This window comes from Paenibacillus sp. O199 (assembly GCF_001636635.1).
Classification (GTDB): Bacteria; Bacillota; Bacilli; order Paenibacillales; family Paenibacillaceae; genus Paenibacillus; species Paenibacillus marchantiae.
Map to the genome: position 1 here is coordinate 455247 of NZ_LGRP01000001.1, position 57671 is coordinate 512917.

50 protein-coding genes, 2 pseudogenes and 1 other annotated feature (2 of these 53 cut by a window edge) are annotated in these 57671 nt (G+C 42.2%); of the genes and pseudogenes, 26 read left to right on the forward strand and 26 right to left on the reverse strand.

Features of this window, described 5'->3' with window-relative positions:
• The 4 genes and pseudogenes from A6049_RS34325 to A6049_RS02420 form a co-directional block, all read left to right on the forward strand.
• A pseudogene (locus A6049_RS34325) lies at positions 1 to 448 on the forward strand (phage tail tape measure protein) (its annotated part extends 191 nt beyond the left edge of the window); the annotation flags it as partial.
• Between the two features lie 1908 nt (positions 449 to 2356).
• Positions 2357 to 5146 (forward strand): NlpC/P60 family protein, encoded by a 2790-nt coding sequence (locus A6049_RS34330; protein WP_275078605.1) that lies wholly within the window; start codon positions 2357 to 2359, stop codon positions 5144 to 5146.
• Positions 5147 to 5194: 48 nt separating this feature from the next.
• Entirely contained in the window at positions 5195 to 8653 is a 3459-nt protein-coding gene (locus A6049_RS02415; RefSeq protein WP_063563059.1) for a phage tail protein, read from the forward strand.
• A 90-nt stretch (positions 8654 to 8743) separates the two neighbouring features.
• Entirely contained in the window at positions 8744 to 9487 is a 744-nt protein-coding gene (locus tag A6049_RS02420) for an ankyrin repeat domain-containing protein (protein WP_063563060.1), read from the forward strand.
• 27 nt (positions 9488 to 9514) lie between these two features.
• Here A6049_RS02420 and A6049_RS02425 read toward each other — a convergent pair whose 3' ends face one another.
• Positions 9515 to 9985, reverse strand: a complete 471-nt coding sequence (locus tag A6049_RS02425; protein WP_063563061.1) for a helix-turn-helix domain-containing protein — start codon at positions 9983 to 9985, stop codon at positions 9515 to 9517.
• A gap of 160 nt (positions 9986 to 10145) precedes the next feature.
• On the opposite strand from A6049_RS02425, the gene A6049_RS02430 reads away from it, so the two are divergent.
• Complete coding sequence (locus A6049_RS02430; protein WP_063563062.1) at positions 10146 to 10526, forward strand: hypothetical protein; 381 nt, start codon at positions 10146 to 10148, stop codon at positions 10524 to 10526.
• Between the two features lie 92 nt (positions 10527 to 10618).
• Here the strand turns inward: A6049_RS02430 and A6049_RS02435 are convergent, their stop codons facing one another.
• On the reverse strand, positions 10619 to 11152 hold the full coding sequence (locus tag A6049_RS02435; RefSeq protein WP_063563063.1) for a hypothetical protein: 534 nt from the start codon (positions 11150 to 11152) through the stop codon (positions 10619 to 10621).
• 353 nt (positions 11153 to 11505) lie between these two features.
• Between A6049_RS02435 and A6049_RS02440 the strand changes: the two genes are divergently transcribed.
• The 16 genes from A6049_RS02440 (at position 11506) to A6049_RS02515 (ending at position 26082) form a co-directional block, all read left to right on the forward strand.
• The gene (locus tag A6049_RS02440; protein WP_063563064.1) at positions 11506 to 11895 is read left to right on the forward strand and encodes a hypothetical protein; all 390 of its coding nucleotides are present in this window, start codon (positions 11506 to 11508) and stop codon (positions 11893 to 11895) included.
• A gap of 304 nt (positions 11896 to 12199) precedes the next feature.
• On the forward strand, positions 12200 to 12814 hold the full coding sequence (locus A6049_RS02445; protein ID WP_095205940.1) for a phage tail domain-containing protein: 615 nt from the start codon (positions 12200 to 12202) through the stop codon (positions 12812 to 12814).
• Between the two features lie 17 nt (positions 12815 to 12831).
• The gene (locus tag A6049_RS02450) at positions 12832 to 13467 is read left to right on the forward strand and encodes a hypothetical protein (RefSeq protein ID WP_063563065.1); all 636 of its coding nucleotides are present in this window, start codon (positions 12832 to 12834) and stop codon (positions 13465 to 13467) included.
• 8 nt (positions 13468 to 13475) lie between these two features.
• On the forward strand, positions 13476 to 14117 hold the full coding sequence (locus A6049_RS02455; protein ID WP_063563066.1) for a phage tail family protein: 642 nt from the start codon (positions 13476 to 13478) through the stop codon (positions 14115 to 14117).
• Between the two features lie 8 nt (positions 14118 to 14125).
• Positions 14126 to 14569 carry a hypothetical protein gene (locus tag A6049_RS32905; RefSeq protein WP_145921890.1) on the forward strand — a complete coding sequence of 148 codons (444 nt, stop codon included), beginning with the start codon at positions 14126 to 14128 and terminating at the stop codon, positions 14567 to 14569.
• Positions 14570 to 14583: 14 nt separating this feature from the next.
• Positions 14584 to 15738: a hypothetical protein gene (locus tag A6049_RS02460; RefSeq protein WP_063563067.1), complete on the forward strand. Its 1155-nt coding sequence runs from the start codon at positions 14584 to 14586 to the stop codon at positions 15736 to 15738.
• 16 nt (positions 15739 to 15754) lie between these two features.
• Positions 15755 to 16297 (forward strand): hypothetical protein, encoded by a 543-nt coding sequence (locus A6049_RS02465; protein ID WP_063563068.1) that lies wholly within the window; start codon positions 15755 to 15757, stop codon positions 16295 to 16297.
• A 72-nt stretch (positions 16298 to 16369) separates the two neighbouring features.
• A complete protein-coding gene (locus tag A6049_RS02470) occupies positions 16370 to 16981 on the forward strand; it encodes a hypothetical protein (protein ID WP_063563069.1) in 612 nt (203 codons plus the stop codon).
• 1 nt (position 16982) lies between these two features.
• On the forward strand, positions 16983 to 17549 hold the full coding sequence (locus tag A6049_RS02475; protein ID WP_063563070.1) for a hypothetical protein: 567 nt from the start codon (positions 16983 to 16985) through the stop codon (positions 17547 to 17549).
• Positions 17550 to 17851: 302 nt separating this feature from the next.
• Positions 17852 to 18973 (forward strand): discoidin domain-containing protein, encoded by a 1122-nt coding sequence (locus tag A6049_RS02485; protein ID WP_063563072.1) that lies wholly within the window; start codon positions 17852 to 17854, stop codon positions 18971 to 18973.
• A gap of 58 nt (positions 18974 to 19031) precedes the next feature.
• Positions 19032 to 20228 (forward strand): hypothetical protein, encoded by a 1197-nt coding sequence (locus A6049_RS02490; protein ID WP_063563073.1) that lies wholly within the window; start codon positions 19032 to 19034, stop codon positions 20226 to 20228.
• A 47-nt stretch (positions 20229 to 20275) separates the two neighbouring features.
• Complete coding sequence (locus tag A6049_RS02495) at positions 20276 to 22267, forward strand: hypothetical protein (protein WP_063563074.1); 1992 nt, start codon at positions 20276 to 20278, stop codon at positions 22265 to 22267.
• A gap of 32 nt (positions 22268 to 22299) precedes the next feature.
• The gene (locus tag A6049_RS02500; RefSeq protein WP_063563075.1) at positions 22300 to 24234 is read left to right on the forward strand and encodes a DNRLRE domain-containing protein; all 1935 of its coding nucleotides are present in this window, start codon (positions 22300 to 22302) and stop codon (positions 24232 to 24234) included.
• 58 nt (positions 24235 to 24292) lie between these two features.
• Positions 24293 to 24754, forward strand: coding sequence for a phage holin family protein (locus tag A6049_RS02505; protein WP_095205926.1), 462 nt, complete (start codon positions 24293 to 24295; stop codon positions 24752 to 24754).
• Positions 24755 to 24758: 4 nt separating this feature from the next.
• A complete protein-coding gene (locus A6049_RS02510) occupies positions 24759 to 25661 on the forward strand; it encodes a peptidoglycan recognition protein family protein (protein WP_063563076.1) in 903 nt (300 codons plus the stop codon).
• A gap of 34 nt (positions 25662 to 25695) precedes the next feature.
• On the forward strand, positions 25696 to 26082 hold the full coding sequence (locus tag A6049_RS02515; RefSeq protein WP_063563077.1) for a hypothetical protein: 387 nt from the start codon (positions 25696 to 25698) through the stop codon (positions 26080 to 26082).
• Positions 26083 to 26532: 450 nt separating this feature from the next.
• Here A6049_RS02515 and A6049_RS02525 read toward each other — a convergent pair.
• The 16 genes and pseudogenes from A6049_RS02525 to A6049_RS02600 form a co-directional block, all read right to left on the reverse strand.
• Positions 26533 to 27102, reverse strand: a pseudogene (locus tag A6049_RS02525) (AAA family ATPase); the annotation flags it as partial.
• Between the two features lie 109 nt (positions 27103 to 27211).
• Positions 27212 to 27775, reverse strand: a complete 564-nt coding sequence (locus tag A6049_RS02530; RefSeq protein WP_053780865.1) for a ribonuclease FAU-1 family protein — start codon at positions 27773 to 27775, stop codon at positions 27212 to 27214.
• Between the two features lie 283 nt (positions 27776 to 28058).
• Positions 28059 to 30716, reverse strand: coding sequence for a penicillin-binding protein 1A (locus tag A6049_RS02535; RefSeq protein WP_063563079.1), 2658 nt, complete (start codon positions 30714 to 30716; stop codon positions 28059 to 28061).
• A gap of 168 nt (positions 30717 to 30884) precedes the next feature.
• Positions 30885 to 31127, reverse strand: a complete 243-nt coding sequence (hfq, locus tag A6049_RS02540; protein ID WP_017687918.1) for an RNA chaperone Hfq — start codon at positions 31125 to 31127, stop codon at positions 30885 to 30887.
• A gap of 234 nt (positions 31128 to 31361) precedes the next feature.
• On the reverse strand, positions 31362 to 31583 hold the full coding sequence (locus A6049_RS02545) for a hypothetical protein (RefSeq protein ID WP_063563080.1): 222 nt from the start codon (positions 31581 to 31583) through the stop codon (positions 31362 to 31364).
• A 235-nt stretch (positions 31584 to 31818) separates the two neighbouring features.
• Positions 31819 to 32766 carry a tRNA (adenosine(37)-N6)-dimethylallyltransferase MiaA gene (gene miaA / locus A6049_RS02550; protein ID WP_371129240.1) on the reverse strand — a complete coding sequence of 316 codons (948 nt, stop codon included), beginning with the start codon at positions 32764 to 32766 and terminating at the stop codon, positions 31819 to 31821.
• Positions 32750 to 33535, reverse strand: a complete 786-nt coding sequence (locus A6049_RS02555) for a class I SAM-dependent methyltransferase (protein WP_063563082.1) — start codon at positions 33533 to 33535, stop codon at positions 32750 to 32752. Before A6049_RS02555 ends, miaA begins: the two co-directional genes overlap by 17 nt.
• Before the next feature lie 17 nt (positions 33536 to 33552).
• Entirely contained in the window at positions 33553 to 35769 is a 2217-nt protein-coding gene (gene mutL / locus A6049_RS02560; RefSeq protein WP_063563083.1) for a DNA mismatch repair endonuclease MutL, read from the reverse strand.
• Between the two features lie 21 nt (positions 35770 to 35790).
• Entirely contained in the window at positions 35791 to 38595 is a 2805-nt protein-coding gene (mutS, locus tag A6049_RS02565; protein WP_063563084.1) for a DNA mismatch repair protein MutS, read from the reverse strand.
• Between the two features lie 198 nt (positions 38596 to 38793).
• Entirely contained in the window at positions 38794 to 40044 is a 1251-nt protein-coding gene (locus A6049_RS02570; RefSeq protein ID WP_240321281.1) for a putative amidoligase domain-containing protein, read from the reverse strand.
• A 112-nt stretch (positions 40045 to 40156) separates the two neighbouring features.
• Positions 40157 to 40717 carry an outer spore coat protein CotE gene (locus A6049_RS02575; RefSeq protein WP_053780858.1) on the reverse strand — a complete coding sequence of 187 codons (561 nt, stop codon included), beginning with the start codon at positions 40715 to 40717 and terminating at the stop codon, positions 40157 to 40159.
• 75 nt (positions 40718 to 40792) lie between these two features.
• On the reverse strand, positions 40793 to 41770 hold the full coding sequence (locus A6049_RS02580) for an aromatic acid exporter family protein (RefSeq protein ID WP_063563085.1): 978 nt from the start codon (positions 41768 to 41770) through the stop codon (positions 40793 to 40795).
• 453 nt (positions 41771 to 42223) lie between these two features.
• A complete protein-coding gene (locus A6049_RS02585) occupies positions 42224 to 43015 on the reverse strand; it encodes an ABC transporter permease (protein WP_371121628.1) in 792 nt (263 codons plus the stop codon).
• Between the two features lie 38 nt (positions 43016 to 43053).
• Positions 43054 to 43848, reverse strand: coding sequence for an ABC transporter ATP-binding protein (locus tag A6049_RS02590; protein WP_063563086.1), 795 nt, complete (start codon positions 43846 to 43848; stop codon positions 43054 to 43056).
• A gap of 30 nt (positions 43849 to 43878) precedes the next feature.
• Positions 43879 to 44883 (reverse strand): ABC transporter substrate-binding protein, encoded by a 1005-nt coding sequence (locus tag A6049_RS02595; RefSeq protein WP_063563087.1) that lies wholly within the window; start codon positions 44881 to 44883, stop codon positions 43879 to 43881.
• 146 nt (positions 44884 to 45029) lie between these two features.
• A complete protein-coding gene (locus A6049_RS02600; RefSeq protein ID WP_063563088.1) occupies positions 45030 to 46544 on the reverse strand; it encodes a carboxypeptidase M32 in 1515 nt (504 codons plus the stop codon).
• A 225-nt stretch (positions 46545 to 46769) separates the two neighbouring features.
• Here A6049_RS02600 and A6049_RS02605 point away from each other — a divergent pair, with 225 nt between their 5' ends.
• The 4 genes from A6049_RS02605 to A6049_RS02620 all read left to right on the forward strand — a co-directional run bounded on the left by A6049_RS02605 (position 46770) and on the right by A6049_RS02620 (position 48973).
• Entirely contained in the window at positions 46770 to 47333 is a 564-nt protein-coding gene (locus A6049_RS02605) for a beta-class carbonic anhydrase (RefSeq protein WP_063563089.1), read from the forward strand.
• Between the two features lie 186 nt (positions 47334 to 47519).
• Positions 47520 to 48086, forward strand: coding sequence for a PadR family transcriptional regulator (locus tag A6049_RS02610; protein WP_063563090.1), 567 nt, complete (start codon positions 47520 to 47522; stop codon positions 48084 to 48086).
• Between the two features lie 99 nt (positions 48087 to 48185).
• Complete coding sequence (locus A6049_RS02615; protein WP_063563091.1) at positions 48186 to 48689, forward strand: hypothetical protein; 504 nt, start codon at positions 48186 to 48188, stop codon at positions 48687 to 48689.
• Positions 48690 to 48694: 5 nt separating this feature from the next.
• Positions 48695 to 48973, forward strand: a complete 279-nt coding sequence (locus A6049_RS02620) for a YxcD family protein (RefSeq protein ID WP_024630486.1) — start codon at positions 48695 to 48697, stop codon at positions 48971 to 48973.
• Positions 48974 to 49125: 152 nt separating this feature from the next.
• Here the strand turns inward: A6049_RS02620 and tyrS are convergent, their stop codons facing one another.
• From tyrS to A6049_RS02640, 4 genes are all read right to left on the reverse strand, one after another.
• Positions 49126 to 50385, reverse strand: a complete 1260-nt coding sequence (gene tyrS, locus A6049_RS02625) for a tyrosine--tRNA ligase (protein ID WP_063563092.1) — start codon at positions 50383 to 50385, stop codon at positions 49126 to 49128.
• Positions 50386 to 50504: 119 nt separating this feature from the next.
• Positions 50505 to 50726 (reverse strand) — a binding site (T-box leader).
• A gap of 100 nt (positions 50727 to 50826) precedes the next feature.
• A complete protein-coding gene (locus A6049_RS02630; protein ID WP_063563093.1) occupies positions 50827 to 51276 on the reverse strand; it encodes a DMP19 family protein in 450 nt (149 codons plus the stop codon).
• A 5-nt stretch (positions 51277 to 51281) separates the two neighbouring features.
• A complete protein-coding gene (locus A6049_RS02635; RefSeq protein WP_063563094.1) occupies positions 51282 to 51740 on the reverse strand; it encodes an Imm63 family immunity protein in 459 nt (152 codons plus the stop codon).
• A 66-nt stretch (positions 51741 to 51806) separates the two neighbouring features.
• A complete protein-coding gene (locus A6049_RS02640) occupies positions 51807 to 53276 on the reverse strand; it encodes a protein adenylyltransferase SelO (RefSeq protein ID WP_063563095.1) in 1470 nt (489 codons plus the stop codon).
• A gap of 223 nt (positions 53277 to 53499) precedes the next feature.
• Between A6049_RS02640 and A6049_RS02645 the strand changes: the two genes are divergently transcribed.
• Positions 53500 to 53940, forward strand: a complete 441-nt coding sequence (locus tag A6049_RS02645; RefSeq protein WP_095205927.1) for a YhfM domain-containing protein — start codon at positions 53500 to 53502, stop codon at positions 53938 to 53940.
• 147 nt (positions 53941 to 54087) lie between these two features.
• Here the strand turns inward: A6049_RS02645 and A6049_RS02650 are convergent, their stop codons facing one another.
• The 4 genes from A6049_RS02650 to A6049_RS02665 form a co-directional block, all read right to left on the reverse strand.
• Positions 54088 to 55404 carry a nucleobase:cation symporter-2 family protein gene (locus A6049_RS02650; protein ID WP_063563096.1) on the reverse strand — a complete coding sequence of 439 codons (1317 nt, stop codon included), beginning with the start codon at positions 55402 to 55404 and terminating at the stop codon, positions 54088 to 54090.
• A gap of 300 nt (positions 55405 to 55704) precedes the next feature.
• The gene (locus A6049_RS02655; protein WP_063563097.1) at positions 55705 to 56004 is read right to left on the reverse strand and encodes a Dabb family protein; all 300 of its coding nucleotides are present in this window, start codon (positions 56002 to 56004) and stop codon (positions 55705 to 55707) included.
• A 35-nt stretch (positions 56005 to 56039) separates the two neighbouring features.
• A complete protein-coding gene (locus A6049_RS02660; protein ID WP_063563098.1) occupies positions 56040 to 56585 on the reverse strand; it encodes a PadR family transcriptional regulator in 546 nt (181 codons plus the stop codon).
• Positions 56586 to 56655: 70 nt separating this feature from the next.
• Positions 56656 to 57671, reverse strand: the 3' portion of a protein-coding gene (locus A6049_RS02665) for a YhgE/Pip domain-containing protein (RefSeq protein ID WP_079693954.1). 142 nt of this gene lie beyond the right edge of the window; the window shows 1016 of its 1158 coding nt (coding positions 143–1158); the start codon falls outside the window, past its right edge — the gene reads right to left on this strand; its stop codon occupies positions 56656 to 56658.

The window sequence follows — 57671 nt, forward strand, 5'->3', positions numbered from 1 at the left end:
AGATATTCTCAAAGCTGCTGGCGTGTCCATGCGAAACTTTAATGGCGAAACACGAGATGTGTCTGACATCATGGATGAACTAGCAAGCAAATGGAATGGTTTGTCCAAAGAAACACAACAGAATACAGCAGTCAATCTAGCTGGTCGATACCAGCTCACCAGATTTTTGGCGTTGATGCAAAATTACAATATTTCCCTTTCCGCTACAGAGACAGCACTCAATTCTCAAGGTTCAGCTACACGAGAAAATGAAAAATATATGCAATCACTTGAGGCACGAATTCAAAAGATGAAAACTGCATGGGAAACTATGTCTCTTGCCTTTGGTGAAGCAATTATCTCAGATACAATCATCACGCTTACCTCCCTCCTCGCCTCAATGCTAAATGGTGTTGCTGGTGTGGTCGATGCAGTTGGTGCACTCCCAGTTATCTTCGGACTGGCAAGTGTTGCTCTACTTGGACTTCATATGGGTTTCAAAATGTTAATTGTAGAAATGACCAAGACAATAGCTTCGTTATTTGGTATTACAATTCAAACAAGCAGTGCATCAGCAGGACTGCGTGGACTATCTCTATCTACAATTGCATCTAAAATTTCCTTAATGGGCATGGCTGGAGCAGCAAATATTGCCAAGGTGGCTTTGCGTGGTTTGCTCGTTGCTACAGGCGTAGGAGCTGCTTTTGCAGCAATTGGGTGGGCTTTGGAAGGCATAATTGGTTTATTTTCCTCGGCAACGCAAGTTACTGAAGACTTCACAGACAAAACTGAAGCACTCAATGAGAAGAAGTATGATTTAGCTAATCTCAAGCAACTACAAGAAGAGTATGATACCCTTTCCAAAAAGACATCTCTCAATTTCGACGAGAAAACAAAACTAGCTCAAATTGAAAGCGAATTGTCTTCTAAGTATGGAATCACTGTTCAGGGAATAGATGGTCAAACTAAAGCTATTAATGAAAATAGTGAAGCCATTAAAGCGAAGCTCTCTTTAATGGAAGATGAAATCGCAATTGAAAATAAAAGAGCTGAAGTCGCTTATGCTGCCAATGCAAAAGAAATTGAAGGCAATATTTCAAAGTATAAAGATGAAGTCAGTAAACTTGCTGAACGAAAGAAAAAAGCAGAAGAAGAATATGCACTTCGACAAAAAGTTTTAGCAAATACAGATCCAAATGACTCTTACTATGATGTTAATAGTAGATTTGCACAAAGAGCGGCAGAAGCTCTTGAAGCTGAAACGAAAGCATATGACGAAGCAAACACTAAGTTGCAGGAAAACACAAATAAAAAGGCATTAATATTGAAGAATGCTGGTCAAGAATACATTGATGAGCAGGAAAGAAATAATGTCAAAATTAATGGAATGACTCGCAAGTTTCTTGACATATATGCTACCGCTGCTGCTGATAGTAAAATACCTGCTGATCAGATCAAGAACAATCTAAGCAAAGTTTTTGAATCCGTTCAAAGCGGAAATATAAAAAACGCTGCTCAAGGGATGAAACTATTAGAGTCTCTGCCGGGTGTTGCTAACTTAACTGCTGAATCCTATAGAAATATGGGCGCTGCTATTTCACAAGTCGATTATGCTCCTGTAGTCGAAGGCGTTGAGAATACTGAAGACGCTGTAGATGGTTTGGGAAATTCCGCTGATCAAACAGGACAAAAAGTTAGTGAAATGTCTAAGAAGCTTGATGAACTCTCAGTTTGGGCAACCAATTCAAAAGAAGAAGTTGAACTGCTAAATAAAGCACAGTCCGAACTAGCAAAGAAGAACACTCTTTCTGCTGACACAATTAAGAAAATGAATGAAAAATATGGTGACTTCATTAAGATTACTGGTCTTAGTAAAGATTCTATTTTGAAATTCATTAAAGCAAAAAAGGAAGAGAAAACTGAGTTCATCGATTCTGAGATTAAAAAAACTGAGGCTGCCATTAAGGCTTCAATGGCTAGAATTGCGGCTGTTGAATTAGAAATGAGCGCGCGACAGAAGCTCATTGATCAGATGAAGGAAGACTACAGGGATGTTGCTGGTCAAGATACTTTAGAAGATATTAAGACAGAATCTAGAATGGGTGCGGTTAGATCTGCTGGCGGTAAACAGGCCGACTTAACTTATGAAAAAGAGCGATTGAACGAGCTGATTGCTACATTGCAAACTTGGAAAAGTATCGGATCTGACACGAAGCAGATGATTGAGAACGGTGACAAAGCCACCAAGGATGCAACTAAATCCAATGACAAATCAAATGAATCCTATACTGATACAAACGAAATTCTAACTAAAACTCAAATGAAATTTATCGAATTAGCGGATGCAATCAAGAAAGTTCAAAATGAACGTAGTACTATGGTTAAGGGTTCTAAAGAGTACATTGCGAGTTTAGAGAAAGAAAAGAAACTCACTGAAGATCAAATCGCCCTAGCAAAAGAAGCTCTCAAGAATCCATCTGAATTAGTTTCTACAAAAGTTAAGACTACAACAACTACCTCAGCAAGCGATACTTCATCTAATACGTCTACTTCATCTTCAAGCTCATCTTCAGGATCTGGTACGAAACTAGATACGCTTCTCACTAATGCTCTTGGCTTGCAAGGTAAGTTTACATATAAGCAAGTGGGCGGCAAATTCAAAGGTACATATGATCAATTTGTTAAAGGTGCTATTTCTGACTGTTCTCAATTTGTTCAGGAAATGTTTGATGAATTTCTAGGTATCAACCTCCCTCGTACTGCTGCCGAACAAGCAAAACAAGGCGTTGCTGTGCAGAAAGCAGATCTACAAAAAGGCGACCTTGTTTTCTTTAATACCACTGGCAAAGCAAATAGCCATGTAGGTATCTACACTGGCAACGGAAAATTTGTTCAGATGGGTAACAGTGGGCTAAAGGAGCAAAGTTTAAGCAGTAGTTATTGGTCTCCAAAATATCAGGGTGCTAGACGTATAAATGGTGTTGGCGAATCCACATCTGCTTCCACTCCTTCGGTTAATACAAATACATCTGCTACAAAGACTACGACTACCAGTTCCGATGGTAAAGTCAAAACTGAGGTTGTTAAAGCTACTCAAAAAGAAATTGACGATGCTGTACGTGACTTGGAACTCAATCTATCTGCTTGGACTGCTGAAGTGTACCAACAGAGTCTTGATATAATTGATGCATATGTCACAAAAACCGATAATGAAATTGCAAAACTTCAATCCAAACGCGAATTGTCTGCTAACAAGCAAAGTCGTTATACACAAGATAGCGCTGAATGGCGTAAAGAAGAAATGGCTCAGAGTAGTTACCTACAGCAAGAGCAGAAGTTACTAGAGCAACAAAGCAAAGATATACGCCAACAACTTATTGATAAAAAGATAACAAAAGGCGAATATGACGCTAAACTTGCTGAAAATAGTGCTAAATGGTGGGACTATCAAGCTCAGATTGATGAGAAGCGTAAAAGTGTCTTTGACTCTCAAATTGCTGCATACGAAAAACAAACCAAGTCAAGCGATGATGCATTAGCGGTTTCAGATGCAAACCTGAAGATGATGACTGAAGGTACAGTTGAATTCAACAAAGAATTGCGCAATCAGATACCGATTTACGAAAATAAAGCCTCTGTTTTGACTAAGGAGATTTCATATGTAAAGTCATTATTGGCTAGTAACAAATTAAATGCCGAAATGACTCAGTATTACAACGATAAACTCCAAGAGCTTAATCTCTCTCTTCTGGACACCAACTCTGCTCTGAAAGATGTCAACGATAGACTGAAGGATCTACGTGAGTCTGCTGCTGACAATATCATCGAGGAATACAAAAAGGTCATTGAACAACAGCGCGATTTAGCATTGGACGCTATTGACCAAGAGCGTGAAAAAGAAGATAAACGTCATGAAGAGCGAACTAAAAACATCGACAAAGAGCAAAAGCAGTTCGAAACCTATATCAATGCTCGTCTCAAAGCTTTTGATCGTGAAAATGCCAACGTTGACTATACAGAAGAGCTAAAGAAGAAAATGGATGAGCGTCAAAAAATTCAAGATAGGCTCAACACTCTTTCTGCTGATAATTCAATGGAAGGCAAGGCTAAACGTAAAGAGTTACAGGATCAACTTACAACAATTGATGAGGAGATTCGTAAATTTCAGCGTGACCGTGACCGCGAATTAGTCAAACAGGGCTTGCAAGACCAATTGGATGATCATAAAGATTACAACGATAAACTTAAGGATGGAGAGGATAAACTCCACGAAGACACTCTTAAAAAGTTAGACAAGGAAAAGAAAGAAACTGAACGAAAATACAAGGATATTCTTGAGGATCAGAAAAAATTCTATGAACTGAAAAAAGGATTGATGAGTAATGATGCAATTGTGGTCACTGCTACTCTAGGTATTATTAGCGGTGAATATGATAAGTTGTTCGGTACAATAAATAAACATGTCTTTGAAACTTCAAAAGAGATGCAGAATATGGTCTATGACTTCCAGAAATCCATGGAAGGATTAAATAAATATTCTGGTGGCGACTATTCTGCGCCGAACTCTGATGCATCAACTGGTGGCTCTACGGGTGGAAACACTGCTGGAACCATTAAGGGCACAACCGCCGCACGAGTTGCTTGGACAGAATACTTGAGCAATAAACAGTCTGCTGAATCAATTAAGACAAAAATGGCGGCTTTACAAAAGGGATCTATGGAGTATAAGGGGTTTGAACAGCAATTTGACGCCCTGAAGAAAAAGAATGACCAATTGCGCTCAGTTTATGGATTTCCCGATGGAAGCTTTAACGATTTAGTAAACCAGAAGATATTTTCTGCTGAGACTGGTGGTATGACTCCTGCTAACATGGGTAATGAAGGCAAGTTCTTATTGGCTCACGAAAAAGAACTTATCCTCAACAAATCTGACACTGGGAATATCCTTAAGGTTGTAGATGTTGTACGAGGAATTACAGACAAGATTAAAAGTGGATTGAATTTATCTGGACTGTTTCCTAAAGTATCCCCTACTCCTTCAAGCACCGACAATAGTGTGCGCATTGATAAAGTTGAGATCCATGCGAGTGACAAAGATACTGGTACAAGCTTACTCAGTAAATTCGAGAATGCTTTAAACAGCAAATTAAAAGCAAGAATGATTTAGAGAGGGGACTGTTCCCTCTCTTATTTATTTCTACAGAAAGGATCGTGTATGTTAGGAGAAATTGACCGCAATAAAAAACCTATTCAACCACAATACTTTCTTGCCAAGCCTAATCGTGAGATTATCAGTAAATTAAGCGAAATCTTTAATGACAATAAAAACATTAAATTAAATGATGTGAGCGAATTATCGTTTTCCCTCCCCTATTTTATTGATAAGCATCACAAGTTGAAGCCGAATAAGAATGTGGAACTAATCAAGGAACGCTATTTGATTAAGGTTGTAACTGGGATCAAAGTTGAGTGGTTTATTGTAAATGATATTAGTGATAATCTCGATGATTCAGATGTAATGAATGCAAAGTGTTATTCATTGGTTAGAGAGCTGTCAGATAAGTTAATCAAGAGTTATTCTGTAGAATCCTATGGAGCAGATAAAGTTATTGAAGATATGCTTCGAATGGGTAATACAATCTGGAATATTGATTACATAGATGCAGATTTTAAATTAAGCAAAAGAGCGTTTGAATTCCCCTCCTCTACTGTCCTCGAAGCTATCTATTCCATTGCAGAAGTATACAACGCGATAGTCACATTTGATACAGATACTAGAACATTGAGTATGACTAAGCCTGAGTTAACAGGGATTAATATGGGATTTACTGTTTCATGGGGGAAATTACTGAAGAGTATGACTCGCAACAGGAGCTCAGAGGAAATGGTTACACGTCTCTCCGCTTCTGGTAAAGATGGGTTAGGTATCAATAAGGTAAATCCAACAGGACAGAATTACATTGAAAACTATGGTTATTTCATTTATCCATTTGAACGAGATGCTGATAAAACTGTGATTTCACCAAGTTTTTATATGAGTGATTCATTGTGTCATGCACTATTGGATTATGAAGCGTTGGTTGAAAGTAAGACTGGAATGTTTAAGCAATACCTTGAGAAATTGGAAAATTACGAGACACAGTTAAATCAATTGAAGATAGATTTAAACAAGCTACAACAGGATGAAAAAGTTGTACAGGAAGTAACATTGGCTCAACAATTTGGTGATAAGATGTTCTTTGAGAAATACAGTCATAGTGGTAGTACATCAAGAACATTTAAGTTAAACAAGGGCTATAATTATGCTGCAATGATTAAAGTTGACTCCTCTTCTGGGGTTACAGTAGCGCTGAATGGATCTGTTAAACCAGTCACTTCGGGTAGATGGGTTATGTTAGGTAAACTGAACAATTTAGAGACAACAACAATTACTGTGAATGGATCATCTACAGGCGTATTTATGCAAGTTGCCACCATTAGTATTGAAGAATATCAGATGGCTGGTAATGATGCAGCTATTGTGGAAAGATACAGCTTAGACAATAAGGAAAATCAAATTAATCTGAAGCAAATTGAAGTTAGTAACAAGTTAAATCAGATTGCAGATGTTCAGAATCGGACTAAAGCGTTACAGGTATTATTGGATTCAGGGAATAACTTTACCAGTGCACAGTTACAAGAGTTGAACTATTATGTGATTGAACGAGAGTTTAATGATGATGTATACATAGATGAGCAAGATTTATATGATGCTGCGATGGAAAAGTTTAAAGAGTTACAAGTTCCACAATTAGCTGTTGAGATCGATATTGTTAATTTTCTAGAGATTATTGAGGAGCAGCGTAATTGGAAAAAGTTAAACCTTGGTGACTTTGTAAATGTGAAATATGAACCATTGGGGATTGAGTTAACAGCAAGGATTAGTGAGATTAGCTATGACTTTGGTGGATCGAGTATTAAGTTAACATTGAGTAATGCTAAATCTGTTAATGATGAAAGTACGAGATTAGAGAAGTTCTTGAAGGATACGAAGAATACTAGTGTAGTTGTTGATACGAGTAAGACTAAGTGGGGTCAGGCAGTTATATCGTCTAATGATATGACTAAGTTATTTGAGAATTTCTGGAATAAAACTACGGATACTATCAATATGAGTAATAATGAACAGACCGCTATCGATAATAAGGGCATCACAGTTTATAGTCCAGACGACAGATTAAAGTTCGTTCGAATCACTCATGGCGCAATAGGAATGACAGATAACGGTGGTTTGTTATATAAAATGGCAATCACTCCTACACACATCGTCGCAGAGAACGTATGGGGTAAATTGTTCGTTGGTGAGCGATTAACTCTTGGTGACGCAGATGGTTTATTAGAAATAACTGGCCCAAAATTTATGATATTTGACCGCAATCAGAGGTTGGTTCAACAGATTGGACTACTATCAGATAATCCTGATGTATTTGGAACAGTTGTAAATCGATATGCTAATGCTAATTCAGCCAATTTAACGAAGACAAATGAAATTGGGATGAACAATAGTCGAGGATTTTATATTGATAAGTTTCGAAATGGTGTAAGATCCGATGTTTTAACCTTATCGACTGACGGAAACTTTAGATTACGCGTTGGTGACAACAATGAAATTATGTTGGTGGACTCAAACGGCCTAGCCTTGGGACACAGTCAATGGGCTTTAGCTCCATTTAGGGTGGATTATTTTGGTAATTGTTGGTTGGATTCCCTATTTGCTAACAATGCCGAAATTAAAAATTCACTCTTCAAAGATGGGCATATTCGAGGTTCCGATTTGGAACTCCGTGACACCAAGGGGGGCGTAATCAAAATGTACCCCGAATGGGGGCTTTGGTTCGGTCATGAAGATTTCGACAAAGCTCCTGCATCTATTTCTATGGATGGGACAGCTAAATTTAAGAAACTTATCGTCACCGATGGAAACAACACCCTACTAATGGATTCCGAGAAAAAACAACTCCATCTCAATCGGTGGGACATCGTGGGAGCGGGAGCAATTGACACAGAGTTGCTGGCTGCCAACATTTTAACTGCTGAAGACGGATTCATTAGCTCCCTAGTTGCAGGTAAACTCTCCACTCTCACTAATGCAGCTCTTCAAGGATGGTCTAACTATGTAAAAATTGAAGGTAAAGAAATCAAATTTCTTACTGGTAAAGTCAAAGGATCTGGAGTTCACAAAGAATTGTCTGATGGTCGAAAACTATACTGGCTATCCTCTGAACAAAAAGGAGAAATGACAGTTGAAGTTACTCCTTGGCCTGTTTACGTTTATGAGATGGAAGATAAGACTAAGATGCGTCTCTTCTTTGAAGGTGATGGCGAACAAGCTTATCCGATAATCGATATGGGTGAAGGGGATTCACGGGGGTACGGACGCGGCAGTATTCAGAAGCCTAATGGTAGTTTTGACTTTGTTTATCTTAATAGTAACTATGGACGTGAAAAAAGTTTAAGATTAACAGATGATGGAGTAACATTGCTCTCTGAGTTAGGGCCAATAAATATCAAAGGTAAAGAAATCAATTTAATAACGGAATCGGGATCTGCAATCAAAATGACCAGTGATGGAGATATTGAAATTAAAGCTAGTAAAAATGTTAAAATTAATGGTACTCGCATTGATTTAAACTAAACTTTCCCAATTTAAATACCGATAAATATAGTATAATTTATCTAGCTAAGTAGGATAATTTTACTATAAAATTTCGGAGGTACATAACTAATGAAGAAAATGTTATCTAAAGTCCCAACATTCATGCTTGGTGCAATCGTTGGTGTTACAGTAACTGCTGGATCTGCCGTTGGAGCTGCTACTTACCTGAAAGCAACACAGTCAAATGTTAAGCTAGTAGTTGACGGATCTCAAGCAAAACTGTCTGAGAGTCCACTCAATGTTAACGGAAAACTCTATCTTCCGGTACGAGACACAGCAAATGCCATGGGCTACTCTGTTGAGTCTGTAACCAGCACTCAAGTTTCACTAAAAGAATCAGTAACAGATTCGAGTTCAGTTACATCACCAACGAATAACACACCTACTACTCCAAGCGACCCAACAAACACAAATACAACTGCAAGCAAAAAGGTGAAGAATTTGAAAGAAACATACTCAACTGATGGCAAATTAGATGCAACTAAGATACGGACTGCTTTAGATAATAAAAGTTTAGATTTAAACGCGGTTGACCAAGATACTGGAAATGCATTAATACACTATGTGATTGAAGAAAATAATTTCGAAGCATTCAAAGCAATCAAGCGAAATGCACTCAACGTTAATGTTCAAAATTCACTTGGACAGACTCCGTTACACATAGCAATTTTGAATAACAGTAGTTTTTATCTTGGTGAGTTGAAAGATCTTAAAGCTAACGCCGACCTCAAAGACAATAATGGAAGTAAGCCGATTGACTTAGCAAAGAAAAATTCCCCGAACTATATTTCACTGGAAGCATATATGTTGTAAATAAAGGGCCCCTTTTCGGGCTTCTTTTTACTTTCTCCTCTTCAGCAAAACAGGAATCATATCGAGTATCTGAATCTTATCCTCCATGGTTAAAATTTCTCCCTCGAATGAGAGGTAGTTATTGTTTAACATTATCTTCTGAAGATCGTTCTCTTCCATCTTCTCATTGACTCCATAATCCTCTGGTGTTTCTTCAATTGTATAACCTTTGAACCCATTCTCATCATATTCAAATTTATATGCAAGTTGGTTCCACAAGTATCCTGCCTTTACTAAAAGATCTTCATATGGATGATTGTATGCAACAGAAAGCTTTTGCAATGCATCTGGAGTTACTTTAATTGGTTTATTTGATCCGGGTCTTACACCCTTCTCTATCGTACTTATATATGTGTAACTTAGTCCACTTTTCTCAGCAATCGTTCTAAGGCTTTCCTTACCACGAAGCTTTCGCAAAAATTGACCTAGTTCGTTAGCACTCATATTTGATGGATTCATAGACTACTCCTTCTTGGTTGTTGACTATAGTCAATTATATCTTAGTCATAGCAAAAGGTAAATCAAGATTCACTTGTTCAACATGATTGACAGTTAATGAATAACGGTGTACTATTTTGATAACAAGTACAACTTGTATTACAAAATAGGAGTTGATTTCATGCGTACCAAAGTTCAATATGTTGGCCCTTTTGATTCATTCGAGAATATTTACTATGTCCGAGATTCATATGGACGTGTATGGCACTCAATTGGAGAGAATGAGAAAGAAGCTAAGAAACTTGCGCAAGGTGCGGAGGATTTTATGAGTTACATACTTTATAATCCACACAAACACAAGAAATTCCACAACTACGATTTCAAAAATCTGATCCTAGAGATGATGGAACAAATGGAATTGCAGAATACATATGAATACGAATTTGTTTTGGAATGGAATAGCAATGAGGTGTTTGAATTTATGAAGAAGTCCTCTCTTTTACCCTGTGATTTATTGTTAGAGATTAATAAATTTAAATTTAGAGAGGTTGTTGGTAAATAAGTATAAAAGAATCAAAGGTTCATGCAGGTGTTGCAACAAACCAAGCTTGGTTGAGACTTAACCTAAAAAAGAGGGGACAAATATTGTCCTCTCTAATCATCTTTCTTCTCATCTAGACGCATATCTTCTTGTGTTACAGTAACCTCACTACCATCTTCAAATGTATACACATATTGAATACCAACCTTTTTGATGTTTTCTTTCCAGCGATCTTCTTCTTGCTCTCTTCTTTTCTTATCAATCTTAACTAAAAAGAAAGCATAAACTATATGTATTACAAGAAATATTACAGTCCACATCACAATACTAAATACAAACCCATCAAACAATCCTTTGTGATAGACGATTCTGCAATATTGTATAGCCAACATATATATCCATACAGATGTTGACCATAGTGCTGAAGCATCGACTAAAACCTTCTCGCCCATTGCACTCATACCGACAATTGCTCCCAATATAAACATCATACAAAGACAAAACATCATTCCAAAACTAGCCTTCTCAGTCGTATAGAAGTTTCCTTTTCGCTCAACTGGTATACTGATATCTGAAAAAAGCACCAGCGATAAACTTAAAAGTGCAAATATAACTACGACAATAACTATTTTGTAAGTTGGTTTCATGCCTACCTCCCTTCAATTGATTAAATGATACAATCATTATCGGATGTTTACTGTCTCATTTGAATATTTCACTAAATTAACTCCCATGAAAGCATACTTTCATCAACTAATATCCTTTAACTCCCTACTATTGTTTGAAAAAATCATTTATAAATTGGCAACACTGTTGCACATATCGTGCATATCTAGAAAGAACACAAAGAATTTTGATGAATATAGGTATTAATATATAAATATTTATATGTAATATAATTTATGTAAAAATGTATGTTATTGAAATTAATTCTATTTATGTGTAGTATTTTAGTTACCAATTACTCTCATATAATATATATAATTAGGAGGAACTAACAATGAAATCAAAATTGAAAGTAATGTTATCTTTTATCCTAACCCTTAGTTTATTATTGGGAAGTAGTGTTTCTGCAGGTAGTATATCTAATTCTCAGGAGAATGAGACATCCAGCAAGGATTTAATGTTACAATTTACTTATCAGCCTTTTCAGATTGAAAATCCAGATGGAGAAGTCCAAACAGCTGGACCAATAGTAGGAATAGCTGTATTCTTGGCTGGAGTCCTTGTCGGCTATGTTGTTGACGGTGTTGTTATATATGCAACAGGGCAATCAGGTGGCGAATGGGTAGCTACTGCACTTAATTATTTCAAAAGTAATACTGGTTGTACTCAAATACAAATAACTAAAGCGGGACACCCTTACTGTGGAGTAAGTGGGAGCTTCTAAACTTATTGTTTGATGATGACTAGAGAGTGATTGGGGATGGTTCGTACATGAAAAAACGAACAATGTTGATAATTTTCTTAGTCGGTATAATTTGTTATTTTATCATTTCTGCATTGCTTAAATAGCAAAGACATGTCCCAATCATAATATGGTTGTGGGCATTTCTTTGAGTTAGGAAGAGAAAGTGTGTGTATGCCGACTGCTCCCTTTTTATTTAAATGAAATACCGATTTTACATAGAAATTAGCTTCCGAAAAGCCTTATAAATAGGGCTTTTTTTATTTGTCCAAATTTTATATTGGAGGTGATTTGGATTACAATACGTGACTCCCTCTACTTTTCATTCGCTGGTGAAACTTCTGTTAAACATGGACTCATCAATGTCAACTTAAACAGTGGTATGCAGGAGGAAATCTTCTTTCCTTCCAGAGAAATAGTTGAGGAAAAAGTTAAAGGTAACGATAGACCATATTTTATGAGGACTGAAACTGAACCATTAAAGTTTTCGGTCTCTTTTGCATTTGAAGAAACATGGAACACTGCTAAGATTCGTGAAGTGACAAGATGGCTTACTCAGCATGATTATTATCAGGAACTTTATTTTACAAATGATCTAGCTATAGGAGCTGAACGCATTTTCTATGCAATGGTAGTTGATGACTCAACTGTTGTTCATAACTGTTTGAAACAAGGTTATATAAGTCTAACTTTTCGTTGCGACTCTCCCTATTCCTATTCCCCAATTATGACTTCTCGTGTATACAAGTGGAACTACACTCCACTTGAAATCAAAAAAAACACATATTCAACTGGCACACATCAATCAACTATTACAAATACACAAGGCAATTTGACACTTAATCCAGCAAGACCTAAATGGTCTGATTTCGATTTTGGAACGAAGTGGTTTGAAATTTAAAAAGAAAGGAGAATTGTATGTCCACGGAAACAGACAAGCTACACTTGAAAATACCCTCCTTTACTGACGAGATAGAAAATACAATACGTGAACTGGGCGATAACTTTAGACTGTTAGACTTAATATCAGATGATTATGTTTCTGCAACACCTACAAGTGGAGATTATCTGATAACTAAACGTCTATATAATACATCTCCAATTTACGGCGGATATGTAGGTTGGGTCAATGTTCGTACTGGTAAAGCTGCTCAAATGTGGCGATCCCTTAAAGCGTATAAAAATGGTGACTATATCATTCCCAACTCAGATAATGGGCATGTTTATATTTGTATTCAATCAGGACAATCAGCGCTCACTGAACCAGTCTTTCCAGTCTCTACAGGAATAGAATTTAACGACACACGTAAGTCAAGTACATGGGCTGTTACTACACAATACAAACTTAATGATATAGTGTTACCTACAATTGAAAATGGTCGATTCTACATATGTATTCAGGCTGGCGAATCAGGGAACACAGAACCTCCATGGCAACAAGTCGATGGTGCTACTACATATGATAAGAATGCTAGTTGGGCGACATATCGAATTTGCATGTGGAAAGAAGCTGGATCTGCTGCTCTCTTCTATCCTTTCGGCAAGATTGGTTAGGTGAATGTATGACTACTTGGCAATCTATAATCAATCTCAAAGGCAATTATACTTCTGAGCCAATCCCAATTCCAATTAGCGCAGATGGTGTGTTGAGCAAAGTATCATGGGAATCCGTTGAGCCAGTGGGGTCAAAAATAACGGTACAGACACGATTCACACGAGATAACGTTAATTGGTCTGAATGGAGACAATGTATCAATGGTGCTCACATCCCTGATATTGCTGAAGATGTTGGTTTTTATAACGTAAAGATAATGTTTAGAGTGCTCTTCAATAAGATTTCATACGATGTTATTCAACCTGAATTTAAAGGAATTACATTCTATTTTGAGCCTGTGCTTCTATTTGATAACAAAGGAGATAAGGACTGCTCACCTGAAATTTGGATTACAAAGCAAGGAAATGGTGACTTTAGCATAGTCAATTCTTCTTATAACAACGAAGAGTTCAAATTTAAGAATCTAATTCATGACGAAACTGTGTATGTGGACAATGAACGCGAAGATATAGTGACATCATTGGCTGTTACATATCGATATAAAGATTTTAATGACAACTACCTATCTTTCCCCGTGGGCAAAAATATACTTAAGGTTACAGGAGACGCAGATATCAAATTCAGGTATCAATTCACACTGTTACAATAGGAGGTTACATGGCTGGAATAGCTTACAAAGGTTCAACGATACAAGAATCAAATAAAAGTGGGCATGTATCGTTTGTAGAAAGATATGTTTCAGGATATGACAACGAAGGAAGACCGCAGTACTCTACTACTACACATACTACTGGTGCAAAGATAACTGGAACAGTGAATTCAACTTCCACTGTCTACGTTAATGGACAACCGATTGCTTCCGTATCATCGCTAACTCAAGAACAATGGGTGGCTGATCCTTCTCCTGCACCTAGACTAGGTGGATCAATAATATCAATTAGTCCCGGCACATCTGGATCAGGGTCAGGTCAAGTTTCAACAGGCAGTTCCACAGTTTTTATTGGTGGAAAAGCAGTATCAAGTATCGGCAAAAACGTAAACACTCATTTAGGTACAACTACTACAATTACTTCTGGCAGTACCAATGTATTCGTCAACTAGAAGGAGGTGAACATTTGCCAGAACTATACACACATCTACAATACAATGACCCCGTAACAATCATCTCACGCAGTGGTACTCCTTTAGACCCGTATGTTGATCGTGCCGACTCACTCCCTGTAATCAATGGAATGATAACTCTCCTTGAAATTCCCTCTCCAACAGATAGAGTTAATATCGCAGGTTTCGTAGAGATCGATCAAGAGGTATTTGAGAATCGACCATATTTAGAGCAACATGAATTTCTCGTTCATTATGGTATGGGTGTAATTCAGTTTAACCTCTCTCAAGAAGGGAAAGCCCATCTTTGCAGGTATAAAGGTAGAGGATTGATTATGTACCCTGCCTCTCGTATTTATGCAATGGTGAGCCGTAATCCAGATGTGGTAGTTACGCTACAAGATTACATAGATCAAATTCAAGATAAGATCAACGAGAATCAAATTGCATTGAGTCGGATTGAAGAAGCGATAAAACAATCACAGGCACAGACAGACTTGTCTAAGATTGCAACTGACAAAGCAAACCAAGCTGCTGAAGATGCAACTCAATCTGCGATTAAGGCCAAAGATGCATACAATACAACTCGACTCGTCTTTAAAGAGCCTGTTGCAGACATGAATGAACTACGTGCTACATATCCTCTCCCTCAAATTGGTTGGACAACTCAAACATATAAAGACGGCAAGCGTTATCGTTATGACGGTAATCACTGGATTGAAATTGATGTATTTGGCTCAAATTTGCAACCTGTTAACGAGTTTAAGGATGGGCTTATGAGCGTAGCCGAACATCTTAAACTTAAAGATATGCCATTAGAATTACAAGACAGGGTAATTGTATTATGCAAAGACTCATATGTCTTTCAAGAACCCACAGGAATTTTAGCACCCTTTCCTTTCACTGGCGAGATCGTTAGTGTAGAGGCTATTTGTGCTTCTTCTGGGGAAACGGAAAGTGAAATATCAATAGAAAGAACAAGAGATTTTAAAACTTGGCTTAACGTATTAGACAAAAATATTAAGTTCAATCCCCACGAAATGAAAGACAACAAACAAACCACAATCAAAAATAAGCAAGTATTAGCAGGTGACATATTTAGGGCTAATGTTATCAAGGCCGGACTGAACATTCAAAGTTTAACAATTTCAGTAACTATAAGAACATAAAAGGAGTTTTATAAATATGGCTCAACCAATTGTTAGCTGGAGAAATTCTACACATATACAAGAAATTACAGGCCCATTTGACTATGGGGTTATTGATGCAGACAGTAAGAGCGAGATCTACATATTTAATGTCTGGAACAACTATAACGGTGCAACAGATGTTTCAAAAATGGAAGATTGCACAATTACAACTCGTGATATGAGTGGTGGTACAGGCGATACAGTAGGAAATGAAGTTGAAGTCGTCAAAAACAACTGGTTTCACGTTCAAGTCGACTCACTCGATGAAACAGATATTGATGAAGAAACATCAAGAGTAGGTAAAGACTTTACTAAGCCAATCGGCACAAAAGGATCAACAACCAAAGACCACACAGGAGCAACTTACACCACTCCGATTAAACCGGGAGTAAAAGAAATTCTTGGAGTAAACAACAATGGTAATCCACAAGATGCCGCAGGTAATTATGTAACTTTATCTATTCGTTGCGAAGTACCACTGAATGCGCGTAGTGGCAAACAAGCCTTTAAGAAGCGTATTTCTTATCGTTTCGTGTAATATCATTTATTCATTTGCAGTTGGACAGGGTTAATACCTTGTCCTCTTTTTTTATTTTAAGGAGGTTTAATCTTGATCCTAGGTAATAGACAATATACACGTTCACCTGTACCACAAAAATATATATGGATTGCAGATTATTACGATGGCACAAACTTAACTGAATATGACTTACAAACTAAAAAACCTAATGATTTTTATAGTATAGACAGAGATAAACTAATAAATTTTGGCATTGTCGGTCAAGGCTCACAGCTCTACTATAACGTTGCCAATGGTGTGTTTCATATCAATCAAGATAGGTTTGCGATCTCGTATATTGCCGATGACGAAGAGTTGCCATTGACAGGTAGAGCATTTTTTTATAACGATCATATTCAATTTAAGAATGGTTCCTCCGAAGCCACAATGAGAAGTGTTGATAAAGAAGGAAAATTTAAAAATAGCATTGACTGTTTCAATTTTGGCTACAAGAAGACTATGACTCTTAATGATGTAAATATCAACTATCAATGCATCTGTTCTCTCCCCGATAGAGACATACCCTATTTACAGATCAAAATCACTTCTGATCAAGATTTGAATGGTCAACTTATAATCCGTAAAAATGGTATTATCATTGATCAAATTGTTGCTCCGTTGAAGGCAAATCATTCTGGACTGATAAATTGGGAGTTGAGATAAATTGAGTACAAAAGAAATTGGACTTCCCCTCCCCTTGCTCGGAGGTACTCACGATGGAACTGAAATTAAGGACGGTAAACTGCAACTCAAGGAAGTTGCTACGGATTCAACTGGCAGGTCTGTTTATGCTTCAAAGGGAACATGGGAATCATCTGTTATTTCAATCGGTGATAAAGTAACTGCCTTTCAACGAGTAGTCAAAACTATGATTGGTACTGGTTCAAATGTGGATTACAAGATTTATACAAAGTCGTCCACCAACAATATTGATTGGTCAGGTTACGTTGAAATTGCATATATAGATGGAAAAATCAACAGTCCAGTTGGTCTATATGCAAGAATTAAAATTGAACTATCTTCCACTCCGTCTCCTGCCCTATTGACCGTTGATGAGTTCACAAACGGTAAATACAACAGTGATTATGTAAGTTCGTCAGATGGGACACTTAGACTTAAACGTAATTTTCAATTATCACCTACTGTTGAAAGCAACGCAGATGGATATCTCTACAGAACTAAAATTGATCGTAGTAAATTCAAAAAAATTAACACTCTGATCTTCCAGTAAATGAGGTGATAACTTGGCAAATTATTCGTTGATTCAAGACTCAGCAAACTATAAAACATTAAAGAATAACACTTGGATCGCCCTATCTTCTGATCTCCCCAACAAAAATATATTCATATCAGAGGGTATGACCAATCTAAATGTGTTTGATCGCAAGAGTAAACTTATTCTTCAGAACATGAACAATACGGGCAACTTGGGATCAGGGAGAGTATTTAAATCGACGGTCAATCTGAAGAAATACATAGAGATCACAAATTTGTCTGTAAAATAATGATTTCACTTAGAAAGGAGATGGTTAAATGGCACTACTTCCATTTCCGTCTGATGCCAACAATAGGTTGGGTTTAATAGTTAACAGTTATAAGAACCAACAGACAGGAGCGATTCCTCAATCCTTGGAAGATGGGGATGTTACTAACGCTTCATCATCTATGTACTGGTTCAACGATACTGCTCAATATATTGATGTCAACTTTAATGCAGAAGTAAACATTTGGAGATATCCAATTGAAGGTTATTCTGGTTATACAGGTAAATTAAAAATTCAAGTTTGGAATGGAGTCAGTTTTGTGGATTTCCCACAAACTGAAAGCATATTAACAAGCGAATTAAAATGGACGAAGATATTTTCAAATATACCAAAGGGGAGGTATAAATTCGTATGGGAAAGTGGAACATACAGGGCTGATGCAGAGTGGTTTGTAGAAAGAGTTATTAAAAATAAAATCTTACTTTCATCAGGTGATGGAGATGTGAAGTCTGTAAGCAGTAAAATGGTAACTGTTCCAACTATGACAAGCGCCACTACTCCTAGCGGAATAGTTAGTACAAATATTACACCAATAAATGCAACCTTCCCATATCAAGCTTTTGATAGGCAAACAAGTACATTTTTCCACACAAATGCAAATATAACAACAGCATGGTTAGCATACGAGTTTCCATCAAAGGTAATAATTCGAAAATATTCATTAGAGAGTCAATCAAGTTACAATGGCAGAGCGCCTAAGAACTGGACATTCGAAGGTTCGAATGATGGCTCTAGTTGGACTATATTAGATACAAGGATTAATCAAACTTTTGCAAATGGTGTTAAAAATAACTACTCCTTCAGCAATGATACTAGCTATAAAATATACCGAATCAATATCACAGCTAATAACGGAGAAGCCTATCTCTCATTTTCTGAAATGGAGATGATCGGTGAGCATCCACCAACACTTTCGATTTTGGGTGTGAAAACGCCCAGCGAAGGAGATTATATCAATAAAGGGATGGACGAAGGTATTTTAAATTTCAAATCAAAAATTTCAAATATAAAGTATATAAAAACTAATTCTTCTGCATTAAATTCAGGAAAAACTTTTGAACACACAATTGATATGTCAAAACGTCGAGTAGACAAGATTACACTTGGCTAAATTTACGAGGAACACATCTATATGGTGTGTTCTATTTATAATGAAAGGAGATGATTGCATGTATACTTATACTGATAATCTGATTCCAATTATGACATCAATGACCACTCCAAGTGGCAGGGCTTTTTCTAGCAGTTATGCTAATTCGGGCAATAATGCAGATAAGGCTTTTGATAATTCAGACACCTATGGTTACGTCAGTGGAAATGGTAGTGTCGGACATATTGGATATGAGTTTGTGAATCCTGTTAGGATTGGAAAGTACATTGTTAGGAGTTTATCTGCAACTTATTTTCCCCACATGCCAAAGAATTGGACATTTGAAGGAAGTAACGATGATAGTAATTGGACTGTTTTAGATACTCAGGTTAATCAAACATGGACAACTGTAAACACAGATAAAGAATATATTATTGATTACAGCAAAGCTAAAAGATTTAAGATGTATAGGTTAAACTGGACAGCTAACAATGGTGGACCACAAGTTGTAATCAATGAATTGAAAATGTTTGGAGTTAGTTATGCTGATAAGTTCTTGATTTCATCAGAAGATGAAATACATTCAATTGTTTCATATAAGGGTACAACTACAGCAATACCCGTTATGACTTCGGATACAGTGCCATCAGGCAAGGCTTTTGCTAAAAGTTTTTATAACGCATCTTATGCACCATGGAAAGCATTCAATGGAATTGATGATGTAGAAGGATACGCTTCGCTCAGTGGCAGTGGTGGAATAGGGTATCTAGGATATGAATTTCCAAATGCTATCTCTCTATACAAATATGTTGTCCGATCAAATGGTTCAGGTTATCTAGATAGAATGCCTAGGAATTGGACGTTTGAAGGTTCAAACGATGGAGTGAATTGGAATGTGCTGGACACACAGACTAATCAGACTTGGACAACTCAATATACTGACAAGATTTATCTATTAGATGCACCATTCCATTATATGCAATTCAAAATGTATCGTTTAAACTGGACTGCGAATAATGGGTTTGCAAGCTACACAGATGTTAATGAGTTGAAAATGTTTGAAATAATTGCACCTAAACTTGTAAAGCTTCCTGCAACGTCTGAAAGTTATTTTGTCACATATGGTATGAACAAAGGAGAAATTATTGATTTGGCTTCTGATGTTTCTTCGGTTGGCATTATAAACACATCGCCATCAACTCTCGTATCAGGTAAAGTCTTCAGACAAAAGATAGACACAGCTAAAATACCAATCAAGAAAGCATCAATCACATAAGCAAATGAAATGATTGTTTGATTTAGGTTTAGAAAGGAGATGATTAAATGGCTACAATAGGGCAACCCCTAAAATACCCAGAATCGGGTTGGCAGAGGATTGATGACCGACATGAGCTAATAACCTATACTGGAAGTAGTTGGTCGAAGCCAAGTTCTAGCGATCTATACAATAACACTGCAATGCTAGCAACGACTAAAGATAGTTCAGTAAAGTTTACCTTTAAAGGAACTAAAATTAGGTTGATTGGTGCCCAGTATACAACTGGGAGTAGTGATATTAGTGTAATAATAGATGGAGCAGTTGAAAAAACCACCCAAAATGCTGGATTAGTTTATCAAGTCCTAACTTATGAAAAATTAGGTTTGAGTAACAAAGTCCATACTGTTGAAATAAGAAATAATCAAAACGCAAATATCTGGATAGATGCTATTGATATTGATAGTTCTGGTGAGTTTGGTGCTACTGGCTTATATAAAACGCTGTTCTACCATTCAAATCAATACAAATATATCAGTGGAACGAACTGGGTAACTCTAACCACCGCAAATCCGACTGAAAATGATTATAAAGATTATGGAATTGATGATATCAGTACTATTTCAGAAGACGTGTGGTTGAAGTTGATAGGTGAGATAGAAATTTGTTATTACACAACAGATTTAAGAGTTTCAGAAGCCTCATTTAATATCGAAACCAAACCCTTCACCCTCGCAGAAGAATGGGAAGATAAAGAAATCAAAATCATTGAGTACACTGACGATCCATCGATAACAGAATCAACGATTGCAATCGAAACTGAACCTTTTACCTTATACGACGAGTTGGGTGATAGTGTCGATGTACTGTACTACACAGATGACCCATCCAAAACGTCAACCGAATTAAATATCACTGCCAACTACTCCCCACTCGATGAGATTGAAGGAGATTTTGACGTGGTTACGTGGAGTGACAATAATGCCTCTAAAAATGTTCAAATGTCTTCTATCCCCTCTCCTCAACTCGTTAAGCAAACAGATGACTATTATATGTATGGCGATCTACTTTCTATTGTAAATAAGCTTAGTTCATCGAATGGTACACTAAGGTATGCAGTTTCATTTAACGAGGGCAGTACGTGGGAAGTTTGTAAGTTTGGAAAATGGAGAACAATTGATATCTCAAGTCTGGATACTTTTAAAAAGAGTGGAATGAGCCAATATGATATTTCTCTGATAAATTCTGTCTCATTAAAAAAAAAGGGTAACAAAATTAGATTTGCATATTATATTGAAGACAACATACATAATTCTGATCCCGGTATTGCGATTGACAATTTGAAACTGAATATCAACTCAGCTACAGAAACAATTAAAATGGACAATGTTGCTTTTTATGTCCTTAATACTAATGCCACAATTCAATTGACACTTACAGGCAGCAAGCTGATAGGTATATTAGATGACAGTGACCAAGGTAAAGTTCAGTATCGCATCCTCCTCAATGACAAGGCATATTATCCATCAGACGGAAGTTTTACACGACTTGCTCCTTCACCTCAAGATATTGATATCAACATTTCTGATCGGGATATTATATTTAATCAACCTAACAAACTCAAAGTGGAGTTTCAAGACTATTGGGGCGAAACTGATTATTGGGAAAGTACATTCATTGGTTCCTATTCTGGATTAATGTTTATGGATGAGTCGGGAGAATATTTATCAGATACATTTGGTGGGATTCTGAAGCAGCTAGACTTTGGAATTATCATAGCTGGACAAACAACTCTAACTCAAAAGGTAAGAATTAAGAACCAACTAGGTTATGCAATTGATAATGTCTATCTAGAAATGGATAAAAAATATGAACGAGATGGTGTACAAGTTGAACTATCTAGACAGGCCAATCCATTCCTCCCCATTGACTATCTAACTTATGGGCTCACTCAACCAGATGAGACAATTGATTTTTATGTTCGCATTGCAACAGACATGAGAGCTAAACCAAATCCCAATGGCTTATTCGAGCTAGTGGTTAACGCTGATCGTGTTTAAATCTCAATACAATGAGATGAGGAGTGACATTTTTGTACTATGCAGACCATGATACGGAGGGGGTCATATATGTAAAGAGTCCCTCCAACCGTTTTACAAGTAAGTACGTATTATATGTTCAAGATGAGACAAACTTAGAATCGGAACTGGTTATTGCCTCAAGAAAAGAGTCAACGCTAAACTCAACCATATCTATAAAATCATCTATACAAAACAAAGATATTTCAAGCAGTCTAAACATTATGTATCGATCCTATAGTAATTTAGATTCAACAATTGAGGCTGTAGCATTTAGCGAGATAGAGTGTTCCATCAATGTAAGACCACACAATAGAGCTCAGGGTAGATTTGAATTAATCGAGGCTCCACGTATAACCATCGATCTCAAACCTATTGGTGATGCAACGACACGAAGTCGCATTGACCTTCAAACAATCAACTATGGTGACACTCAGCGGATGATGATTGGTCACGATACAATTGAGGAGTTTGAGTCATTTGTAAACTTTGGTGACTTAAATGTTGCCATACCAGACCTATTGTATCTTGAAGATGCTAAATTGAGACTCTACTATACTGGATCAATTAAGGCTAAAGCAAACATTGAGATTTATCAGCCTAATACTGTTTGGCGAGAATATGGAATCACTTATGCCAACAAGCCACACTCTATCGAATTATTGGCTAATCAGTACATATTGAATACAACTGAGAAATATATTGAGTTTGATGTATTAGATGTTCTAAAACAATGGCAAGATGATTCCTTGATTAACTATGGCTTCAATATTAGGTCGAACGACGATACGCCAATTTACTTCAATACAAGAGAATCAACTAAGCCTCCAATACTTAGAGTTAAATATATAACATCAGCAGTTCAGTCATTTGGTCGAAGTGAGATAGATTCCGAGTTATACATTTATCAAAGAGGCATTAAAGATGTTAATTCAACCATAACAGTAAAAAGTGATCGTGGATTCAGCTACTTAGATAGTTCAATTTATGTGCACAGATATGAAGATCCACTGTTTTATGACTTCAATAGTTCATTGGCCATTAGTCGTCCTGATCTATATTCTTCTCTTACGGTTGGTATTCGTGTGGAAGAGGATTTAGAATCTTGCATAACGATAATTGAGAACAAGGTATCGGATCTGGACACAACACTTACTTCGTCGAGACCAGATCTAGCTTCGATGATAACAATTGATCCTAAAATAAGTTTAATTTCTGAGATATCAATTGCTAATCGAACCTACAGTGATATTGCAAACAATATTATCATCTCTAAGCCCGATCTTTCATCGTACATTAATATATCTAATTATACTCGTACTAGATCTGATATGGATTCTGAATTATCGATTAGAAATGAGTACTACGATGATTTAGACTCTTTTATTACAATCTCAAACCCTGATACATCGGCATATTTAGTTATTCGCGGAAAGGCTAATTCCGATATTGATGGAATGATAGATATTCCAACTTATCATTTTCAAGATGGCACTATTTCTGTATCACGTCCTGATATCGATGGATTCCTTATCGTTAAGGAAATTGGGTACTCTGAAGTAGACTCGTTCATAGATGTACCAGCATTTGATGATTTTGAATCTAATGTGGCAATATCAAGACCAGATTTGTATTCGATGCTTGAAGTTAAATACGTATCTGATCAAGATGGAACCATTTATATCAAGGATAGAGTGTATTTAGACAGCGTAATCGATATTAGACAGTTTAGTGATTTGGAATCAACTATTCTGATCAAACAATTTACAGATACTGATTCAGAGGTAATTATATCTAAGCCTGAACTTGGTGGATTCTTATATCCGCGAGTCGGAGGATTGTATGATATTGATGGATTAGTGAGTATCCGTAAACGTGATGTTAGTGATATGAATTCCACTCTAATAATTAGAGGTGCGTCTTCAGGTGCTTATTATTACATATTGTAAGTTTTACAGGGCTCTCCATTTTGGGGGGTCTTATTTTATTTGAGAGAAGGAAAACGATGTGTCAGACAAATTTTTGAATTTTATTGTGGGGGTGGTTGGAAGTGTAACTTCGTATATGTTTGGAGGTTGGAGTAATCTATTGGAAACACTTGCGATTTTAACAATCTTGGATTTTATTACTGGACTTACTGCTTCAGCAATTGAGGGACATAAATATCCTGATCGAAAAGATAAAGGTCTTAATTCTAACAAAGGTTCGCTTGGAATAGCAAAAAAAGCTCTAATGTTTACAGTTATTTTTGTAATGTTCAAAATCGATGCAATACTCGGCTTGAACGGAACATTAAGTTTAGCGGTAGGAGCTACATACTTTTATATCGCAAACGAATTGTTAAGTCTCGCAGAAAATTGGGCACGATGTGGACTTCCAGTTCCTTCACAAATTAAAAAAGCAATCTCCATTTTGAAGGATAAGAGTAGCGATGATACTGCAACAAAAGATAACAAAAATAAGGAGTGATTAGATGATTCAAAAAGGAAATTTCCTTCTACTTGATATTGAAGAGTTCCGTCCATGGTTACAGAAGCAAAAAGTAACAAGAAGTATAAAAGGATTACAGGTACATCATACTGGCGCTCCAAATTACACAACACGCAAAATGGTTAATGGAATCGCACAACAAGACCACTTTAAATGCCTAGAGGGTATGCGTGACTTCCACATTAACACTAATAAGTGGAAAGCGACTGGACAACACATCACACTTTTCGAGGATGGCAAAGTTGGAGTGTCATTAGACAGAGACTTAAATATGACTCCAGCCTGTATCCATAACAATAATGCTGGATATGTAGGCATCGAGATTATTGGGTGCTTCGATAAAGCTGTAGACACAATGACCGCTATTCAGAAGCAAGCTGCAATCCATTTGTATGCTGCATTGTGTGAGAAGTTTTATGTTCCCGTCAATACAGATAAGATCGTTTACCACGCTTGGTTTACTGCTTCCGGTACTCGACTTTCAGATTACACACCCGGCAAGTCTTCAAAATCATGTCCGGGAACTGACTACTGGGGCGATGGCAACACAATTGCTGCCGCCAATAAAAACTTCCTACCACAAATAAAAGCTGAATTGGAACGTTTGAGAAACGGCATTACAGATACAATTCCGAATGAAAAGGATGATGAAAAAATGACTGAAGCTGAAAAATTGCAAATGACCACTCTTGAGAAAACAGTTAAGCTACAAGCCGATTGGATCAAAGCTGAGAAAGCTAAAGCGAATATGGAGTGCCCATCTTGGGCTAAAGCTGCATATGAGTATTACAAAGATTATATTTCTGACACCACAGGTAGTTACGATTTTTGGAGACAGCTTGTGATTAACTACCGTAAAGATAATAACATCAAAGTAAGCAAGTAATTAAGTAATCATACATAAAAGGAGACTAGTTTAAATGGATAATATATATATTATTGCTATCATCCTTGTTGCTGTTGCAGGAGGATTATTTGTCATCCCTTATGCGAAGAAAAAAGGATGGATTAACAAGGATACAACTGAAGGAATGCAACAAATGCTACTTGTGACTCGACTTGTTTTAGATGTGATGAATGTCAGAGGATTGAACAAGAATAAAGCAACCTTTGCAATAGATATTGCTGAGTTGGTTGTTAAATATGTAGATGAGCAAATGGATGACAATGTTGATAAAAGGGCAATTTCACTTAGAATTATTGATGATTTGCTTGCAAAAAACGCAGTCGTACCAACGGATTCTGAGAGACAACTTATTGAGATTATTATCGATGCAGCATTAAAACGATCAGATCAGATTAAATAAAGAATTAAATATAACTATACCCCTCTTGAGGCTAAGTAATTCCTCTTGAGGGGTATTTTTTTCATTTTTTAAGCTTGTGTATGTTTTCTGAGAGCACTTGTTTACAGTAAGTTGGGCTTAAACCATATTGCTTGTAGATCTTAGCAAAAGCTAGTCCATCAACATAGTGAAGATTGTACACCTTCTCAAAGTCACGAGATCGCCTTTTAATGCCTCTTTCTTTGGTAGTTAGCAGCACTGCACATTTAGCCTTAAACATTTGCTTAATCGTCCACCAGTCAGTCTCAGTAGCTTCTGCAATTTGCTCAAAACTAAGTAAGTCTTCATTGTACATTTTCAGCATCTGAGGATATAGGTGCTCAATACTCTCCCATTTGTGGGTAAAGGTTTCACCTCCCCACTTCGGCTTGTCGAACGAGATGGTATCATATACATAAAAACTGTTATCTTCGTCTTCACAAGTGTGTCGATAGCTTCCTTCCCAAAATCCTTCTCGCCCCCGCGAGCCAGACTGTACGCCTCATCAATAAATAAGATTCCACCCAATGCCTTTTTGACCAAATCCCTCGTTTTTTGTGCTGTATGCCCGATGTATTCCCCGACCAAGTCTGCACGTTCCACTTCAATCAAATGACCCTTACTCAATACACCCATCTTCTGAAACAGCTTCGCAACGATTCGTGCTACCGTTGTTTTTCCGGTTCCCGGATTGCCTTTGAAAATCATATGATACACGTGCGCCCCACTTATCAGTCCAGCTTCGGTACGCATTTGGGCAATCTGTAAGAAAGCATAGATTTCAAATACTAAATCCTTGATATTTTCGAGTCCAACCAGCTGCTCCAATTCACCTTGAATCTCCTGAAAATGCGCATGTTTGGCTAAACCTTTTGCCGCTTGTATTGCCGTCTCTTCTTCTTTGACCAGAATCTGAGGTTCCTGGTTACGCAAAACAACATTAATTTGTCTGGATGGTCTGCCTCCCGGTTGCCCTCCTGCAGCCATGACCCGTCCGTTCATTCGCCATCACCTCTATTTTATCGGGCTGAACTCTCCTGATTATTAATGTATTCTATCAGGTGCTCTAATATTAGAAGGATGGCGAAGAATTCTGCGAATTTTCCATGACTTAAATCTGAATATTTTTTCTGAACTCCCCATTCTCAAACAAGGATTGTCTATGCTTCAAAGACAGTTGGAAATAAGGAAACACATGAGCATCAATGGCATGCAACAATTCCTTGGCTGTCCGGTTAGCCAGATCATAATCCCCCGTCGTAATGTGCTTACGTGAAAGAGCATCTTCAAGTTCATCCTCGTCCAGCAAAAATATTTCTCCATCCTTCAGGACAACGACATCCAGATACAGATCATCAAACCACGGAACACCCTGATCGGTTATGCCCTGGCTGCGGCATGTGTCAATGTACCATTCAACAATTCGCTCCTGATCGTCAAACATGGCCGTAACCACAAAATGCTCGCCCTTCGGATAATACTGCAACCAGGAATAACCTTTATCCGCAATGCAAAATGTACTTCCTCCATAGGTTTTCCACAAAGGCTCTTTCAAATCTTGTATCGTATACAACGTAATGTAACCCGTAAAAATTTTGGATTGAACGAACCGGCATGTAAATTGTCGGTTCGTAATCCGGCGCCAGTTCGCGCGGTCCCCGAATTTCCGTTTCATACGAACCCCTCTTTGCCGACCACAGGTCCGTGACCTGCTGATATTGGTGAACAGCGAATAACGTCCGCATTACCGATTCCACAAGTGCCTGAATCCGCTTTGCACAACGTATTACGAATAGTTACAGCTTACCATATTTAAGTTATACACTCAAAATCAAGCTTTGCCCCATCTATTAGAGAGTTATGGTTCCACTCCAATGGTTATACAAACCAAAAAACCTGCTTCCCCAATATGAGGGAGCAGGTTTTAGGTTGTAATGATTTAATGCGCCTTATTCTTGTTAACCGCCAGTTCCAGTTTGAGAATCTGTCGGTGCATTCGTTTCTCCATTGTTGCCGTTGTTTCCACTATCTGGTGGCGTGACCACTTCGCCCGGTGTCGACACAGATCCATCATTGGAACCCTCACCCGTACCTCCAGGTTCTGTTGTTCCCTGTCCAGGCGGTGTGTTTCCTTCTCCGGTCTGTCCGTTCCCTTGACCTGTCCCGCCGTTGTTTCCGTTGTTTCCATTATTGCCGTTACCATTGTTGCCATTTTCATTTCCGTTGCCATTGTTACCCTCAGAACTTCCATTCCCCGGCGAACCGTTGTCTGGATTTTCTGTTCCAGGCTGTTCTGTGCCCGGTTCCGTCCCTGGCTCCGTGCCCGTATCTGGCTGTTCCGGTTCCAATTCCTCCGTTTCAATCATCAGCGATATGATGTTGGACGGATCAGTCTCCAGTCCCGTAGCTGAATCAACAGCTGTCACATAGTATTCGTAGGTGAGACCCGGGAGTGCACCTAGATCCTGCGCACTGGTCGAACCAACCGCATCTAATAGATGGGTGAACTGTCCCTCAGATGTCTCTTTTCTGTAAATCCGATACTGTGTCGAGGAATCTCCTGTTGCAGTCCAATTTAACGATACAGTTTGCGTAGATGAATCATACGCACCATTCAAACCACTCACTGAAAGTGTTGGTTTCTCTGGTTCTTTCTCCGGTGGAGGTGTCTGGGCTCCTGCTGGAGCTTTGAAGTCCTTCACAGGAACTCCTTTTAACGCATCCCCCATAACTTTGGCAAAGAACGCCGCTGATAGCTTACTGCTATTCTTAAGCATATGGGTTGCATCAGGATTGTCGTAACCCATCCATACTGCAGCAGTCCATTCTGGCGTGTATCCGACGAACCAAACATCACGGTTGGCACTGTTGCCGGAGATACCACTTTGAACGGTTCCCGTCTTACCGGCAACTGGTCGATCCAGACGTGCTGAACGACCTGTACCGTCATTCACGACATTTTGCAGCATCTTAGTCAGGGAATAAGCATTTTGCTCACTCATAACACGTGTCGTTTCCGATTTATCGTGTTTATAGGTCGTTTTTCCCGCGCTATCCTTAATTTCCTTAATGGAATACGCCTGCTGGTACTCACCCAGATTGGCGAATGCACTATAGGCTTGCGCCATTTCCAGCGTATTCGTACCTTTGCTAAGCCCCCCCAGCGCAATCGCCAGGTTTTTGTCTTCATCCGTAAGTTGGATACCTACGCTTTTTGCAAACTGAACACCTGTATTCACACCAATTTTGTTTAGGAGCCATACTGCCGGGATATTCTCCGATTTTGTAATGGCATCCGTCATACTAATGGTTGAAGAATAACCATGCAAGTTACCCGGACAGTAATTCCCGAAGCATTGCTTTTCATTACTGAGAGCTGAGTTTGCATTGTAATTACCTGATTCAAGAGCCGGTGCATAAGTCACAATCGGTTTAAATGCCGATCCAGGCTGTCTGCGGCTCTGGGTTACCCGGCTGTAGCCTTTTGTTTGATAATCCCGTCCGCCCATCAAGGCGACGAGACTGCCATTTTCATGGTTCATAATTACCATGGAACCTTGAACTGGCTGATCGTCTTTACTTGACTCAAACAAACTGTCATCCGAGAAAGCACTTTCCATGGCTGTTTGAGCCTGAGCATCCATCGTCGTGTAAATTTTGTACCCGCCGATATTCAGATCATCCTCCGTTTTACCAGTCACTTTTTCCGCTTCACGAAGAACATAGTCGATAAAGGCTTGATACTTTTGATCTTTCTCAGGCGGTGTATAGTCATAATCTACTTCTTTGGCTTCATCCATTTCCGCCTTGGTGATGTAACCTTGCTCATACATCAGCTGCAATACCACAGCACGACGTGCCTTGGAATCGTTGGGATTGCTCAGCGGGTTATAGGCAGAAGGCCCTTTAGGCATCGCTGCCAATGTGGCAATTTGCCAGATTTCTAATTTGTTAAGGTCAGATACGCCAAAATAAAATTCGGACGCAGCCTTAATTCCATAACGCTGATGACCAAAGAAAATCCGGTTCAGATACATCGTCAGAATTTCGTCTTTTGAGTACTTGCGCTCCAATGCCATTGCAATGGAAACCTCTGTCGCTTTACGGAAGAAGGTCTTGTCACGGGACAAGAACATATTTTTCGCAAGCTGCTGAGTCAGCGTACTGCCACCCTCCACCATGGAGCGGGCCATGACGTCTTTAACCGCTGCCCGTCCGATGGACCAGATATCCACGCCCTGATGCTCGTAGAATCGTTTGTCCTCCGTAGCAACAAAAGCTTCCTTTACTAAATCCGGAATATCTTCTTCATTGACCGGCTCCAGCTTTTGAATGGACAACTCGCCCATTAACTGTCCGTTACGATCATATACTTTTGAAGTTTCATTGATTGTTGTTTTGTCCTTGTTGGCTTTGAGCAGATTTTCCCCACTCACCATAATAAATAAATATCCACCCAGTGCACAGAATATGGCGATTGCCATGGTGAAAAACAGTGTCCATCCAACGCGTTTACCCGTAATTTTTTTCTTTTTAGAGGTCTTTGGCTTCGCTTTTTTGGTTGACTTGTTATTGCTGTTGCGATTGTTAGACCTCGACAACGGATCGTTTGGCATGTTACCTCCTGACTCCCTTTCAGTTGCATAATTTCTATTCGTCTACTGGCTCAAGCTCCTATTGAGCTTATTTTGCCCGGAATGAAAAGAACAACCCTTATTCAGGTTGCTCTGTTTCGATTCCTATACATGTAGACGAAATGGTTGATAAAAAGGTTTCGTAATTTTTTAAGCTTCGCCGCTATTATCTTGCTGCATCAGCGATACGCTGCGTTGCGGCGTGAACGTGGAGATGGCGTGCTTGTAGACCATTTGCTGGCGTCCGTCGCTGTCAATGACGATCGTAAAATTGTCAAATGCCTTGATCGTTCCGCGGATTTGAAAGCCATTGGTCAGATAGACCGTAGCTGGAATGTTTTCTTTCCGCAGTTGGTTCAAGAACGTATCTTGGATGTTGATGGACTTGTTCATTAGCCGTACCCCCATTGGTTCATTTGAATTCGTGTTATAAGTAATATTCAATATCGCTGAGTAGCTTTCGTGCTATTATATCATGAACGGATTCATATAATCCACAAAAACCCCTTGCCTTCTATTTTGCACCTATGCCTGAGCTTCGCTTGCAACTAGAAGACTTATCCATTATACACCGCTTGTCAGAATTGCAAAAGAGGGACAAATTCTACCTTTTTCCACGTTTCCCTTCTACTTTTCTGGATCTGTATATGTTTTCCCTTCTTCTCTGGCTAACGTCATATGTTTCCGATTCTTTCTATCATGGATTAAGAGTTTGAGGTATGTATTGGTATTGATGAGAACAATAATTAACCAAATTAAGGCGACAAGACCTCCAATGGCGAAACCAATTCCAAATAATCCTGAGAAAAAGAGATATAAACTCGCTACTCCGCTCGGTTCTGCACTCATAAAATCTCCCCCTTCACCTTACAAACAAAATCAAATGGCCTGTCATGTGAATTCATTTTAATATTTATGTTATTTTTTTACAATGCATTTCTTTGCTTAAATCTGCATAGGACTCTGAATATTCCCTCTTTTAATAACATCATTTCATATAAAAAAAAGTAAAAACCTCTACCTTTTATTTCTAAAAGATAGAGGTTCTAAAGTCCTAATCGGTGGCAAATTCCACCTTCTATATTCAGTCAAACTTACGTTTGATCATCTCACATACATGGGCATAATTCCCTGCAAAATCTTCGGTATCCGTCATATCCACCCATTCAATGTCTTTCATATGCCGGAACCAGGACAATTGCCGCTTGGCAAAACGACGTGTATCCCTTTTCAGCCACTCTACCGCAGCCTCCCAGCTTACTTCACCCTGAAGATAAGCCGCAATTTCCTTATAACCGAGCCCCTGCATGGAGATATGTCCTCTCGCTACGCCGCGCTCCAGTAAAGACTTGACCTCATCTACCAAACCCTGCTCGATCATAAGATCAATTCGCTCTTCCACTCGGGCATACAGTTTCTGACGATCCATTGTCAAACCCACAATAAGCAGGTCATATGGAGACTCTTTCTTCTGGGAAGCCAGCTGCTCGGACAACTTCTCACCTGTAAGGTGATAGATCTCCAGTGCACGAACAATTCGGCGCTGGTCATTCGGATGCAGTCGTTCTGCGCTAACCGGATCAATGACCCTCAGCTTATCATGTAACGCCTGCGGGCCATGTTGCTCTGCATAACGGAACTGTTCATCCCGGAACGCTTCATCTGAGCCGCTGTCCGAGAATTGAAAGCCGTAACATACCGATTCTACATACAGACCGGTGCCACCAACAATAAAAGGCAACTTGCCGCGCTCATGGATTTCCCCAATCAGACGTGTGCAGCTCTCCTGAAATTCCGCCACGGAATAGGGGTATTCCGGTTCATGGATGTCGATGAGGTGATGAGGCACACCCTTCATTTCATCGCGAGTAATTTTGGCCGTCCCGATATCCATTTCGCGATATACCTGCATGGAATCCCCCGAAACAATCTCACAATTGAACGCCTGTGCAAGCTCAATACTCATTCTTGTTTTGCCTACCGCTGTTGGTCCAACCAGCACAAGCAGCTTCGGTTTAACTTCCGCTTTCAACATTAATCACTCCGTACAGTGTTTTTGCATTGCCCCGGTCATGTACTTCAAAACCGAGTCTTGTGAACTCCGCGCTGCCGCGCTTCTCTTTCATAACTACCCGCTTGCGAGCAACTCTTTTCGCTTCAATAATGCTCTGTTCATCCAGTGCATTTGGATTCGCATAATCTCGCAAAGGCTGAATGGCGCTTGAATCAAGCATTGGTTCACGGAACATGGGATCGAAATATACCGTGTCACAGCTTCGGTCTGGCAAGGAACGCAGCAAATCGAGATGATTCGCATGCCGCAGCTCAATGCGCCGGAAAGCTTCGTTTACCGCAGGCTTAATACTCTCGTACTGAGACATGCCTTCTACTAATAACGTGTACAGCGGCAGGGAACTTTCACAGGCGATGACCCGACCACTTTTGCCTACAGCAACCGAGAATACCAGTGCATCGGTGCCCAATCCTGCTGTACAATCGATAACGGTATCCCCTTCAAGGATTGCCCCCGCGTCCAGCATCGGATCAGCTTCTCCTTTTAACACACGTTTGGCCCGAACAAATCCCATACTGGGGTGAAACTCAAGCAGCGGTGAATCCGGACGAAACAAACGAACTTTACCCTGAAGCACAACTATAATCTCATCAATCTCATAATGTGCAATCATTGCAGGTAAAGACATCCTTTTGCGTGGTACATATGTTCCTCCCGTTGTTTCCGCAAGATTTCGTGCACGTTCCACAAGGTGGCCTGCTTCCTTTTCACCGGTTGTAATATACATAATTTCCTCCTAAATAGCTACATGACCCGTTTAAACAATTTCTCCAGATCATAGGTTGAAAATGACACCACAATCGGTCTCCCGTGTGGACAAGTATACGGTTGACGGCAAGAACCAAGACGCTGAATCAACACTTCCGCCTCCTGATCCGTCAATTTCTGATTGGCTTTGATGGATGCCTTGCAAGAGCACATGATCGACGCCGCTTCTCGCATCTTGGCAACATCAATACTACGTTCACTCAGCACCCATTCAGACATCTCTTCAATAATGTCTTTCTCATCCCCCTTGGGGAACCAGAACGGGTGGGAACGCACCCGGAAGGTCTGCCCACCGAAATGTTCCAAATAGACACCCGCCTGCTCGAACCAAGCCAGTCTTGTTTTGAGCTTTTCCGTCTCGGATGGTGTGAACTCCAGTGTAATGGGCAGCAGCAACTCCTGCGAAGCCTGAGCCGGATTGCCAAACTGCTCGTAATAATACTCATAATTCACCCGTTCATGGGCTGCATGCTGATCAATCAGATATAGACCATCTTGATTTTGTGCAATCAAGTACGTCCCGTGGTGCTGCCCAATCAGGCTTAGTTCAGGAAACGCAGGCATAGAAACATCCGATTTAACGGCAGATGCCAGCCTTGCCGGGTCAGGTAAACTTGGAGCTTTCCAGCTCCGCTCTCCTTTTGCAGCCACCGCAGATGGATTATAAGATGAACGCCCTTCTCTAACCGGAGAATTCATCGAATTGGAACGATACGCAGAAGTCGGAGCCTGTGAAGTCGATAGCCCCTTATCTTCAGTTGAAGGTAAGGCATCTTGCGCAGCACGATCTGTAGCAGCACCGGTACTTCCACTCACAGCAGAAGCTGAATCGCTATGGGAATTTTCGTCATCACTATAATTCTTCAAAACATTAGATCCTGAGTCCCCGCTCAACATCCCAAATGGATCATAGGATGGTGGTATCTCGGGTGGAGCTTCAGGCAACGGCAGCGTCTGACCCTCACCGTTACCATCAGGCTCTGATTGCACATCAGCCGGAGCCACATCAGCTGGGGCATCCAGATCATCGTCCTCTGAAGTCATTTTAGTGAGTCCAGCATATTTCCCCAATGGACCCTGTTGCCCATACCCTGCGGATTCCGTTTCCTCCTTTAGAGGACCTCTCGGGAACAGGAACTGTTCCTGGATAAAGGAACTGTTATCTCCACGTCTGATTTGCTGCTTGGTTACCTGTGGAATGAGCACTTCCTTCCGCAAAATTCCACGCAGTGTCGTTTCCACAAACTCATACAGCTCCGCTTCCTTGCTGAAACGAACCTCCAGCTTCGCCGGATGCACGTTCACATCGACCAGGGATGGATGCATTTCCAATTGCACCACGACAAGTGGGAACCGATTAATGGGCAGCAACGTATGATACGCCTTCAGAATAGCCTGGTTGAGCCCGTAATTCCGAATAAAGCGTCCATTCACAATGGTCGACATGCCACCACGATTGGCACGAGTCCATTCCGGCAAACTGATCAGCCCGCTCACTCGATAGTCCAGACTCTCTCCCTGAATGGGGAGCATTGCTTTGGCGGCATTTGTACCATAGATTGCTGCAACCACTTGCAGCAGATCCCCATTGCCCAGCGTCTGAAGCAGTGTATTTTCATTATGACGCAGCGTGAACGAGATGTTAGGATGAGACATTGCCATACGATAGAGAACATCCGAGATATGTCCCAGCTCGGTCTGGATCGTTTTCATATATTTAAGCCTGGCCGGCGTATTGAAAAATAGTTCTTTCACCTCAAAGTCCGTGCCTTGGGGTGAGGTTTCATCCTCATGTGAGAGAAGTTTGCCTCCCTCAATCACGATTCGTCTTCCTCGCCCATCATTCCCGCTGGCCGATAACACCTCCACTTTGGAGACAGCGGCAATACTCGCCAAGGCCTCTCCCCGGAATCCAAGACTTGTGATCTGGAACAAATCGCGGCCATGAACTATTTTACTAGTTGCATGACGATAGAAGGCCTTTTCCATATCTTCCGGCTCGATACCGGAACCATTGTCTTTGACCCGAATACGAAGCAATCCGCCCTCTTCCACCGTAACATCAATCTTGGAGGCGCCTGCATCCACCGAGTTTTCGAGCAGCTCCTTAACGACTGAAGCAGGCCGTTCGACCACCTCACCTGCTGCAATCTGGTTGGCAATATGTTCATCAAGCACATGAATTTTCGCCACAGGTTTTCCCCTCCCCTATACTCAGGATAATTGCTGTGCCTTCAATTTGAGATCATTCAGTATTTGCATCGCCTGAAGCGGTGTCATGTTCATTACATCAATATCCTTCATATTACGTATAAACTCCCGAGCAGGCTTGTCAAGGGCAACTACCTCCGTTTTCGGAGTTACACTTGGCTCTTCATCTCCAAAAATGGACAATTGAACCACATCAGCATGTTTGGAGACTGCCTGCTGCTTGCCATTTTGTTTTTTGTCCTGTTGTTTCTGTACTGGAGCTTCAGTCGCAGCAGTGAGTTCGACAGGTTCTGTAGATTCCTGCTCCCGAATCAACGATGAATGATCTGTGGACTGGAACTCTGCACCGACTCGAGCATGATCACCCGATTGCTGCTTGTCATTCCCGGCAAATTCGCTGCCAACCGCAACTTGAGCCGCCGCATGCTCGAAACCGTGCAGCAAGCCATTCGCCCGCTCAATGATACTGTCCGGCAGTCCGGCAAGCCGTGCACAATAGATCCCGTAGCTGCTGCTGGCAGCCCCGGCAATCAATTTACGCAGGAAATTGACCTTGTCCCTGCTCTCCTGAACGGCCATGGAGTAATTCGCCAACTTGTCCAAACTCTCTTCCAGATGAGCAAGCTCATGGAAATGAGTTGATACCAGCGCTTTGCACCCAATGATATCGTGCACATATTCAATAACGGACTGCGCAATCGCCATTCCCTCACTGGTAGACGTTCCCCGACCCAGTTCATCGATAATAATCAGACTGCGTGGTGTTGCTTTATCCGTCATGACCTGAATGTCGGCCATCTCCACCATAAACGTACTTTGTCCACCTATGAGATCGTCTGCCGCACCAATCCGTGTGAAAATACGATCCATAATCGGTACTTCAGCTTGTCCTGCCGGCACGAAACAGCCTATCTGAGCCAGAATCGAAATCAGCGCCACCTGCCGCATATACGTACTTTTCCCCGCCATATTCGGACCGGTAATCAGCAGAATTCGCGCCTCTTCCTTCTGCATAGCAGTATTGTTGGCAATGAAAGCCCCATCTCGCATTACTGCTTCAACTACCGGATGGCGCCCCTGTTCCACGACCAGATCGTAACCATCGGTCAATGTAGGCCGCACAAAATTGCGCTCTGCACTGATGACAGCAAAGGATTGATACACGTCAATCTCCGCGACCAGCTCAGCCAGTTTTTGCAACCTGGCGATCTCCTGGTTAAGCCGTTCGCGCAGTTCCGCGAACAAGCCGTACTCAATATCGACCATCTTGTCCTGAGCTTCCAGAATCAGCGTCTCTTTTTCTTTCAGCTCCGGTGTAATATAACGCTCAGCATTGGCAAGGGTTTGTTTCCGCTCGTAACGGCCTTCTGGCAGAGAAGCCAGGTTCGACTTGGTAATTTCAATATAGTACCCAAATACTTTGTTGTAGCCAATTTTCAGCGAGCGAATGCCAGTCGCTTCACGTTCTCTGGCCTCCAGTTCAGCAATCCACTGCTTGCCATTCACCGAGGCTTCCCGAAGCTCATCCAACCGCTCGTGGTATCCTTCACGAATTAAGCCACCATCACGCACGGACACAGGCGGCTCATCAACGATAGCCTGACCAATTGCATCTCGCAGATCACTGCAATCATCCATAATGCCAGCAATGTGCTGTAGCGTCGTGGAAGGCGAGCCTGCACAATACTGACGTAGCCCCGGAATTTTGTCTAGTGACAGCTTCAGTGCATTCAGATCCCGACCGTTAGCATTACCAAAGGCAATTCGACCCACCAGGCGTTCCAAATCGTAGATGTCTTTGAGTTCTGCACGCAGATCTTCCCTCAATATAAACTGGTTATACAGCGTATCTACCGCTTCCAGACGTTCATTGATTTTTCCTTTTTGCAGCAAGGGTTTATCAACCCAGCGACGCAGCATGCGGGCACCCATAGACGTTTCTGTGCGGTCCAGCAGCCAGAGCAGCGATCCTTTTTTCGAACGCTCACGTACCGTTTCCACCAGTTCCAGGTTACGCCGAGTAAAGGGGTCCAGAATCATAAAGTGATCCGGCTCATACGTTGAAACCTGTGTCAATTGTCCAAGTGAACGTTTCTGTGTCTCACTTAAATAGGAGAAAAGACGCGCTATGCAGGCTTGACGTTCAGGCTCCAAACGTGCCCATACCGCTTCTCCGAATTGCTGACGCACCAAATCTTCCTTACTCTTCGTCCATGGTGTATACACCACAGGTCGACCAATTGGAGATGCCTGGGTAGCCACCGTATCAAGCAACGCAGCATCCCCCACTAGTTCAGAAGGTTCGTAGATTCCGATCTCATCCTTGAGCCACTCTTGTGAGTATGGAACAGAGGTCACGTAGAGCTCCCCTGTGGACAAGTCACAGGCAGCCAGTGCAAGTGTGTTCTGATTCCCTGTCAGGCAAACCATATAGTTATTGGACTTGTCCCCCAAGGTCTTGCCTTCCATTACCGTTCCGGGTGTTATAACTCGTACAATTTCACGCCGCACCATGCCTTTGGTTACCGTTGGATCTTCCATCTGTTCGCAGATGGCTACTTTGTATCCTTTTTCAATCAAGCGCTGTATGTAATTGTCAGCCGAATGATAAGGCACACCGCACATCGGGATTTTATCTTCTCCCCCTCCTGCGCGTGCTGTTAATGTAATCTCTAGCTCACGGGAAGCATTAACCGCATCTTCAAAGAACAATTCATAGAAATCACCTAATCTAAAAAAAAGAAAAGCGTCCTGCGCTTCGGCCTTCACTTGCAAATATTGTTGAATCATTGGCGTATACTGAGCCATGAGTATCCTCCATCCGTTCCAATGTTGTCAGGAAGAGAAGCTGTCTCGGAAGGAACAATAAGGCGGTCAGGCACCTTATTCTGCCACCGCCTCATGTTTCGGCTTCCGCCGCTTCCCTCACAGGTTGCTGTTCCATTTCTTCCGTAACGATGATCAAAATCGACTTATTTCTCATTATACCAAAAAAGTGCCCACTCTTCATGAACCTGCTCGAATATTCCAGAGTTTACGTATATCCCGACTCTCGTCCCATGTTCTACCCTGTCTTAGCTGGCTAATTAATGGAGCGGCGTAACGTTCATAACGCTCATAACCGTCCATTTGCGTCAGGTCATCCAGCAGTGCCGGAATATGCGCCTGCATTACCTCACGGTTTCCTTCATAAAAAGCAGTATGAATAGCAGCCTTCGCCAAAGGACGTTGACGCAGCTGATGATAACCTCTCGCGATAAGACCAGCTAGAGCAACAACACCTTTGGCAACCAGAGGAGATACCAGAAAACTGGGTAACGTGCGGTATTCAAATCCACCGTAAGATTTCAGCCGAAAATCACCCAATGCCCCATAACGTGGACGCCGGCCTGAACCTCGTGGGTCCTGAAGAACGGCAAGCGGCAATGCTAGATAATTGTCAAATGCGCGCAGCAGTTCCCCGTTTAGTGTAACGCCACTGAAATGGATATGTCCGCCGAGCGGCAATCCGCGCTGGGGCATTCCCCCTGCCTGCCAGATCAGCGAGTGATCACTAATACTACGAGATGCGGCCGCAAAGGCTCTCATCAGATGAGCCAGCAGTTCGCGCGGCTCAGAGCTGGGAGCGGGTCGCAGTTCGGCTACCGGATATATTCGTCGTCCACCGATCGTCACGGAATCACAGCCGGCTACGCCTGTTCGTTCGAGAAATCTGGAGGCGGGCACGATTTTGGATTCTGGCATTTGCACAAGTAGGAATTCAGGGTCCATTCCAAGTATGGGGGCTGCATTACGATGCCGCTCTTCATCCAGTTCGGACTGAAGCTGTTTCCAGCCTGCACGGTACATGGCAGAGAGATCTGTCATGCCCTTCCATGGCCTTGGGTCAATCGAGATGACAGAACAACCGCTCTTTCCTGACGCTTCCAGTCTTACAGCGCCGTGATCCAGTCCAACCGTATACAATGTTTTGGTGGCAAGCCGTTCAATACGTTTGAATAACGTTGATGCTGCTTCACGATCCAGCACACTTTCTTGCGCTCCACCCATTCCACTGGTGTCCCTACGTTTGATGCGAATCGCTTGAAGACAGCATATCTCTACATCGTAACGTACACGCAGACCCAACTCCCGGTCACGCCTGCCGTGCGAAGCCAGCACTTCAATCCCGGATCGTTTCAGGCGATCTGCTCGTTCACGAGGGAGCATGCGTTCATATCGGCGCACCGCCTCCTCGGCCTCATCTATCACATTCATCCTGTCCCTCCTCCCAATTCTCGCCCAAAATGAAAAAAGAGGGCTTACGCCCTCTTCACTGCCGCTTGCGGCGCATATGATACCTTAAGTTTATGAATCCAGATCGCTGAGCTTACAGCTCATCGTCAAGCAGGTCGGGATCGAGATCGTCATAATCTCCATCACCACTGCCGAAGTCATAATCCTTGTCTTCGTAATCTCCACAGCCATCCGTGCACACTTTCACACAAACTTTGGTCTCGGCGACCAGTTCAACAGCGAATTCCCGTTCTACCCGGATAATTACGCTGCCTCCACCTGCCGACACCGTGGCTTCCACACAGCTCGGTTCCTGCGTTGCATCCGCAGATACCTCTACAGTGGCGGCCCGGTGTTTCGGGTCCAGATAGGACAAAGGCACATGTTCTACATACGACACCGTTTCTTTGGCTACATCCGTCTGTGAATTTTTGTCATAGGAATACCAAATGTTGATATCGTAAGTACCAATAACTTCAATTCCGTCCCCCGCTGATACGGCTTCATATTGGTGGTTGATAATCCAAGCCCCCAAAATACTGGTCGGACCATGTGGCGGAGTCACGGTATGTGTTACGGTAGAGAACTTACGACCTTTCCCGCAGATCGCCTTCGTGATGATCTCTCTACATTGATGTTTATGACTCAATGACATCTTTAAACCTCCTCCATACAATCATTCTTTACAAGTGTATGCAGGGCATCCGTCTAGGGTGACAACTATTTTCTATTATTCATTTGTAGATTGGGACCGGTCCGATACCGGAGACGGAGCTTTGTCCTTCTTGGCTATTTTCAGATACAGCGCGAGTTCCCGGCACAGCTGGAGAATAGCTGAACGAATCTCGAATTCTTCCCTTGTATCCGGCAACTCCATTCGCTTGAATTCTTCTTGCACATCTGCGAGAAGTTTTTCTGTACGTCCGGTGTAAGATTCAGTGAGCACATCCTGACTGAGCTGGTCGAACAGCTCCGATACCATTTCCGCATGCGGCATCTTCTGATAGATCTGGGATACCAGATGCATCATATGCTGGATGGAATCCAATTGCGTTTTACGCATATAAAAGTAAACACTCCATCCCTCGTTCGGGTGGATGACCTGATTCTCCAATGAACGTTTGGCCGCTTCAATGCCGCCCAGTACAGCTTTGTCAGCTTCGATCAGTTCTTTCCCTGCCCACACTTCATTCGGATTACGTAGCGTAGCTGCAAACTCCTTGAAGATGACCGAGAATAACTCATCAATTCTTTTGCGAATACGCAGCATCTGCGGGTCCGCAGCCGGCATATACGCCAGATTGACAACCATCGCGGAACCGAGACCAATCAGCAACAGCCCAATTTGGACCAAAACCACATGTACGTCCATTTCACCGCCGCCAAATACCCGGAACACCACGACAGAACCAGTCACAATGCCTTCCTTGAATCCGGCCCGAACGATAACCGGAAATGCAATTAGTATGTAGAACGCCAGCACCCAATAATGGAAGCCAAGAAAGTGAAAAAGTACACTTGCAAATAAAAGCCCCACTACGGAAGCGAAAAATCTCGCAGATATGGTGCGAATACTTCTTTTCCGTGTCACATCAACGCCGAGTATGGCTAACAAGCCCGCCGATGTTGGTCCGGGCAAGCCGCACCAGTCCGCAATCAGCACGGCCATCAGCGCGGCTATTGCGGTTTTAATTACCCTAAAACCCATTAACTCCCTCTCCTCTAAGCTGCAAAAATGTCAAAGCCAGCGAGCCATACCTATCCAAGTGAGCGCTTGTCCAATGCCTGACAGCGTGTATCGTCATATATCATATCCCTAGTATTACACATCCTGCCAAAAACCATTTCTTATCTAATCAAAAGAATCATTCAGGAAGAACCGCATTTCGGAATTAGCTGCTACAGTCATAAACGGCATCAACCGACATGCATATGCATGTCGGTCTCAATAACGCGCCCCGGATGAGGGACGCTGGCAATTTGATTGATGCGACAGAAGCCTCTAGGCCCTCTTCTCCAATCGTCGCATTCATTCCGGACTGCGCGGAATATTCGTATTAGTATGGTACTTGATTTTTCGGGTTCGGGCAACGTGACACCTCTTGTGAAATTGTATACATATCATGAAGCATTCTATTTTGCACACGCATGTTTTGTAGAATTACCTGCGTCCTGCCAGCAGCTTGCGTTCTACATATACAACGAGCTGGTACATCGCTGTAGCTACAGCCGCAATAATCAACAGGCTCGATAAAACAAGGGTAAAGTTAAACACTTGAAATCCGTAGATGATCAGATAGCCCAATCCCTGCTTGGCGACCAGAAATTCACCCACGATTACACCGACCCAGGCCATGCCCACATTTACTTTTAAGGTAGAAACAATGGCAGGAAAGGAAGCGGGTAATACGACTTTGCTGAAAATCTCGGAGCGATCACCACCAAACGTACGGATAACCTTAATATAGTTCTGATCTACTTCATTAAAACTGTTATACACGACAAGTGTAGTAATAATGACCGTGATTGACAAAGTCGTCATGACAATGGCCGTAAATCCTGCACCAAACATGACGATAAAGATTGGACCCAGCGCTACTTTGGGCATGCTGTTGAACACAACCATATAAGGATCAAGCACTTTGGACAAAAAAGGAGACCACCAGATCAGAACCGCAAGCAGTGTTCCGACGAGTGTCCCCAGCAAAAAGCCGACTGCCGTTTCCCCTACGGTTACCCCAACATGCGCCCATAGTTCTCCACTGACGATGTCCTTCCAGATCTGATTGAAAATTTTGCTGGGATAACTGAACAAAAGCACATCAATCCAGCGCAGCCTTCCCGCCAGTTCCCACAGCAAAAACATAAACACCAACATGGACAGCTGCACCGCCAGCACTTTATGTCGCCATCTGGCAACCTGCTGAATATGACTTTGGTGCAGCTGTCTCATCCAATCATCACGCATTTCCTGCTTCTGGTTCGTCTGATTCACCCGTTCTTCTCACCTCCTCCGGACTGATCCAATTCACTCCATAACGCCTGAAACAGCTCATTGAACCCTGGCTGCTCCCTCGCGTGAAAAGGCTGTGCGTTCCGCAGATCTTCGGGAATGATAAACTCCTTCCGAATGCGCCCCGGATTACGATCAAGCACAATGACGCGGTCACTGACGGCAATAGCTTCGGACAGATCATGGGTGACAAGCACCGAAGTTTTGCCGGATTTCTTCAGTGTGTCTGAGACCAGATCCTCCAGTTGCAGCTTGGTTTGATAATCGAGTGCGGAAAAGGGTTCATCCAGCAACAGTATTCCCGGATCCGTAGCTAGTGTACGTAACAAAGCCACCCGTTGCCTCATGCCCCCGGATAACTCGGAAGGATACTGGCTTTCGGTTCCAGCTAAACCCATACCTGCCAGCAGCTCACGTGTGCGCTCGCGACTCTCGTCATTGAGCCCACCTGTCAATTCAAGTCCGATCAGGACATTATCCAAAATGGTACGCCATGGAAACAGATAATCCTGTTGCAACATATAGCCAATCTGGGCGGACGGACCTTCGATACGTTTACCTTTTACCTTGACCTCGCCTGCGGTTGGTGTGAGCAGCCCGGCGATGATCGACAGCAATGTCGTTTTACCACATCCGCTTGGGCCAACAAGACTAACGAACTCTCCTTGCTCGACCTGAAGATTCAAATTTTCGATAACCAGAGATGCTTCACGCTCGCTGACATAGACTTGCGAAATCCCTTCCAGTCTGATCACCGTTTCGGATTCAGGCATACATGCTCACGTCCTTTCCTGAATACCTGGTTACTTCGCTGATGCTGCTTGTTCTGCATAGGAATTATCCACAATCGTTTGAGAATCCACACGCTGTTTCAGTTCTCCCGCAGCACTCATGACGTCCAGCAAGTTATTCCATTCGTCCTCATCAATGATTGGATCGGTTGCATATGTGCCCTGTTCCTTGTAACGGTTCACACTGCTTACCAGAATGGCTGGATCAATATCTTTGAAATAAGGCTTGATGACTTCAGCAATCTCTTCAGCGGTGTGGGAATCCACCCAAGCTTGTGCTTTGTGCAAACCGTTAGTGAACTTCTGAACGATGTCCTTGTTGTCATTAATATAGCTTTGTTTGGTCATGAAAACCGTATAAGGCAGATGACCACTTTCCTTCCCAAACGAGGCTACAACTTTGCCGCGACCCTCTTTCTCAAAGATGGACGCCTGAGGTTCAAAAAGCTGCACATAATCCCCCGTACCTGAAGCAAATGCAGAAGCGATGTTGGCAAAATCCACATTTTGAATCAGTTCCAGATCATTCTGCGGATCAATGCCATGTTTTTTCAGCGTGAATTCGCCTGCCATTTGAGGCATGCCGCCTTTTCTTTGTCCGAGAAATGTACTCTGTTTCAATTGATCCCAATTAAAGTCACCTTCGGGATTGCGGGCAAACAGAAACGTTCCGTCCGTCTGTGTAAGCTGGGCAAAGTTAATGACCGGATCTTCTGCGCCTTGTTGATAGACATAAATAGACGTCTCTGCTCCGACCAATGCGATATCTACTGAGCCTGCAAGCAATGCGGCCATCGTTTTGTCTCCACCAGCCGTCGTCTGAATGTCCACTTCAAGCCCCTGTTCTTCAAAAAAACCTTGGGCCACGGCCACATACTCCGGTGCGTAAAACACAGAACGTGTGACCTCACCAATCGTAATTTTGGTTTCATCCTTATCTTTATTGCAGCTGGTGAGAGCCACGATGATAATGAGCAAAATGACGATGGCCCGGATGAACCAGGGCGTGTATTTCATGATATTTCCCTCCTTCACTGGTTTCAGCTGTTCTCTCTACTATGGATATGCTGATGCCCAGCAAAAGGTTAAGAACTTGCATGCAAAAGAAGAGCCGGGCAATGATGCCCCGCTCTTCAAGAATTTGATGATGATGTTATTGCTGTCTACAGCTTGTAAATCTCGGCATATTTCGCTTCCAGATAATCAGCCAAATAGTCTGGGTTCAACTCTTCACCCGTTACGGCCACAATCAGTTCGGAAGGTGTACGGCTTTTGCCATAACGATAAATTTTGTCAGTCAACCATTCCTTGATGGGAATCAGGTTACCTTCGGCAATATAGGCATCGAACTCAGGCATTTCTTTGCGCAATGTATGTAGAATCTGTGCAGCATACATATTGCCGAGCGAGTAAGAAGCAAAGTAACCAAAGTCACCACCCGACCAGTGAACATCCTGAAGCACACCCATACCATCATTCGGCGGCACAATGCCAAGATATTCCTTGTATTTTGCATTCCAGGTGTCCGGCAGGTCCTTGACTTCTAGACCTTCGTTAAACAGCATTTTCTCAATTTCATAACGAATGATGATGTGCAGATTGTACGTCAGCTCATCGGCTTCAATCCGGATCAGAGAGCTTTCAACCCGGTTAATTGCCCGGTAAAAGTCTTCCAGCTCAACCTCGTTTAATTGAGAGAAGTGCTGTTGCAAATCTTTATAATAACGCGTCCAGAATGGAAGACTGCGACCAATCATATTTTCCCAAAGACGCGACTGGGATTCGTGGATACCCATGGACGTTCCTTCGGCAAGAAGGGTACCGGCCAGGCTGTCGTCAATATTTTGCTCATACAGAGCGTGTCCGCCTTCGTGTAGTGAACTGAAGACCGCACTCGTCACGTCATCCTGCAAATAATTCGTCGTGATCCGCACATCACCTGGATTCAGGCCCGTTGCGAACGGATGAACACTCTCATCGAGTCTTCCGGCTTCAAAGTCATAACCCATTTGTCCCAGAATAAACAGACTGAATTTCTCCTGTTGATCCTTGTCAAACAGCTGGTTCAAGAACTCCGTGTTCGGCTTGTTCGCCGAAGCATTGATCTTCTCTTGCAGCGGAACCAAACGGGCTTTGAGACGGGCAAATACCGCATCCACCTTTTCTACAGTCAGTTCCGGTTCATACATGTCCAGAAGGGTATCATAACGAGTATCTTTCACACCCCAATAGTCAATGAACTCTTGTTTGAGCTTCACAATATCGGTGAGGTAGGGCGAAAAACCTGCAAAATCACTGTTATGCTTGGCATCTTCCCAAGCCGTTTCTGATTTTGCGGTAAGTACGGTATACGCTTGTACTTTTTCTGGTGGTACGGACTGACTGCGATTATATTCTTTCTGGCAATCTTCCACCTGACGACGGTCGATATCTTCCAGCTGTTCCATCACGGCTGGATTTGTTAATGTATCCAGGTAGGATTTCATCTCAGCTGAGGTTTGCAGTTTGAATGCTTCGGTTGACAGCATTCCCAGTGTTTCCGAACGTGTCGGGACACCTTTTTTGGGCGCACCTGTGCGCAGATCCCAGTGAAGCAAACCAATGGCTTCATGATAACTCTTGATTTTGCGAGCCAGATTACGGAAGGATTCCAGCTGTTCCTGTGTGTGTTGTTCCATTGTTAACGTTCACCTCTTCAAAAAAATGTTGGTTTCCCTATTGATGATACTTTTTGCAATGCGTATAATCAACTTTTAACAGATGCAAATTGCATTATTCCTCCAAACCGAGGAATAATGCAATTTGCTGACCGTGGTATAATAAAAATACCAAAGGGCGTAGGACAAGCTGCATTTGATGCAAGTGGCCGTGCTCATCGTATTGGATAACAGGAGGCAATAGACATGAACAACATTCAAGAGATTCTGGCTTACAACAAATCATTTGTCGAGACTAAAGAATACGAAAAGTATACGGCAGGCAAGTTTCCAACCAAAAAGATGGTCATCATCACTTGTATGGACACTCGTCTGGTGGAAATGCTGCCCAAGGCCATGAACCTGAAGAATGGCGATGTGAAAATCATCAAAAACGCTGGCGCAATCATTTCTCAACCTTTTGGGTCTGTTATGCGTAGTGTTCTCGTCGCCATCTATGAGCTTGGTGCCGACGAAGTACTGGTTGTTGGACACACGGAATGCGGTATGGCTTCCCTACACGCAGAGACCATGATTGGACATATGGTTGAACGGGGTGTATCTGAGGAAGTCATGAGCACACTGGAGAACTCCGGCATACGTTTACAAAAGTGGCTACGCGGGTTTGACAGCGTTGAAGAAGGGGTAAAACATACTGTGGAAGTGATCAAGAAACATCCATTGCTTCCACCTACTGTACCCGTTCACGGCATGGTCATCGACTCCTACACAGGTGAACTTGATCTTGTCGCAGATGGGTATGGGCAATAGACATCTCTCTAAATGGTTTTGGGTGCGGACCTCGAGGTCCGCACTCTTTTTTTGTCTAAATTGAGGCAGTTGTTCTGTCAGGTTGTCAAACCATACAGTTTCAGTGTACACTTTTATGAAAGCGGTCAAAGAAAGCAATTTTTATTGTTTTTGCTGGCCCAGCCCTAATATTAAGGAGACATGTGCATGAACATACTTTCCTACGGATTGCTCGGGCTTCTTACCCGCGAGGAGTCATCAGGTTATGATCTAATGCTGAAGATCCAGCCGCATTGGCAGGCTAAGCACAGTCAGATCTATCCGCTCCTCTCCAAAATGGAAAACGATGAGCTTTTAGCCTCCCGCTGGGTGCAACAGTCTGACAAACCAGACAAGAAAATGTATGCAGTCACGGAGAAAGGTATTGAAAAACTGCTGGGATGGATGATCACTCCCGTTACCGCTCCGGTTACGCGTGACGAGTTCAATCTGCGCATTTTATGTGTCGGCATTGCAGAAGACGGAAGCATGAGACGCATTCTGAATGAGCGCAAAAACTGGTTCATGGAACGCATCCGTTATTTCGAGGATTTGAAGTCCCGTATCCCTCAGGATAATCTGCGAGTAGGCAGTCGGGAATTCGGAAGTTACATTCTGGTACAAAAAGGGTTAATGAACGCACAAACGGGCATCGAATGGTGTAACTGGGTAACCCAATTACTCGATGGTCAGGCGGCAATTCAGGACCCTTGTCCAAGTATTTCAGAAAAATAAACAAAATTTGAAACGTTCCTGTAAGTTGACCGTATTACTTGAGTAAGGCCCATTTTTGGGCGAATCAAACAAATTAATCGGGGGGTTACGATCTTTACAATGAAGAAAAAATTCGGAATTAAACATCTCATGATGGTTTTCATGGCCTTTACATTACTGTTTGCAACAGTTGGAGTTGCGAATCCGGATTCTGCTGATGCTAGACGTGGTGGCGGTTTCAAATCGGGAACAAAAAGCTATACCAACACACCTAAGAAATCCGATTCCAACAGCAATGTGAGCAAATCTAATACGAATAATAACTCCAATGGAGCAGCTACAACGAACCGTGGCGGATTCTTCGGTGGTGGCGGTGGATTTATGAAAGGTATGATGCTGGGTGGTCTTGCTGGCATGATGTTCGGCGGATTGTTCGGTGGCATGGGCGCTCTGGGTAACATTCTTGGATTGCTCGTAAACGTAGCTGCAATTATGCTGATCGTGATGCTCGCGATGGCCCTGTTCAGAGCCATTACGAATCGTCGTAAACCAGCAGCAGATGGTCGTTATGACCGCAAAAATGATCGTGATGATGATGACCGTAACAGAAACGGACGGTACTAATCTCTATGGTTCTGAGCATGGATGAAATTGTCAACGCGATCTGTATTCACATGGCTGAACGCAAGGGTGTTCGCCCAACCGATGTCAATGTGGAACTGAGCTGGGAAGAAGATACGGGATATTCCGCAGAAGTCTGGATTCAAGGCCGCAGTCAGTATCTGGTCGAATCCAACATGATTGAAGCGATCCTGCGCTATCTGCACAGTGAATACGACATTCGGGCTTACCGTGAGAATGTAAGACTGGATCTGGATGAAGAGATCACAGCGATTGTGAATCAATAAATGAATAACTAATAAGCCATTTGCGGATGGAATATAAAAAGGACCGTCTCCATGATGTCATTGACATGATTGGAGACGGTCCTTTTTTGTGTTCCTTGGGAAGATGAAACCTTTGCATCTACCTTCCCAAGATTCATAATGTAATCTTATGGCTACTTCAATTTCACCAGACTGTAGTTTTTCTTGCCTTTACGGATAATGATGAATTTACCACCGATTGCGTGCTCTGCAGAGACCGTGAATTCCAGTTCCGTAACTTTCTCACCATTCATGGAAATGGCCCCTTTGGTGACATCCTCACGCGCCTGACGTTTGGATGGCTCCAGGCCAAGATCCACGAGCCAGTCTACAATATTTTTTGCTTCACCATCGGTTTCGAAGGTCGGCATTTCTTTAAAGCCCTGCTCGATTTCGTCAGCTGTAAGGGAACGAATGTCTCCGCTGAAGAGTGCTGCGGTAATGCGTTTCGCCTGCTCCAGCATGTCGTCGCCGTGAACAAATTTCGTCATTTCTTCAGCGAGTGCCTTTTGTGCTTCACGCTTGTGGGGCTCCGTTTCTACCTTTTCAGCCAAAGCTTCAATTTCTTCTTTGCTTAGGAATGTGAAGTATTTCAGGTATTTGATTACATCACGGTCATCCGTGTTCGCCCAGAACTGGTAGAATTCGAATGGAGTCGTCTTATTCGCATCAAGCCAGATGGACCCGCCTGCGGATTTACCGAATTTCGTTCCGTCGGATTTGAGCATCAGCGGGATCGTCAGACCGTAAGCTTTAGCTTCTGGCCCTTCTTTTTTACGGATCAGGTCCAGACCGCTTGTAATGTTGCCCCATTGATCGGAACCGCCGATTTGCAGCTGTACATCCTCATGTTGGAACAGGTGCAGGTAATCGAGCGATTGGAGAATCTGGTAGGAGAACTCGGTAAACGAAATTCCATCTTCCAGTCTGCTCGCAACCACATCTTTGGCTAGCATCGTGTTGAGGTTAAAGTTCTTACCGTAGTCACGCAAAAATTCAATCACATTGATTTTGTGTGTCCAGTCGTAGTTATTGACCATACGTACCTGATTGTCGCCATCCGTTACGAAAAGCTTTTTCATTTGTGCAGTCAGAGCATCTACATTGGCTTGTACCTCTTCCAACGTTTGCAGGGAACGTTCCGATTGACGACCACTTGGATCACCAATCGTTCCTGTTGCCCCACCAATCAGAATGACTGGACGGTGCCCAGCGAGTTGGAAACGTTTCAGCATCATGAACGGAATCAAATGTCCGATGTGCATGCTGTCTCCTGTAGGGTCAACTCCGCAATACAATGAAACCGACGTGGTCTCTGTCAGCTCACGCAGACCCTCCGCATCTGTCTGTTGATTAATGGCGTCGCGCCATTCCAGTTCATCAATAATATTCAAAACAAACAACCCCTTCTCTATGCATTGGTATTAGGCCATGATCTACGTTAATTCACAAGGAGCTAAGCCGGGCGAGGCTTTTTTGGACACAAAAAAATCGCCGCCTTGTCTTCAATAGACATAGGGACGATTATCATAACCGTGGTACCACCCAACTTGCACAGACAACAACTCACACGCTGTCCATACCGCTTTCAGCAAAATATCGTTTGCCATTCCGCTTGGCATTACCCAAGTACTCCAGAGTGTAATTCGCAGCCCTTGTATGTATCAGGTTCCATCAACCCCTGACTTTCTGTAACAGGGACAAAGCCGCTACTGCGCTCTATCAACGTAATTCATGTATTCAATTTATAGCCAGTATAGCCGAACGTTAATATCATTGCAAGGCCAAGTATTTAATCTTTATATAGAGCAACAGATGAATGCCTACGCCAAAGTTTATAAAGACATCTTGTTCAACTTCTCGTGGTAATATGCATAAGCCTTTTCTGCAATCTGATCTTCATTGTTCCAAAATTGCTGATCCAGCACATCAAGATGTTGCTCCTCCTCTACTGTTAGAAACGTAGGAATATCCCACAGTTCAGCAAGTCTTTCATCCTCTCCCAAATGCTTAATGCAGCCATATGCTGACTTTATGATGTCCATTACTTGAGTCGCACCAATGATATGTAATGCCTGCAACGCGTATAGGTATACCTCTTCGCCCCAGTTGCAGAAAAATTGAACAAAACCACCGTTAAAGACGTCCATCTCTAGCAGCCATAAAGCAGCAATTTCCTGTTCATTCGTTGTTAACGCAGCCCAGCCCTGAGCGGATTCATTCTTTTTCCCCACAAAGGTTAACGCATATTCATACCACACATCATTAATATCCTGTTCACTCATGTCAATCACCTCTCTTTTCTTGGTTCCAGTCTCTCCAGATCTTGCCGTTTACCCGTCTGATGCCAATACAAGTAAGGATCTCCAAGCTGTTGGAAAGCCTTCTCAACACTTTGGGTCAATTCTTGCGTCACTGCGTTTGTGTAATTCAAGTGTGTCTGTTTATTATCCACACCATATCGTTTCAGCAATTCCACATGCGCTGCCGTAAAAATGATATCCTCCAGCAGCCAGTAGATTACTTCTTCCGTCTGTTCCATTCTTTTTTCCAACATAACCATGCCACGCTCGTATATACGAACTATATATGCATCATTTTCAATCTCTACATAGGGAACTCCTTCCCCTTTAAAGCTCTCAAACAAGCGGTTAACATAGTCCTCAATCTGCTGCCTGCGGAAGGATGTCCGCTCAAGCAACTGAAAAAGAGTTTTTGCAATCTCTGTTTTGCTTAGTATGTTGGACATAAAATCTCCTTTTGACATGATAATGAAAAAGCTGCCAATGGCAGCCTCTTCATAACAAGTTTTCAATCAGGTTCCACAGAAAGTCCGGTAGGAGGTATCGCACTGCGTAGGCAGTTCCGCGTACTCAGCTTGTTCGGTAGAATGTGCAAACGGGTTGGAAAGAACAGCAAGAAGTTTCTCCATCACACTAAGATCTCCGTGATTCTCCGCTCGGTCCAGTGCTTCTTCCACCCGATGATTACGAGGAATCACCGCTGGGTTGCTAGTTCTCATCAATTGCTGCGATTCTTCTTTCCCTTCCTGCTGTCTGCCTAATCTTGCCTGGCGACGCTCATTCCACTCCGCAAACTCTGAAGTATCGAATAAAGGAGCTCCGTTGAGCGTATCAAAGGTCAGTGCGAGAAACGTATTTGTGTAATCTGCACTATGCTTCTCCATCAATTCAAGAAGATCCCTGATTAGCGCTTCATCCTCAGCCTCTTCATTAAACAAGCCCAGCTTGCTCCGCATTCCCGAGAGCCAGTGGTGGTGATACAATTCAGAGAATTGTGCAATCGCATCCTGAGCGATTTGTACAGCCTGTTCTTCATCCTCATGCAGCAGTGGCAGAAGCGTCTCGGCAAACCGAGCCAGATTCCAGCCGCCAATATACGGTTGATTTCCATATGCATACCGACCTTGCGTGTCAATGGAGCTAAATACCGTCGCTGGATTGTAGGCATCCATAAACGCACACGGCCCATAATCGATGGTTTCACCACTGATGGCCATATTATCTGTATTCATTACGCCATGAATGAAACCAACCTGTTGCCACTTGGCGATAAGTGAAGCCTGTCGACGAATGACTTCCTGAAGTAACTGGAGATAGCGATTATCGGCTTCGGCAATATCGGGAAAATGCCGTTTCAGTGTATAGTCAGCCAATGCTCTGAGCTCATCAATCGATCCCCATCTGGCTGCGTATTGGAAGGTTGCTACACGTAAATGACTTGAAGCCACCCGAGTCAGGATTGCACCAGGTCGCTCTGTTTCGCGTGTAATGTTTTCTCCAGTAGATACAACCGCCAGACTTCGCGTTGTTGGAATACCCAGTGCATACATCGCTTCACTAATAATATATTCACGCAGCATTGGCCCAACAGCAGCACGTCCATCGCCTCCGCGAGAATATGGGGTTCTTCCCGAACCTTTCAGCTGGATATCCACTCGCTCGCCTTGTGGCGTGATCTGTTCTCCCAGCAGCAAAGCCCGTCCATCACCAAGCATGTTAAAATTACCGAATTGATGACCCGCATAGGCCTGAGCGAGAGGCTCGGCACCTTCCGGAATCAGGTTACCTGCAAACACCTCTGCTCCTTCATCACTGTTAAGAGCCTCAGCATTCAGCCCCAGGCTGGCTGCAAGCGATGTATTGAAGATGATCAACTTCGGTGATTGAACAGGTACCGCACCCTGATTTGTAAAAAAGGTCTGTGGCAAACGTCCATAACTGTTGTCGAAGTGCCACCCTTTTTTCAGCGTTTCTTGTTGCATGTGATCACAACTCCTTTTCTGTAACCAAGCGATATCAGGATATCCCTTCGTTTTATTTTAGCCTTGTGAACCAATGCTCATTTATGTAGTCGCATGGAAATTCAACGGAAAGAACATGTAGCATGTTCATGATGAAACTTTAGCATATTTATATCCCTTTTGCATTCATCCTGCTGTAACTTTCATACCCGGGACACCGTTTAGAGATCAAGGGGTGATCAAATTGAGAAAATACATCTATTGGATTGGGTCTATAACACTTTTGTTTATGTGCCTTACGGGTTGTTCAGCGGACAACATACAATCAAAGGGAAATCAGGTTATCGTTCAACAACCGGTTGAGAGCTCCAATCAATATACCCTGTATAGAAAAATTACCGATCCAGCACAGGTGCAAGCCATCAGGAACATCACCGCCTCTATCCCGTCGAACAATACTATAGCGGATATGGTGCGACCTCCGGATTATAAATTCTTTTTCAAGAAAAAGAACACAGATTCCTCAGATAAAAGTGTCATCTATAACCTCTGGATCAGTCCCCATCAGGATCAGGTTGAAATCATCATTGAAAGTAAACCTACTTATGTTCAATTAACTAAGAAGAAATCTGCAAAACTTTTCGAACTCATCACAGGTGAAAAGCTTCCGGGGGATGTTGAGTAAAAATATCCAATTGTACTCTGCAGTTTACCCAAAATAAAGACCCAAGAGGTTCATTGGCAAGGGGAGTCATTCCGATCATTCCACCTCAACCAATACATCTTGGGTCTGTTCCATTTATTCAGATCGCATACCTGTTACAAGACAATCTTAAGTATGTGCTTCTTGAGCTTGTACAGGCTGTACGGGCAGACTCTCTTTTTTAAATCCGAGGTTAAAGAAAACATTGAGCAGGATGGCACACAGACTGCCTGTGATAATACCATCCCCAACAATAATGCGGATACTTTGAGGCAGCTGGGCAAACAGATCCGGCACAGCCGTGACGCCAAGACCGAGTGAAACCGAACAAGCAACGATTAACAGATTGGATTGCTTGCTGAAATCCACATGTTGCAGCATTTTAATCCCGGATGAGACTACCATGCCGAACAGAACAACCGTTGCCCCGCCGAGTACCGCGCTGGGAATAATCGTTGCGAATGCCGCAACTTTGGGGATCAGTCCAAGAAAAATCAGAATACCTCCGGCTGCAACAACCACATTGGTCGTTTTCACTTTGGAGAGCTGAACCAAACCGACATTCTGAGCAAATGTGTTATACGGAAAAGCATTGAAGATACCACCAAGTACAAATGCCAGACCTTCTGCGCGGTATCCTCGTGCCAAATCCTTTTCGTTAATCGGTTGATCACAGATTTTGCTCAAGGCCATAAACACACCTGTAGATTCGATAATGACAACTGTGCCGACAATAATCATGGTAATGATCGGACCGATTTCGAAGGTAGGCCATCCAAAGTAAAAGGGCTGGGGCAAATGAAACCAAGAGGCTTCCTGTACAGAGCTGAAATTCACTTTCCCCATGATGGCAGCGACGAGGGTACCCACAATAATACCGAGGAGAACTGCGAGGGATTTGACAAAGCCGCGAGCATATCGATTCAGCACCAGAATGAAGAGCAATACCCCGAATGAGAGCGCCAGATTGTCCAGACTTCCGAAATTCTCACTGTTTGCTCCACCTGCCATGTTCTTGATGCCTGTTGGAATTAACGCCAGACCAATAATGGTTACGACTGTTCCAATCACAACGGGAGGAAACAGTTTGACGATTTTACTAAAGAAAACAGCACATATAACGATGAATATCCCTGCTGCTATGATGGAACCGTAAATGGCCGGAATTCCATATTGTGATCCAATCGCAATCATGGGAGTCACAGCAACAAATGAGCTTCCAAGAACCGCTGGCAAGCCAATCCCCAAATACTTCCCTTTACGTGCTTGAAGCCATGTCGCGATACCACAGGTTAACAGGTCAATCGATACCAGATACGCCAATTGTTCCGCAGTCAGGTTTAACGCTCTTCCCACAAGCAGCGGAACCAAAATGGCCCCGGCATACATCGCCAATACGTGCTGAATTCCCAGTGAAAAAATCCTCATTCTCTTGGTTTCTCTCATCCCTACCTGCCCCCTGTAATTTAGAATCACTTTACCGCTGCAAAAATCATGTTATGTTGATTCACATTATATAAACAATTGCGGGAAGTTCCATGATCCATAACATAGAATTGTTGCAGGTTATAAAGAGACCTCATTATATTGGGCATTTTGTACAAAAAGGAATGAAAACACCTCCTTCTTTTGTTATATTATCTCACATAAAAAAGGCTAGCCAGAAAATTCTGACTAACCTGATCATATGAAAGACACCGCCATGGCGACTTCTTATGCATAATATATTATGGACAATATGCAGACTCAGATCGAATAATCGACCACAATTACATTCTCCAGCCACTCATTCAGGGAGGCTACAAATGCCTGATGTGCAGGATGCGGGCCATAAGCACGCAGCGCTTCCTGATCTTCAAATGTCACTCTCAGGCCAAGTGTGAAGCCCTGAATATGATCCGTCTCCTCTGTTACATTAATACCTGCGGTGAGATCCACAATTCCAGGAATCTGTTCCTGTAACGCGAGTAATTGAGCTACCAATTCTTGCTGTTTGACCGTAGTGATTTTATCGTTCAATTTGAATGCGACCAAATGTTCATACATTATCTTTTCACCTCATTCCTTTAACGAGTAGTGATTTAGCTTTTTAATACTCTGCTCTGAACATGATGCAGAAGTTTCTGAAGCCAGATCATATCACTCTGAATGGAGTGGTACGCGTGATCTCGCATCAACAACAGTGCATCTTTCAGATCCTCCTCCACATCAATCTCCTGAGGTGTATGAGATTCAATATATTCCAGCCTCTTATTCATCTTCTCAATAATATCCTCAATCAAATACGCGATCTTCTGATTATCCACCTTATCCAAATGGACCAACGCAGCGTATAAGGACTGTACATTCGTAAACTTCTGGAACACCTTATATATGCTCTGTTCAAGGGACTGACGTCCTTTTTCGGTAATTCCATATGTCGTTTTGTCTGGTCGATTTTCACTCTGAATTGTTTCTACCTTCTCAATAAGACCCTTCTTCAGCAACACTTCAAAATTATAATAAATGGTACCTTCGGTAATCTTGGCATCCGTTTGATCCAGATGTTTCCCAATTCGCTTCTTAATATCATAGGGATAATAATTCCCTTCACTTAGTGCACCGAGTATAAATATTTGAATCGACATGTGACTGCCCCCATTCTGCTAATCGAAGGGCATAGCTTCTTCTTCATCGCCTACCCTCATATCTTCTATTTTATATCATAACGGGCTGTTGTACAGACTCCTGTGTGGTACTAGTTTGCTTGGCTTTTTTGAAATGATGAATGGCTGTATTGATAACAAAGGCTCCCACACCAACCAATGCCAGCCCAACAGCATAATGCACCGTTCGTCCCCCACCGAAGAGAATATTGTAATCCAGATGCGTTGAATAGAACATCGGTGTGATTTGACTTACGAATTTGAAATATCCTGGCATCATCTCCGGTGACATGGACGTCCCGTTTGCAATGGATTGGCTGAGTACGAATATCATATTGATCAGCATTCCGCCTTGACCCAGAAGCATGATAAAGATACTTGTAAACTCAATCGACACAAACAACTGCAAACTATGCACCATCCACAGTTTCAAAAACGCTTCCACGCCATACCCTTGCACCATAAAATAAATGCCTATCCCTACAAGTGGAGCAAGGATGGAAACAAGCAGGTTGACTCCTCGCATTGCAAAGAATGCTTTCCATTTCCCCATCTGTCCTTGCAGTTGTTTCATGCCGCCAATGCTTTGCATCGCATAGATCATGGCTCCAACATAGAGCGCCATGGTGATAAACATCGGTGCCATCTGATTTTGCATGCCTGCTGGTTGCGGGTTGCTCAGAACGATGTCGGATGATACTTTGTCCATGGTCGATTCCACAATCTGTTTCGATTGCTCCGCAGGAACCTGCATACTGCTCAGCACACCCTCAAAGCTCTGTGCCTGAACCTGAGCACCGATCTGCGCAGTGATTTGAGCAGCTACATTTTTCATTGAACTGGTGATCGTTGTTGGGTTCGATTCATTAATCAGGTACTGGAGCTGAGCTTTACCGCCTTGTTCAGACAGTTTCTCCGTAAAATCACCCGGTATACGTATGATCATATGAATATCCCGATCTTCAAGCCCTGTCTTTGCCTGTTGCAATGATTCGTTGGTTACTACCTTAAATGGCAATTGTTCTTGCAATTTTTGTACAAACTCAGTACCGGATTGCTGGTCCTCGT

Excerpts from the sequence above, each read along its gene's own strand:
- A6049_RS34330 (WP_275078605.1), top strand. The coding sequence starts at position 2,357 with ATGGTTAAGGGTTCTAAAGAGTACATTGCGAGTTTAGAGAAAGAAAAG.
- A6049_RS02415 (WP_063563059.1), top strand. The coding sequence starts at position 5,195 with ATGTTAGGAGAAATTGACCGCAATAAAAAACCTATTCAACCACAATAC.
- A6049_RS02420 (WP_063563060.1), top strand. The coding sequence starts at position 8,744 with ATGAAGAAAATGTTATCTAAAGTCCCAACATTCATGCTTGGTGCAATC.
- A6049_RS02425 (WP_063563061.1), bottom strand. The coding sequence starts at position 9,985 with ATGAATCCATCAAATATGAGTGCTAACGAACTAGGTCAATTTTTGCGA.
- A6049_RS02430 (WP_063563062.1), top strand. The coding sequence starts at position 10,146 with ATGCGTACCAAAGTTCAATATGTTGGCCCTTTTGATTCATTCGAGAAT.
- A6049_RS02435 (WP_063563063.1), bottom strand. The coding sequence starts at position 11,152 with ATGAAACCAACTTACAAAATAGTTATTGTCGTAGTTATATTTGCACTT.
- A6049_RS02440 (WP_063563064.1), top strand. The coding sequence starts at position 11,506 with ATGAAATCAAAATTGAAAGTAATGTTATCTTTTATCCTAACCCTTAGT.
- A6049_RS02450 (WP_063563065.1), top strand. The coding sequence starts at position 12,832 with ATGTCCACGGAAACAGACAAGCTACACTTGAAAATACCCTCCTTTACT.
- A6049_RS02455 (WP_063563066.1), top strand. The coding sequence starts at position 13,476 with ATGACTACTTGGCAATCTATAATCAATCTCAAAGGCAATTATACTTCT.
- A6049_RS32905 (WP_145921890.1), top strand. The coding sequence starts at position 14,126 with ATGGCTGGAATAGCTTACAAAGGTTCAACGATACAAGAATCAAATAAA.
- A6049_RS02465 (WP_063563068.1), top strand. The coding sequence starts at position 15,755 with ATGGCTCAACCAATTGTTAGCTGGAGAAATTCTACACATATACAAGAA.
- A6049_RS02485 (WP_063563072.1), top strand. The coding sequence starts at position 17,852 with ATGGCACTACTTCCATTTCCGTCTGATGCCAACAATAGGTTGGGTTTA.
- A6049_RS02490 (WP_063563073.1), top strand. The coding sequence starts at position 19,032 with ATGTATACTTATACTGATAATCTGATTCCAATTATGACATCAATGACC.
- A6049_RS02495 (WP_063563074.1), top strand. The coding sequence starts at position 20,276 with ATGGCTACAATAGGGCAACCCCTAAAATACCCAGAATCGGGTTGGCAG.
- A6049_RS02510 (WP_063563076.1), top strand. The coding sequence starts at position 24,759 with ATGATTCAAAAAGGAAATTTCCTTCTACTTGATATTGAAGAGTTCCGT.
- A6049_RS02515 (WP_063563077.1), top strand. The coding sequence starts at position 25,696 with ATGGATAATATATATATTATTGCTATCATCCTTGTTGCTGTTGCAGGA.
- A6049_RS02530 (WP_053780865.1), bottom strand. The coding sequence starts at position 27,775 with ATGAAACGGAAATTCGGGGACCGCGCGAACTGGCGCCGGATTACGAAC.
- A6049_RS02535 (WP_063563079.1), bottom strand. The coding sequence starts at position 30,716 with ATGCCAAACGATCCGTTGTCGAGGTCTAACAATCGCAACAGCAATAAC.
- hfq (WP_017687918.1), bottom strand. The coding sequence starts at position 31,127 with ATGAACAAGTCCATCAACATCCAAGATACGTTCTTGAACCAACTGCGG.
- A6049_RS02545 (WP_063563080.1), bottom strand. The coding sequence starts at position 31,583 with ATGAGTGCAGAACCGAGCGGAGTAGCGAGTTTATATCTCTTTTTCTCA.
- A6049_RS02555 (WP_063563082.1), bottom strand. The coding sequence starts at position 33,535 with ATGTATATTACAACCGGTGAAAAGGAAGCAGGCCACCTTGTGGAACGT.
- mutS (WP_063563084.1), bottom strand. The coding sequence starts at position 38,595 with ATGGCTCAGTATACGCCAATGATTCAACAATATTTGCAAGTGAAGGCC.
- A6049_RS02570 (WP_240321281.1), bottom strand. The coding sequence starts at position 40,044 with ATGAATGTGATAGATGAGGCCGAGGAGGCGGTGCGCCGATATGAACGC.
- A6049_RS02575 (WP_053780858.1), bottom strand. The coding sequence starts at position 40,717 with ATGTCATTGAGTCATAAACATCAATGTAGAGAGATCATCACGAAGGCG.
- A6049_RS02580 (WP_063563085.1), bottom strand. The coding sequence starts at position 41,770 with ATGGGTTTTAGGGTAATTAAAACCGCAATAGCCGCGCTGATGGCCGTG.
- A6049_RS02585 (WP_371121628.1), bottom strand. The coding sequence starts at position 43,015 with ATGAGACAGCTGCACCAAAGTCATATTCAGCAGGTTGCCAGATGGCGA.
- A6049_RS02590 (WP_063563086.1), bottom strand. The coding sequence starts at position 43,848 with ATGCCTGAATCCGAAACGGTGATCAGACTGGAAGGGATTTCGCAAGTC.
- A6049_RS02595 (WP_063563087.1), bottom strand. The coding sequence starts at position 44,883 with ATGAAATACACGCCCTGGTTCATCCGGGCCATCGTCATTTTGCTCATT.
- A6049_RS02600 (WP_063563088.1), bottom strand. The coding sequence starts at position 46,544 with ATGGAACAACACACACAGGAACAGCTGGAATCCTTCCGTAATCTGGCT.
- A6049_RS02605 (WP_063563089.1), top strand. The coding sequence starts at position 46,770 with ATGAACAACATTCAAGAGATTCTGGCTTACAACAAATCATTTGTCGAG.
- A6049_RS02610 (WP_063563090.1), top strand. The coding sequence starts at position 47,520 with ATGAACATACTTTCCTACGGATTGCTCGGGCTTCTTACCCGCGAGGAG.
- A6049_RS02615 (WP_063563091.1), top strand. The coding sequence starts at position 48,186 with ATGAAGAAAAAATTCGGAATTAAACATCTCATGATGGTTTTCATGGCC.
- A6049_RS02620 (WP_024630486.1), top strand. The coding sequence starts at position 48,695 with ATGGTTCTGAGCATGGATGAAATTGTCAACGCGATCTGTATTCACATG.
- A6049_RS02630 (WP_063563093.1), bottom strand. The coding sequence starts at position 51,276 with ATGAGTGAACAGGATATTAATGATGTGTGGTATGAATATGCGTTAACC.
- A6049_RS02635 (WP_063563094.1), bottom strand. The coding sequence starts at position 51,740 with ATGTCCAACATACTAAGCAAAACAGAGATTGCAAAAACTCTTTTTCAG.
- A6049_RS02640 (WP_063563095.1), bottom strand. The coding sequence starts at position 53,276 with ATGCAACAAGAAACGCTGAAAAAAGGGTGGCACTTCGACAACAGTTAT.
- A6049_RS02650 (WP_063563096.1), bottom strand. The coding sequence starts at position 55,404 with ATGAGAGAAACCAAGAGAATGAGGATTTTTTCACTGGGAATTCAGCAC.
- A6049_RS02655 (WP_063563097.1), bottom strand. The coding sequence starts at position 56,004 with ATGTATGAACATTTGGTCGCATTCAAATTGAACGATAAAATCACTACG.
- A6049_RS02660 (WP_063563098.1), bottom strand. The coding sequence starts at position 56,585 with ATGTCGATTCAAATATTTATACTCGGTGCACTAAGTGAAGGGAATTAT.